Genomic DNA, 57,671 nt, shown 5'->3' on the forward strand with positions numbered 1-57,671 from the left:
GCCATGACGAAAAGCAGAGCTGGTACATGCACGGGATGTTCGCATGACACGGGCTTTCTTCGAGATCGGCGCCAAGACCAACTTTTCCTTTCTGGAAGGGGCCTCCAAGCCTGAGGAAATGGTGCTGCAGGCCGCAATCCTTGGGCTAGGTGGCATCGGCATCGCCGACCGCAATTCGGTCGCGGGCGTGGTCAGGGCGCATGCCCAGGCAAAGGCCCTTCTAAAGAAGTTCGAGCGAAAGGAGAAAGGCCTGCTGGAAAAGGGAGAAAGGCCCGAAGACGTGCTTGATCCTGTCCGTCTGCAACCAGGCGCCCGGCTGGTCTTCTCGGATGGAACGCCGGATATTCTGGCCTACCCCCAAAATCGAAAGGGTTGGGCACATCTTTGCCGCCTGCTGAGCGCCGGCAATCTGCGCGCGGAAAAGGGTAACTGCGTCCTCATGGAAGAAGACCTCATGGAATGGGGCGACCAGATGATGCTGGCCGTCGTCCCCAATCCTGTTGTTGCCGACGATCCCCAGCGTTGCGACACATTCGAAGCCTGCGTCGGGCGTCTCCGGGCTCGTTTCCGTGACAAGCTCTACATGACGATGACATCAGCCTATGACGGTCGCGACAGGCGCGTATTCGCGGTGATCTCGATCCTCGCCGCCCGCAACCGCGTCCCCCTCATCGCTTCCAATCAGCCGCTCTATCACGATACTACCCGCCGCCCTCTGTCGGACATCGTCACCTCGATCAGGGAGCATGTCCCAATCCCGGAAGCCGGCTTTCTGCTGGCGCCGAATGCCGAACGTTATTTGAAGGATGAGCGCGAGATGCGGCGCCTCTTCCGCGACTTTCCCGACGCGGTCGAAAACACCGAGAAATTCTTCGCCAGGCTGAATTTCTGCCTGGACGAACTGAAACACAATTATCCTGATGAGAACGACGCGGGCGAAACGCCTTACGAAACGTTGGAACGCCTGACATGGGCGGGAGCGGCAAGGCGTTTTCCTGAAGGCATAGAGGAGAAGACCCGGGAGCAGATCGTCTATGAACTAGACCTCGTAAGGCAGAAGCAATACGCACCCTATTTCCTGACGGTGCACCGGATCATCATGCATGCCCGATATGAGCTCAAGATCCTTTGCCAGGGTCGCGGCTCGGCCGCCAATTCGGTCATCTGCTACTGCCTTGAGGTCACCGAGGTCAATCCCAAGAAAAGCGTGCTTCTCTTCGATCGCTTCATGTCGACGGACCGCGACGAGCCACCCGATATCGATGTCGATTTCGAGCATGATCGGCGCGAGGAAGTCATCCAGCACATCTACAAGCGCTATGGAAAGGAACACGCCGGACTGACGGCCGCCGTCACCAGCTACCGCACACGTTCCGCGGGCCGTGAGGTCGCAAAGGCATTCGGCTTGTCGGAGGATGTGCAATCGGCGATCGGCAGCCTGGTCTGGGGTTGGTCGGACGACAAGCTGTCCGAGCGGGAAGCCAGGGCCGCCGGCCTCGACACCGGAAACCCCGTAACAAACCACGTCCTGCAATACGCTTCCGAACTCTTGAGCTTCCCCCGCCACCTCACCCAGCATGTCGGTGGCTTCGTCATCACCCGCGACCGGCTCGACGAGGTCGTTCCCATCATGAACACGGCGATGCCGGACCGCTACATGATCGAGTGGGACAAGGACGATCTCGACAACCTGAAGATCCTCAAGGTCGATGTTCTCGCGCTTGGCATGCTGACCTGCCTGCGCAAGGCCTTCGATCTTCTTCTGCTACATTACGACGTGAAGAAGACGCTGGCCGATCTCGGTAACGACAAGCATGAGGACGAGGCCCCGGTCTACGACATGATGTGCCGGGCCGATACGCTGGGCGTCTTCCAGATCGAAAGCCGGGCGCAGATGAGCATGCTCCCGCGCCTGCGACCAAGGGTGTTCTACGATCTCGTCATCGAGGTTGCCATCGTCCGACCCGGGCCGATCCAGGGCGACATGGTCCACCCCTATCTGAGACGCCGGGAGCAGGAAAAGCTAAATATTCCGATCGAATACCCCAGTGAAGAGTTGAAGGAGGTTCTGAAGCGGACGCTTGGAGTACCGCTCTTTCAGGAGCAGGCCATGCAAATCGCCATCACGGCTGCCGGTTTCGAGCCTGCCGAGGCCGACCAACTGCGCCGCGCCATGGCAACGTTCAAGCGGACCGGCACCATCGGCAATTTCCAACAGCGCTTCATCGACGGAATGGTATCCAAGAAGTACCCTCGGGAATTCGCCCAGCAGTGCTTCAACCAGATCAAGGGGTTCGGCGAATACGGCTTTCCTGAAAGCCACGCGGCCTCCTTCGCGCTGCTCGTCTACGCCTCCTCCTGGATAAAGGCCTATTATCCCGATATCTTCTGCGCGGCCATGCTCAATTCGCAGCCCATGGGCTTCTACGCGCCGGCGCAGCTGGTTCGCGATGCACGTGAGCATGGGGTAGAGATCCGGCCGGTCGACATCAACAGCTCGGATTGGGATTGCCTGCTGGAAGAGGGGCGTTTCGACAGCCGCCGCATCGACTTTCGCCATCGCGAGATGAGCGATGTCATCAAGGCCAACCATGCCGTGCGCCTGGGTTTTCGCCAGGTCAAGGGACTGTCGGAGACATCGATCAAGGAGAAGCTGATGGCGAACCGGGGAGGCGGCTACATGTCCATCCGCGATCTCTGGCTGCGTTCGGGCCTCGACAAGTCGGATATCGAGCGGCTGGCGGATGCGGATGCCTTCAACAGCATCGGCCTGTCCCGGCGCGAGGCGCTATGGGCGGTCCGCGCGCTGGATGTGAAGAGTGCCGTCGAGCGCTTGCCGCTATTCGATCAGGCATCCCATCTCGACCTGCAGGTCGAGCCGCAAGCCAAATTGCCTGAAATGCTGCCGGGCGAACAGGTGGTCGAGGATTACAGGTATCTGTCCCTGTCGCTCAAGGCGCACCCTTTGTCCTTCCTGCGCGACGAACTGCGCGCCATCGGCATCACCCGCAGCGTCGACCTGCTCAAAGTGCCGAGCGGCCGCTGGGTGACGATCGCCGGCCTCGTCCTGGTGCGCCAGCGTCCTGGCTCCGCCAAGGGCGTGATCTTCATGACGCTGGAAGACGAAACCGGCGTCGCCAATGCCATCGTCTGGCCGAAGACCTTCGAGAAATACCGCGCCATCGTCATGGGCGCCCGGCTCGTCAAGATCCGCGGCAAGCTGCAGAGCCAGAGCGGAGTGATCCATACCGTCGTCGATCACATCGAGGACATGACGCACGCCCTGGGACTACTGCAGAAGGAAGCGGATCGCTTCGGCGCCTGCGACCGCTCGGACGAAGCGCGCCGACCAACCGCCGACCCCCGGCAGAAGAAGCTCAACGAGACATTGGAAAAGGCGGTGATGGAAAAAAGAATGACCAGGCGGGATAACTGCAGCCGGGATGAAGCGACGGCGTCGGTCATGCCGAAGGGCCGGAATTTTCATTGATTTTCAATAGCAGGTCCTCTCCGATACCCGCAAACGAAGAGGCGCCCGCTTCGGCTGGATCAAAAGCCATCCGGTTGGCGGGCGAAGCGGAAGCGACGGAGTATGAATCTTTCTTGACAACAAGCGTCTTCTTTAGCAAAAAGACGATAGTCATTGTCATGTTTGGAATGAAGACGTGCTTGTCTGCAGTTGCAACTATATAACCGACACCGAGATCCGGGAGGTTATCAACAGCCTTCTCGATGAGGACTGTTGGCAGCTCATTGTCCCTGCGAAAGTCTACCACGCCATGGAGAAACGCGGTCGCTGTTGCGGTTGCTTCCCCAACGTGGTCGATATCATCATTCAGACGACCGAGGACTATCACGCCCGTCGGCACTCGACGGATGCCGAAATATTTGATTTCATGTCTCGCCTCAGAAACTTCCATGAAGAAAACAGGAGAGCGGACATTGAAAGGCGACAAAAAAGTCATCGAGCGGCTTAACGAAGCCCTCTTTTTGGAACTCGGTGCTGTCAACCAGTATTGGGTTCACTACCGGCTCCTTGAGGATTGGGGTTACACCAAGCTCGCCAAGAAGGAGCGGGCTGAATCGATCGAAGAGATGCAGCATGCCGACAAGCTGGTTGCACGCATCATCTTCCTCGAAGGCCACCCCAACCTGCAGACGCTTGCGCCCTTGCGCATCGGCCAGAACGTCAAGGAAGTTTTGGAAGCGGATCTCGCCGGCGAATACGACGCCCGCACCGCCTACAAGAAATCCCGCGACATCTGTCACGAGGCAGGCGACTACGTCTCCATGAAGCTCTTCGAAGAGCTCCTCATGGACGAGGAAGGCCACATCGACTTCCTCGAAACGCAACTCGAGCTGCTCGGCAAGATCGGCGAAGCCAAGTATGGCCAGCTGAATGCCGACTCGGCCAACGAAGCCGAATAATCACGCAACAGGAGCCGGCCGCCTCTGGCTGCCGGCTCTCATCAGTAGCCATCCAATCAGGCAGCGGGCAATCCCGCGAGATGCCCGAACTCGCCGACCACTTGTTCGTAGACACCGCGCTTGAAGGACACGATCAGCCCCGGCAGCTCCGCCATCGGCTTCCAGTCCCAAGCATCGAATTCCGCCAAATGTCCGCCGGGCGGCGGGTTGATGGCGATTTCGCTCTCATCGCCCTCGAAGCGGAAGGCGAACCAGCGCTGCGTCTGTCCACGAAACTTGCCCTTCAGTCCGATACCGATCAGCTGCGGCGGCAGATCGTAGTTGATCCAGTTCTTCGCCTCGGCAAGCAGCGTCACCGTCTTCATCCCCGTCTCTTCGTAGAGCTCGCGATAGGCCGCCGTCAGCGGGTCCTCGCCCTTGTCGATGCCGCCCTGCGGCATCTGCCAGAGCTGCGGCGAGCCGTCATATTCCGAATTCTCCGCCGGAATCCGGCGACCGGCCCAGACGAGCCCGGCACGGTTGAGGATCATCACGCCGACGCAGGGGCGATAGGGCAGATCTTCGGCTTTAACGGTCGATTGGCTCATGGTTATCTCTGCTAGGGTTTCTTCGTATCGTTGGCGAGCGCGGCAACCCCGACGATTTCGATGCCGCGCATCGCCGCTTCTTCGGTCCATTTCGAAATGGCGTCGATGCTCTCGTCAAATGCCGCGGCAACGCCGATCGCCTGTCCGTTGCGCTTGGCCACGCGCTCGAGCTCATCGAGCTTGTTGGTGATCGCGTTGAAATCGACCTGCCCGTCGAGCTGCACGTCCGCGAAGGCGTAGGGCGTTTCCGTGCCCTTGGCGACCGCCGCGGTCTTCGACTGCGCCGAGGTGCCGTCGTCGAGAAACAGCAGTCCGCGCTTGCCTATGTCACGCATGACAGGCTCCAGCGCATTCGCATCCGAGAGAAAGCGGCCGCCCTGATAGTTCAGCACGCCGGTATAGTTGGTGATCTCACCCATCGCCCGGTGCAGGCTCTCGATATTCTGGGCCACGCTTTTCGACGTCAGCAACGTGTCCGGCCCAGGATCGTTCGCCGGATAATCGAAGGGCTCGAACGGCACCTGGATCATGATCTCATGGCCGGAGCGGCGCGCCTCCTGCATCCAGCGCTGCAAACTGTTGCCGCTGGCGGCAAACGCCAGCGTCACCTCCTCGGGCAGCGTCTGGATCGCCTTTTGCGTCCCGGTCTGACTAAGGCCAAGACCGCTGACGACGATCGCGATCCGCGTCCCCCGCGCGCCCGACCATGGCCGCGCATACTGATCCATGGGGCGGCGACCATCGGGACCGATGATCGGCAGTCGTCCGAATGGCGACGCCTCGAGCAACGCATCGTTGGGTAGCGCGGCCATTCTCGGATCCTGCCCCACCTGCATGGCATCGACCAGGACGGGGCCGTTTCCGTCGCGGGGTTTCGGGCTGTACTTGGTCACCACCGAGCCGTCGCCCATGGTCGTCCGCTCGACATTGGCGCCGGACCGCGGATCGCTGCGCGCCATTCCGCCGGGAGGCGTCGCATCCGGGGAGGAGGGCTGCTGCGCGGTATCGGTTGGAACGACGGAGGGCTGCCCGCTGGCGGGCGGCGTCTCGCGCTCCAGGCCATCTCCGCGAAATGCGGTATAGAGCGAAAAGCCGCCGATCAGCACGAGACATAGCCCGGCGACCACCCGCCCCATGCGCAAGACACCGGGGCGCTTGCCGCCGGGCTTGCGGTTCTGTCCAAGGGGCGCGTGCGGATCGGTGTTCATTCTTCGGCTGCTTCCATCATCCGGACAGCAAAAAGGCGTCAGGCCGGATCATCATCCGGCCTGACGCCTCGTCTGATTGTTACTTGGCGCTGACGGCCTTTTCAGGATTCGGCGGGAAGGACGGGTCCGTCTTCTTGCCGCGCAGAAGGTCGAACGCGTAGTTGAGCTGAACGTCATCCTTCGGGTCCGGCGGCACGTAGGCAACGGAGCCCGAACCTTCGTCCGTCTCGCTCTGGCCCTTGATGTGGCCGCGCAGGGCGGATTCGCCCTCGGTCACCATCTTGCCCTTCAGATCGTCAGGCAGCGGCTCTTCGACCTTGATGTCGGGCGTGATGCCGGTGCCCTGGATCGAGCGGCCCGACGGCGTGTAGTAGAGTGCCGTCGTCAGGCGAAGCGCCCCGTTCTCGCCCAGCGGAATGATCGTCTGAACCGATCCCTTGCCGAAAGAGCGCGTGCCGAGAACCGTTGCACGACGCAGATCCTGCAGGGCGCCGGCGACGATCTCGGATGCCGAGGCCGATCCGCCGTTGATCAGAACCACAACCGGCTTTCCGTCCGTCAGGTCGCCCGGGCCGGCATTGAAGCGGCGGGTTTCATCCGGATTGCGGCCACGCGTGGAAACCACTTCGCCACGCTGCAGAAGCGCATCCGAGACCTGGATCGCCTGGTCGAGCAGACCGCCCGGGTTGAGACGCAGATCGAGCACATAGCCCTTGAGCTTGTCGGCCGGAACGGCCTTCTTGATTTTCTCGATCGCCTTTTCCATGTCGGGATAGGTCTTCTCGGTAAACGAGATGATGCGCAGATATCCGACATCATCCTCGACGCGCGACTTGACCGCCTGAACGGCCACGACATCGCGAACGATCGTCAGTTGGATCGGCTTGTCAGCGCCCTTGCGGATCAGCGTCAGCTTGATCGGCGTGTTGATCGCGCCGCGCATCTTCTCGACGGCATCCTCGAGCTTCAATCCACGCACCGACTGCCCGTCGATCTCGGAGATAAAGTCGCCGGCGAGAACACCCGCCTTGGCGGCTGGCGTATCGTCGATCGGCGTGATGACCTTGACCATATCCTCTTCCATCGTGACTTCGATGCCGAGGCCGCCGAACTCGCCCTTGGTCTGGGTCTGCATGTCCGCCGCGTCCTTGGCGTTCATGTAGCTCGAATGCGGGTCAAGCGACGACAGCATGCCGTTGATGGCATTTTCGATCAGCTTGTCTTCGGCCGGCGGCGTCACGTACTGGGCGCGAACACGCTCGAACACGTCACCGAAAACGGACAGTTCCTTGTAGGTCGACGCCCCCGCCGCTTCCGCGGGCACACCGGCGGAATAGATGACGCTCATGGCCGTCGCACCCATCAATGCGCCAACCAGAACAAGAGAAGCCCTACGAATCATTGCGTGCCTTTCCGGTGTCTCTAGCGGTCCACCATGGTCGGGAATCGACCGGTTTTCCGTCTTTTCGAAATTCAATGTAAAGCGTTGGCCGGTTTGTTTCCAGCGCCAATGCTGTCGCACTGGCCACTCTTTTCGCACCCATCACCGCAAGCGGTTCGCCAGCGAAAACAAACTTGCCCTGCCGCGCGTTCATGGTCTCCATTCCGGAGAGAACCAGGTGATATCCGTCGCCGGCATCGAGGATGATCATCTGCCCGTAGCTGCGAAACGCGCCGGCATAGACGATCAGGCCGTCCGCGGGCGCGGTAACCACCGTTCCCGGATTGGTCGCGAGCGTTATACCCATCGCCTCGTGACCTGTTCCATCGGCATCGCCGAACTGGCGCAGCATATCGCCGGCGACAGGCAGCTCCAGCTTGGCCTTCAATTCTCCAAACGGATATGCGGGCGCAATGCGGTTTTTATCGGGCACCCCGCTGTCGGCCAGAGCCTTGGCCTGCGCGCGTTGCTCATCCGTCAACAGCCTGCGATTTTCTTCCGCCTGACGCGCCGCCGCGGTGGCTTCGCGAACCGAGGAAATCTCGCTTTCCATCGATGCCACAAGGCTTTCCAGGCTGGTCGCCTTGCCGGCGAGTTCTTCCGCACGCTGGCGCTCGGCGTTGAGCTCGGCGGTATTGCTCTGGCTCAGTTTTTCGTTCTCGGCGAGAAGCAAATCCATTCGCCGCTCTTCCTCGAGACTGTTCGCTATCGTCGTCGTCAAACCGGCCTTCTCGGCAGCGCTTGCCGCCTGCAACGAGGCCAGATTGCCGAGATCGGCGGCGAGCTTGTCCGTCTCCTTGCGGATACCCGGCACCACGGCGCCGAGCAGGATTGCGCTGCGCACCGAGGCAAGCGCGTCATCGGGCGTCACCAGAAGCGCCGGCGGCGGATTGCGCCCCATTCGCTGGAGCGCCGCAAGCACTTCGGCAAGCACCCCGCGACGCTCGCGCAGAGACTGGCGCACCACATCCTCCTTGACGCCGAGGTCGGCGAGTTTCTTCTCGCTCTCCAGTATCTTCTTTTCCAGCGACTTGCGCCGGGCGGCGGAATCGATCAGCGCCTGACGGACACTGCTGGTGCTCTTGTCCAGATCCTCGATGCTCTTCTGCAGCTCCGCGACCTTGCTGGAAGAGAGGTTGATGGTCTTCGACAACGCATCCAGTTCGGTTCGCGTCTGGTCCCGCTTCTTCTCCAGCTCGACAGCTGGATCGGGTGCGACAGCCGCCGCCGGCGCATCCGTCGCCTGCGGGTTCGGTTGCGAGGCACCCGGCTGTTCTTGCGCCAGAGCGGACACGCGCCCCGATACGCCGATCACCGACGCGGCAAGGCCAGCCACGGCAACCGACAGGATCAGATAGCTTCGCTTGGATGCAGGTGTCGGCATGCCGATCGGTAAATCCTCTTAAACCGCGCGGAGATTAAGCTGATTTGACCGTCTTTGCCAGAAAGATTGAGGCCTGCCGCCCGATCGCGCAAGACACACCTGCGTGAATGATCGTGAGCACTCAGACACGATGGTATGGATGACCGGACAGGATCGTCACGGCGCGATAAAGCTGTTCCGCGATCAGCGTTCGGACGAGTTGGTGCGGCCAGGTCATCTTGCCCAGGCATAGGGTTGCGTCGGCACGATCGTAGAGCGCCGGATCAAGTCCATCGGCGCCGCCGATCGCGATCAGTATCTCGCGCTTGCCCTGGTCGCGGTAATTGCCGAGAAGATTGGCGAAGCCTTCGCTGTCGAGCGCCTTGCCGCGCTCGTCGAGAAGAATGAGAATACCGCCATCCGCCAGCGACTTCTGCAGCATGGCCGCTTCCTCGCGCTTGCGTGTATCGGCGTTTGAGGCGCGACTTTCGGCGACTTCGACAACACGGGAGAATTCAAGGCCGATTGCCGGACCGGCCTTGGCGAAACGGTCGAAGTAACGCGCCGCAAGATCCTTCTCCGGGCCGGATTTGAGCCGCCCCACGGCAAAAAGACCAACGCGCATATGTCCGCTCCTGCTATCAGGCTTTTCGCGGCTCAAAGGTGCCGCAAGCCGGGGCGAGCGCGCCGCCGGCCCAATCACAGCCATCTATCAGGCGCCGGACGCAGCGTCCAGACGGCCCGCCAGCAGACCTATCAGTGCAACGTCTCGTCCATATCGGGAGCCGCCCACATCTTTTCGATGTTGTAGAACTCGCGAACTTCAGGACGGAAGACATGCACGATGACATCGCCGGTATCGATCAGGATCCAATCGCCGGCATCCTGGCCTTCGACCCGGGCGGAGCCGAAGCCCTCATCCTTCAGATCGCTGAGCAGGTGGTCGGCAATCGCCATGACATGGCGGCTCGAGCGGCCCGAGACAACGACCATGAAGTCGCCGAGCGCCGATTTTCCGGCAATGTCGATGGAAACGATATCTTCAGCTTTGGAGTCCTCGAGGCTGACGAGGACGGTGTGCAGGGCGCGGGCAGCGGCATCAACGCCACGTTCCGGGCTCTTTGGGACAACGACTTTCGTGCTTCCCTTTGCGTGTACTGTTGTCAGTGCTTTCCCTTTCTCGGAATCACAAAGCATGCACATCACTGATTTGGAAAACCAAATCATGATTAAGATAGGCACCGAACCATAAATGTTTCAAGACGCCCGCGATCACAAAGCATGAATGCCGGATTTGGCGCGGCAGCAACGGATGGCTCAGCCTTCAAGTGCATCCTGCCGGGCTGTGTACAGTTGTGACCGCCCTGCGTAAAGTGATGCTTCGTCCCAGATGCGAAGATCGACATGAAGAACAGCTCCGAAAACACGCTTGTCCCGGTACTCCGCATCAGTTTTCCGCATGAGGACCGCCTGGGGCGCGGCAAGATGGAACTGCTGGAGCACATCAGGGAAACCGGCTCGATCTCCGCCGGCGGCCGCGCGATGGACATGTCCTACCGCCGCGCCTGGCTGCTGGTCAGCGAAATGAACAGGATGTTCAAGCATCCGGTCGTGGAATCGCAACGCGGCGGCCAGAAGGGCGGCGGCGCGGCGCTGACGGCTTTCGGCGAGGAGCTGTTGGCACGCTTTCGGCAGATGGAACGGACGATCCTGACAACGCTGGCCGACGATCTTGCCTGGCTGGAGAGCAACCGCGTGATCGACGGCACCGAACCGACCGGTTAAGGGTTAAGGCTCCAGCGCAACCGTCTTGATGATGGCGAAGACCGGCATCCCGGCCTGCAACGCCATGCGCTCTGCTGAAAAGCTGGTGATCCGGGACAGGATCGCATCACCGCCGCAATCGATTGTGACGTCGACGGTCGCATCGCCTGAAGAGGTCACCGCCAGGACGGTACCATCAAGCACGTTGAGCGCGCTCAGGCCTCGCGGCCTTTCCGTGGCAAGCATCACGTCGCGCGAGGGAATACGAACCCGAACCATTTTGCCCGGCGCAAGACCGGCATCGGGCACACGTAGCCGCACCGCCGCCATGGCGACGGTCGCCAGGCGGTGCCTGTTATCGACGGCCTCGACCCACCCCTGCAACACGGCGCCAGCCTCGCGCCGGTCCAAGGATGCGGCGGGCAGGCTGAGTACCTCGGTCGCCGCTCCCACAGCCTTCACCCGGCCGTCCTGCATGACGACGACCTGATCGGCAAGCCGCGCCACCTCGGCCACGGAGTGGCTGACATAGACGATCGGAATATCCATCTCGTCGCGCAGACGCTCGAGGAACGGCATCACCTCGGCCTTGCGCGCTTCGTCGAGCGCCGCGAGCGGCTCGTCCATGAGCAGCAGGCGCGGTGACGACAGGAGCGCGCGGCCGATCGCCACCCGCTGCTTCTCGCCGCCGGACAGGTGCTGCGGGCCGCGCCCGAGCAGCTTCTCGATATCGAGCAGGCCGACGATCCGCTCGAGGCTCTCCCGCGGCGCCCCCTTGGGCGCGAACCAGCGGCCATAGGTCAGGTTCTGGCGAACGGTCAGATGCGGAAACAGCCGCGCCTCCTGAAACACATAGCCGAACCGTCGGCGGTGCTTGGCCACGAAAACGCGCTTGGCGGTATCCGTCAGTGTTTCGCCGTCGAGGCTGATCTTGCCCTCATCGGGCCGTGTCAGCCCGGCGATCATCCGGATCATCGAGGTCTTTCCCGAACCCGAACGGCCGAACAATGCGGTGATCCCGCGTTCCGACGTGAACCCCGCATCGAGAGAGAACTCGTCAAACCTGTGCTTTGCCTGAACCACGAGCGTCATTGCGGATCGATCCTCCGTCCGATGATGCGTGACAGGAACTCGGATGCGAGCAACGCCGCCATGGAAATGACCACAGCCACAAGGGTCAGCCGCAACGCGCCCGCATCCCCGCCCGGCACTTGCGTGAAGGAATAGATCGCGGCCGACAGCGTCTGCGTCTCGCCCGGGATATTGGACACGAAAGTGATCGTCGCGCCGAACTCGCCCATGGCCTTGGCGAAGGCCAGGATCATGCCGGCGATGATGCCGGGCAAGATCAAGGGAAGCGTCACGGTCAGGAACACCCAGATCGGGCTTGCGCCCAGCGTGCCTGCGGCCTCCTCCAGTTTGCGGTCGATCGCCTCGATGGAGAGGCGGATGCTGCGCACCATCAGCGGAAAGGCCATCACCGCGCAGGCAAGTGCCGCTCCCGTCCAGCGGAAGGAGAAGACGATGCCAAAATACTGATCGAGAAAGCCGCCGATCACCCCGCGCCGGCCAAACAGCACGAGAAGGATGAAACCGGTGACGACGGGCGGCAATATGAGCGGCATGTGCACGATGCCGTTGAGGACGGATTTGCCCCAGAAGCGGCCGCGCGCCAGGATGAGAGCGATAGCGATGCCAAAGGGAAGGCTGGCGAGCGTCGCGACAACAGACACGCGCAGACTGAGCAAGATCGCCGTCCATTCGTCGCTGCTCAGACCAAGTGCTTCCAAATGCCATGCTCCCCAAAAAACGAAGGCCCACCGTGGTGGGCCTTCACGCTAGGCAGTTGCGTATAAAACCGCAATTACTTCAGGATGGTGAAACCCTGTTCGGTGAAAAAGCGCGCCGCCTTTTCCGACTTCAGGAATTCGAGATAGGCCGCTGTATCGGCGTTCTTGCTCTCGGACAGGATCGCGATCGGATAGGTGATCGGCGGGTGCGAGTCAGCAGGGAAGGTGCCGGCGACGGCAACGCCAGGATCGGCATTGACATCGGTCTTGTAGACGATACCGAACGGAGCCTCGCCGCGCGAGACCAGCGCCAGCGCCGCGCGCACGCTTTCAGCGCCGGCGACCTTGCCTTCGACCGAGGCCCAGACGCCGAGCTTTTCAAGCGCCGCCTTGCCGTACTTGCCTGCCGGCACGGACTTCACTTCGCCCATCGCCAGCTTGCCGTCGCCGATGAGGCCGGCGAGATCGAAGCCCTGCTTGATATCGACCGGCTTGACCTTGTCCTTGGCGGCGACGAGCACGATGCTGTTGCCGAGCAGGTTGGAGCGCGTGTCTTCCTTGATCAAATTCTTCTTGGCGAGATAATCCATCCAGTCGAGGTCGGCCGAGATGAACACATCCGCCGGCGCGCCGCCTTCGATCTGCTTTGCAAGCGCCGAACTCGCCGCATAGGAGACGACGGCTTCCTTGCCGCTTTCCTTGGCCCATTCGGCATTGGCCGCATCGAGCGCATTCTTCATGCTGGCGGCGGCGAAAACGGTGATCTTGTCCGCGGCGAAGCCGGCCGTGGCGCCGAGCCAGAGCGCGGAGACCGCGACCGCGGCAAGTTTCATCCAATGACGACGATTATGCATTTCGGTTTCCCCAATATAACGAGATATCCGGAGAGATATAACGGAATATGATGGTTGGCCAGCGCTATGTTTCAACGAACACAACGCAACGATCGCATCAGACCCATCTCTGGTGGGACGAGCCCGCATTTGCGCCGCGAGCCAATTGAAAAACATCGGCTTTCAGCGCGTAAGCGACGGAGATTGCTAAGAAAATAAGCAGCCGCGCCACTGCGACACTTAAACACATGCCGAAAACGCATTGCTGCGATGCACCAATTTCGCTTCCCTTCCTGGAATACTCATCATATAAGTTACCCATCGGACAGCGATCTCCTCCTCCCAAAGCTGTTCGATAAGCGATCGGCAACACTCCTCCTCCCAGTTGCCGATCAAGTTTTAAGCCCGACGGATCCTCCCCCGTCGGGCTTTTCATTTTCCAGCCTGGTGAAATGGATTGAATTAGGCGCCGTTCTGCGCGCGGATCGCCGTCGAACTGAGCCGCGATCTTGGCCCGTGGATGAATGTCCAGGCCGGTGCCGGCTTCTTCCAGAGCGCTCTCGAATCGTCCTCGTCGACACGGGCGAAATCGAAGGTCTTTGCCATCTTCGACGACAGGAACGAGAGCGTCGCACCCGGCCTGTCGATGACGGCGATCGGGAACATGCGGGCGATATCCTGCCACCGCTGCCACCGGTGAAACGTCTTCAGGCTATCGGCACCCATGATCCAGATGAAATGCACATGCGGATTGCCGGCCTTGATCCGTGCGAGCGTTTCCGCGGTGAAGGTGGTGCCGAATTTCTTCTCGAACGCGGTGACCTTGATACCGGGATGCTTGGCCAGCTTCTCGCTGAGCCGCACCCGCTCCGCCAAGGGCAGCAGCTGGCTTGGGTCCTTGAGAGGATTGCCGGGGGTGACCATCCACCACAGCTGATCGAGCCCAAGCCGCTTGATGGCGATCTCCGCCACAAGCCCGTGGCCCTGGTGCGGCGGGTTGAAGGAGCCGCCAAACAGACCGACCACCATGCCCCGCTCAGCATGCGGCACGCGAAGATAGCGTCGGTCCAAGTCCTCGTTGATCACATCAGGTCCGGACTTGGCCGGTGCCATGCACGCGGTATTTGAACGAGGTCAGCTGCTCGACGCCGACGGGGCCTCGCGCATGCATCTTGCCGGTCGCGATGCCGATCTCCGCGCCCATGCCGAACTCGCCACCATCGGCAAACTGCGTGGAGGCATTGTGGAGAAGGATGGCGGAATCGACCTCGGTGAAGAAGCGTTCGACCACCGCTGCGTCTTCGGCGATCACGGCTTCGGTGTGGTTCGACGAATAGGTCTGGATATGCTTGATCGCACCATCGATGCCATCGACGACGGCCACTGAAACGATAGCGTCGAGATATTCCGTCGACCAGTCTTCCTCGGTCGCCGCCTTCGTTCCCGGCGCCGCTTTCACGACGCTCGAGGAGCCGCGAACTTCGCAGCCGGCACCCGAGAGAACCTCGAGCAGCGGAACGAGATGCGTGTCGCTCGCTGCGCTGTCGACAAGAATGGTCTCGACCGCGCCGCAAATCCCCGTCCGGCGCATCTTGGCGTTGACGACGATCTCCCTGGCCATGTCGAGATCGGCGGATGCATCGACATAAATATGGCAGAGCCCTTCCAGATGCGCGAAGACGGGCACCCGGGCTTCGTTCTGCACCCGTGCGACAAGGCTCTTGCCGCCGCGCGGAATGATAACGTCGATCGCTCCATCCAGTCCGCGCAACATGGCGCCGACGGCCGCGCGATCGGTGGTCGGAACGAGCTGGATAGCGTGCTCCGGGAGCCCGGCCGCCTTCAGGCCGCGCACCATGCATTCATAGATAGCCTGCGATGAACGGCGCGAATCCGAGCCGCAGCGCAGGATGACGGCATTGCCGGCCTTGACGCAGAGCGCGCCGGCATCAGCGGTCACATTCGGGCGGCTCTCGAAGATCACGCCGATCACGCCGAGCGGCGTGCGCACGCGCTCGATCTTCAGGCCGTTCGGACGATCCCAGGCGCTGACCACCTCGCCGACGGGGTCCTTCAGAGCTGCGATCGCCCGAATGCCATCGGCCATCTCCGCGACGCGCTTGTCGGTGAGCGTCAGCCGGTCGATGAAGGAGGGCAGCATGTCGGAGCCCGCCGCATCCTCGAGATCCCGCGCGTTTTCAGCGAGGATACGCTCCTTGTCCGCCAGGATCGCATTGGCCATGGCATGCAAGGCGGCGTTCTTGGCGTCGGTCGAGGCGAAGGCCAACGGTCGCGCGGCAGCCTTGGCCTTGCGGCCGATGTCATTCATCAGCGCGTCAATGTCAGGGCTTTGCACGACTGTATCAAGCATGGGCGGCGTCCTTCTTCTGCCTTTCCGATTTCGAATTGATCTGCGAGGTCATGACCATGTCGTCGCGGTGGATCATCGCCGCGCGCCCGGCATAGCCGAGAATGGCCTCGATCTCGCTCGACTTGCGGCCGGTGATCTGGCGCGCTTCCTCGGCATCGTAGCCGGCCAATCCACGGGCGATTTCCCGGCCATTCGGGCCGATGATCGCCACCGTATCGCCACGGCTGAACAGGCCGACGACCTTGCGTACACCTGCGGGCAACAGGCTCTTGCCGCCGCCCAGCGCCGTCACCGCGCCGTCGTCGACATGAAGCTCTCCGGCCGGCTGCAGCTGGCCGGCGATCCAGGTCTTGCGTGCAGTCACGGGCGTTCCGGAAGGCGCGAACCACGAGGATCGCGCGCCGTTCTCGATCGCCGACAGCGGGCTGTCGGTCTTGCCCGACGCGATGATCATCGCGCAGCCCGAGGTCGTCGCGATCTTGCCGGCGTCGATCTTGGTGCGCATGCCGCCGCGCGACAGCTCGGAAGCAGCACCGCCGGCCATCGCCTCGATGTCGGGGGTGATCTCGGCGATCGTCTCCAGAAACCGCGCATCCGGATCGAGATGCGGCGGAGCCGTGTAGAGGCCGTCGATATCGGAGAGCAGGATCAAAAGATCCGCGCCCGCCATCGTCGCGACGCGCGCCGCAAGGCGGTCATTGTCGCCATAGCGGATTTCGCTGGTGGCCACCGTGTCGTTCTCGTTGATGATGGGAACGGCGCCGATCTTCAGCAGCTGGTTGAGCGTCGCGCGGGCATTGAGATAGCGGCGGCGCTCTTCCGTATCGCCGAGCGTCAGCAGGATCTGCCCGGCGACTATTCTGTCGCGCGACAGGCTCTCGGACCAGTCGCGCGCAAGGGCGATCTGTCCGACGGCCGCCGCCGCCTGGCTTTCCTCGAGCTTCAACGCGCCCGAGGGCAGATCGAGAACCGAGCGCCCGAGCGCGATCGCGCCCGAGGACACGACGAGCACATCGACGCCCTTGTTTTTCAACGTCGCGATATCGGCGCACATCGCATCCAGCCAGCTCTTCTTCAGGCCGGTTTTGCGATCGACGAGCAGCGCGGAGCCGATCTTGATAACGATGCGCCGGTAGCTACCCAGCGCCTTGTGCCTAGTCATTGGCCTCGTCCTCGTCGGCGATGATATCGCGATGACGCACCTTCAGCGCTTTGGCCGGCTTTTCAAGAATGTTCGCTTCGGCATTGGCCTCGACGATGATATCGCGCAGCGCACGCAACACCTCGGTCATGCCCATGCCTGTTGCCGCCGAGATCTGGTAGGGCGTGCTTCCACAGGCCTTGGCCAGCTCCTTGGTCTTCTTCGTCAGCGTTGCCTTGTCGAGAATGTCGATCTGCGACAGCGCCACGATCTCCGGCTTGTCGCCGATCTCGTCGCTATAGGCCCTGAGCTCGTGCTTGACCGTCTTGTAGGCCTTGCCGACATTCTCTTCCTGCGCGGACACGAGATGCAGCAGAACGCGCGTGCGCTCGACATGGCCGAGGAACCGGTCGCCGATGCCGACGCCCTCATGCGCGCCTTCGATCAGGCCGGGAATGTCGGCGAGAATGAATTCGCGCTCGTCGATCGTCGCAACGCCAAGATTGGGATGCAGGGTCGTGAAAGGATAATTGGCGATCTTGGGGCGTGCACGGGTAACCGCCGCGAGAAACGTCGACTTGCCGGCATTCGGCAACCCGACCAGACCAGCATCGGCGATCAGCTTCAGCCGCAGCCAGATCGTCTTTTCCTCGCCCTCGAGGCCAGGATTGGCCCAATCCGGCGCCTGATTGACCGAGGTCTTGAAGTGCGCGTTGCCGAAACCGCCATTGCCGCCGCGGGCGAGGCAGTAGCGCTGTCCCTCTTCCGTCAGGTCGCAGATCAGCGTTTCCTGGTCTTCCTCGAAGATCTGGGTGCCCACGGGCACCTTCAGCGTCACGTGCTCGCCATTGGCACCGGTGCGGTTGCGGCCCATGCCGTGCGTGCCGATCGTCGCCTTGAAGTGCTGTTGGAAGCGGAAATCGATCAGCGTGTTGAGACCGTTGACGGTCTCCACCCACACGTCACCACCGCGTCCGCCGTCACCGCCGTCAGGCCCGCCGAACTCGATGAACTTCTCGCGCCGGAACGACACGGCACCCGCGCCGCCGCTGCCGGATTTGATATAGACCTTTGCTTCGTCGAGAAATTTCATTTTACTTCCATCATTCGGTGTCAGTTGGACGCCCGTCTCGGCCTGATCGATATAGGCCGTTCAGCCGGAGGTCAAAGATTATCGTTAGGTTTGCGAGCTATAACATACAGTACGGCTTCGGTCTCGACGGCACGTACGACTTGAAGCGAATCGCCGACAGTCTTGCCGGCGCCGATGTCATCGCGCTCCAGGAAGTCACCCGCGGCTTCGCGCGAAACCGATATGCCGACATGGTGACTGATCTCGGCGCTCTCTTCCCCGACCATTTCTGGGTCTACGGACCGGGCTGCGATCTGCATGTCGCGGAGGTCGACGGCCATCCGGCACCGCGCGACATGCGCATGCAGTTCGGCAATATGGTCCTCTCGCGCTGGCCGATCCTGTCGACCCGCACGCTGCTTCTGCCGCGCAGCCGAACGCTCTCCAAGCTCAACCTGCAACGCAGCGCCACCGAGGCCGTCATCGACCTTCCGGGCAGCGCCGTGCGCGTCTACTCCGTCCATCTCGATCACGTCTCCAGCGACGAGCGCATCCGTCAGCTGCTTTATCTGAACGAGCGCATCAACGCCTTCCCTCATGAGGGCGGATCGCTGACCGGCGCGCGTGAGTTCGAGATCGAGGAACCGCCGCTGCCCGAAGACTACATCGTCATGGGCGACTTCAACATGCTGCCGGAATCGCCCGAATACTGCGCTTTCGCCGGCCGAAAGGACGGATATTACGGCCGCACGGCGCGCATCGGCACCCCTGTCGACGCCTTCGAGGCGCTTAGCGCCTATCAGCCCGACGGCTACAGCTGGATGGATCCCGCAAATCATGGCAAGCGCATGCATCTCGATTACGTCTTCGTCGCTTCTGGCCTCGAAAGCCGGCTAAGATCCGCACGGATCGACACCTCGGCCATGGGGTCCGATCACTTCCCCGTCTGGGTCGAGATCGACAATTGAAGAAGGCGCCCCGATGAGGTGGGGCGCCCTCCATTTTTCATCATTGGGCGCTCTTGCCTTGCTGCAACGCGCCGGGCTTCAGCATGGTCTCGACATGCGTCACCATCGTGTTGCGGGCGAAGCTGAAGACCTCGCTGCAACCGGTCATGCGGAAGCCGAGCTTTTCTTGCAGCCTGAGCGACGCCGGATTGTCGGCGAACACACCGGAATGCACGACCGTCTCGGGCATGCGGCGCGAGAAGCGCTCGAGCGTGGCGGAAACCGCTTCGCTCATGTAGCCACGCCGCCAGTAGTAGCGGTTCAGCCAGTAGCCGAGATGCCAGCGGCCATGACGAAGCTCGATCGACACCACGCCGACATGCGCATCGTCGCCGCTGGTGATCGCCATCTGCCAGTCCGGCAGCCGGCCCGCCGTCACCGGCACCAGCCAGTCGAGCGCATCCTGCCGGTCGTAGGGTGCGGGCACTCGCGCCAGCATCCGCGTCACCGCGAAATCGGACAGCGATTCCGCGATCGCGTCGGCATCGCTTAGCCGGTGCGCCCGCAGGAAAAGTCGCTCGGTCGCGATGTCGGGCTGCGAGCCGGCGGTGGCGACCTGGGGTCTTGGCCTTTCCAGGCTGAGCGCGCTCATAACACGCTCCCCCAGCTTCTCAGCGACATCCAGGTCTTGCGGTCGAGCCTGTACCATTCGACCGGCACGTTGCTTCCGAGCGCCAGCGAGGCGGCAAGCCCCGATCCCTGGAACTGGAAACCGCACTTCTGGATGACCCGCCGCGAGGCGACGTTCATCACCCGGCAACGCGCGTCGATCTGATCGACATCCTCGCGGGTGCGGAACACCATGTCGACGAGCGCATGGCAGGCCTCGGTCGTGAATCCCTGGTTCCAGTAGGGCTCGCCCAGCCAATAGCCGATCTCGACGGTACGACCGTCGAGATGCGGCTCGACACCGCAGCAACCGATGAAGGCGCCGTTTTCGGCTTTGGTGATCGCATAGACGCACTTGCCAATCTCGCCATTTTTCGTGCGTCGCACGAAGTCGGCGGCATCATTGGCCGTATACGGGTGCGGCATGCGCGACACCATTGTGGCGACTTTGGCGTTGTTGGCGAGATGGGCAAGGGCGTCGATGTCTTCTTCGTGGGGCGCGCGCATGACGAGCCGTTCCGACAGTAAGACAGGGCAATCGGTCCTTAACCGCTCCGGCCGCAGCCGTTCCAAGGAAGACCGCTGGTCTTCCCGGGGAGACCTTTGGTCTCTCCGTAACAATTCGCCTTGCATGGTTCAGTCCTCCTTGAGGGTAAAGAAAAAGGGGAGATGGGTGGTGCCCCATCTCCCCTTTTGTCTTGACTGAACCTGGTACGCTCAGCCGGGTCGATGAGACACCGGCTGCTATAAAGCGCTACCGGCTTATTCCGCTGCTTCCGCTTTCGGCATCACGGATACGTATACGCGGCCGTTGGCCTTCGTACGGTAGTTCACATTGCCGGCGGTGAGAGCAAAGATCGTGTGATCCTTGCCGAGGCCGACGTTGGAACCCGGGTGCCACTGCGTACCGCGCTGACGCACGATAATGTTGCCTGCGATGACGGCTTCGCCGCCGAACTTCTTCACGCCAAGGCGCTTGGATTCAGAATCGCGACCGTTACGCGACGAACCGCCAGCTTTTTTGTGTGCCATTGGAGTTCTCCTTTAAACCTTAAGTCCCGTGATCTTACTTAGCAGCCACGATGTCCGTGATACGGACAACGGTGTGGTGCTGGCGATGGCCGCGCGAGCGCTTCGAGTTCTGACGACGGCGCTTCTTGAAGGCGATGACCTTCTTGCCGCGGTTGTGCTCGACGACTTCGGCCTTGACGGACGCGCCCTTGACGAAGGGAGCACCGATCGCGGCATCGGCGCCTTCGCCGATTACGAGGACTTCGGTGAATTCGATCGATTCGCCAGCGGTGACTTCAAGCTTCTCGATGGTCAGCACGTCGTTTGCCGCCACACGGTACTGCTTACCGCCGGTCTTGATGACTGCGAACATTTTTTATCCTTTCATGTTCGTTCCGGCTCGACCCGCATCAAACAGGTGGCCGTCTTTTTATCAGTCGATGTTAAGCAGGGATTTCAGGGCTTTTGCCCGGGAATTCTGGCTGCCGGTGATGCCCCGCGCGGCCGCGGGACGGACAAGGCGCGGATTTATCCACACCTATTGGGTTGCGCAGATACGCGAGCATAAAAAAACTGTCAAGGTAAAAGGATGACAAAAGGATGAAATGGCTTGAGATTACGACTTGCCAGCCCGCCAAACTCTCGCTATGAGACAGCCCGCGCCGAACAAGCGCCGACCAACGAAGCGGAGAGGTGGCTGAGTGGTCGAAAGCACCGCACTCGAAATGCGGCATACGGGCAACCGTATCGTGGGTTCGAATCCCACCCTCTCCGCCATATTTTCCACTGTCCGACCCGGGCACATAGGTAACAATCCGCACCGAAGACATAGGTGACAACCTCGTGCCGAACGGGTTGTCGATTGTTCGCAATGTCCTCTGTTCGAGGTCGACATATCCGAGATCATAGCGCAGGAAGCTGACGAGCCAAATGCCCACGTCATCGCCTCCCCGTGCTTCATCAGGACATCGAGGTCGTCGTCAAACTCGCAGGTTGGCCTGCATGGCGCTCGTCACCGAACAACCAGCTGAATGCCCAACGGCGCAGCGCCGCCGATGATATCGAGCAAGCGGTCGATGTTGGGATGGGCGCCGGGGCGGGTTTTCGCGTCGGCGGTGTGTTCGGCGAAAAGGGCGAGCGCGTAGGTCGCGGCTTGCTTGTCGAGGATGCCGAAACATTGCTGCAGATATTGATAGACCGCGAGCGAGCCCTGTTTGCCCGGCTGGTTTTCGATCGTCGCGACAACGCCGCCGGCCGGGTCGGTAAGGTCTATGCGAGCAAGGCCTTCGACTGACGGCAACAGTTGCAGATTATCCTTGAACGAAGCCGTTGGCTGGATCATCGCCGGTTCCTTTTCGCGTGGCGGGTTGGCCTTGCGTCTAGCAGCTTCGGCTCCATATCGCCACGCCGCACAACAAAACCCACACTCGCCCGCTCACCGCTTCAGCGCGCGGCCGCTGCGGCTTTGCGAAATCGCCCGCGACTGCGAACGCTGCACGAGGGCCTGCTGCACCTCGGCCTGGAAAACCATCACCTGGTGGCGAACTTCCGCCTCTGGCAGGCCGAGTGATCCCAGTTCGCTCGCCAGGCGCCGGCACTCGGTCTTCCAGTATTGAACGGCATCGGCACCGTGCAGGCGCTCGAGTTCGGCGGCGCTGCGGTCGATGTCGCCAGCGCGCGAGGCCACAGGGAAAAGGACGATTTCACTTGTGGTCATGGCCTTCAAACTCTTGCTTGTGTTTACCGACATCGATTCGTTCCGTTGTGTTCGACACCATTCCTACCGAAGCATGGTTAACGCTTTGCTCCACCGTCTCGTGCCCTGTCCCGGGATGTCGCGGCCGCCGGAGGTCGAGCAAAAGCCGAGGGCTTTTGATCCGCGTGAAACAAGGCTACACATCCTGAATGTGTCAGGTGGACGGGGGATCGCTTTGGTACGGAAGATGATCGCGAGGCCGGTGGCGACGGCCATCGTTCTGTTTGCGCGCGCCATAACGGCCGTGCGCGCCATTTGGTCGGGCGACGGCCCCACGGCCGACACCTGCGTCTATTTCGCCAATCATTCGAGCCATGGCGATTTCATTCTGGTTTGGGCCGTTCTGCCGCCCCGCCTGCGTCGGTTGACGCGCCCCGTGGCGGGCGCCGAATACTGGCTGAAATCCGCGATCACCCGCTTTATTGGCCGCGACGTCTTCGACGCGGTGTTGATCGAGCGCGAGCGCGACAAGCGGACCAGCGATCCGATCGAGGTGATGGCCAATGCGCTGGATGCCGGCTCCTCGCTCATTCTCTTTCCGGAGGGAACCCGCAATCTGACGGATGCTTCGCTCCTGCCGTTCAAGAGCGGGCTCTTCCATCTCGCGTCAGTGCGTCCGGATATTCGCCTCATCCCCGTCTGGATCAACAATCTCAACCGCGTCATGCCGAAGGGCGAGATCGTTCCGATCCCTCTGATCTGCACCGTCACCTTCGGTGAGCCGATGCGCATGCATCCTGGCGAAGACAAGCAGGCCTTTCTCGATCGGGCGCGGACGGCCCTTCTCGCCCTCTCTCCAAAGCAGCCAGGCGGTAGCGAATGAATAAGGCGAACTCCGACCTCTTCACGCTCGTTCTCGGCATCCTCGCGGTGCTCGTCGTCGCGTCCGCGATCGGCTACGTCCTGCAGCGGCGCCTCTCGCCGGACGGCGGCAACGCCTCCATCGAGAACCTCAACGCACGCATCAAGGCGTGGTGGGTGATGGCGATACTGATCGGCATCGCCTTCATGATCGGCCGCGTCGGCATCCTTGTCCTGTTCGCCTTCTGCTCCTTCGCGGCGCTGCGCGAATTCATCACCCTGACGCAGACGAAGCGCGCCGATCACTGGGCGCTGGCGACCGCCTTCTTCATCGTGCTGCCGTTGCAGTATTTTCTGCTCTGGACGAAACAGTACGGCATCTTCTCGATCTTCATTCCCGTCTATGCCTTCCTGCTAATGCCGATCATCTCGGTGCTGCGCGGCGACACCGAGCGCTTTCTGGACCGGATCGCGGAGGTGCAATGGGCGCTAATGATCTGCGTCTTCTGCGCCTCCCACGTTCCCGCGCTGCTGACGCTCACGATCGCCGGCTATGAGGGCCGCAATGTGCTGCTCATCGCCTTCCTCGTCATCATCGTGCAACTGAGCGATGTGCTCCAATATGTCTGGGGCAAGCTCTTCGGCCGCACCAAGATCGCCCCGAAGCTTTCGCCCTCCAAGACCGTCGAGGGTTTTGTCGGCGGCGTTGCCAGCGCCACGCTGATCGGCGCCGGCCTCTGGTGGATCACGCCGTTCACGCCGCTCCAGGCCGGGCTGCTCGCTTTCGTCATCACCCTGATGGGCTTCTTCGGCGGATTGGTGATGTCGGCGATCAAGCGCGACCGCGGCGTCAAGGATTGGGGCAACCTGATAGAGGGCCATGGCGGGCTGATCGACCGGCTCGATTCCGTCGTCTTTTCCGCACCGATCTTCTTCCATATCGTCCGTTACTGGTGGTCGGTCACATGACGACCCGACTGCGGCGTATCGCGGGCAACGGCATCACCCATGTGACCTTCGCCTTCTGCGCGATGGGCGGCTGGGCAATGTTCGCGAACCGGGGCTACCCACCCGCCCGCTTTCTGCTCGCCGGCCTCGTCCAGGGCACGTTGTCCGCCCTTTTGACGCTGTTTCTGAAAACCGCGGTCGAGCAGCTGTCGCGCCGGATTGCTGGAACGTACGCCCTCTGGGCGCCGCCGCTGATTGCCTGCCTGGCATCGAGCGCCATTCTGGCGACGATCCACGCGCTGAGCGGCACCCCGGAAATTTTGAAAACGATCGCGCTGCCGCTGGCGGTCTCGACCAGCTATGCGGCGATCTACAATTATTCACTGTACCGGAAAGGGAAGCGGGCATGAGCGAAACAGGTGACCGCCGGCCGCTGGCGAGCCGCGACACGCACTGGGCGCGCTCGACAGCGCAATGGCTGGCGTCGAAATCCGTCACGCCAAACCAGATCTCGCAGGCAAGCATGATCGCGGCCGCGCTCGCGGGTGGCGCGTTCTTCTTGTCGGGATATCAAACGGGCTGGGCGCAAGCGCCCTTCTTCGTCGCGGCCGCGTTCTTTTGCCAGCTGCGGCTGCTTTGCAATCTCTTCGACGGAATGGTCGCGGTCGAGGGCGGGAAGGGGGCGGCAGATGGGCCGTTCTGGAACGAGTTCCCCGACCGGGTCGCCGACATCCTGATCCTTGTCGGGGCAGGGGTGGGCATCGGGGCGCCGGGGCTTGGCTGGGCGGCGGCGGCGTTTGCCGTGCTCACCGCCTATGTGCGCGAACTCGGCCGGGCCACAGGGCAGCCAAGCGATTTCTCCGGCCCCATGGCCAAGCAGCACCGCATGGCAACGATATCGGCCGCCGCCATTCTATCGGTGTTCCAGCCGCTCTGGAGCGGCACCGACCAAGTCCTGTTTGCAGCGCTATGGCTGATCGCGGTCGGCGCCGCTTTCACAGCCCTTCGTCGCGGCCGCCGGCTGGTTTCGGGCTTGAAGAGCGATGGCCGCCGGTCCTGATAGTCACCCCATTCGATTTCGCCGGGCGTACCGAAATTCGCCAAACTGCGCTTGCGCAAAGTTAGCGTAGCAATAAAACAGCCGCGTCGCTTCCGTTTTCCCCGAAGCGGCCTTGGACTAGCCTCGCTTCGGCGAGGCATTTTTCTTTCTATCGCCCTGAACGCCGCAAAGCCGGCTATCGATAGGCTCGCTCCGAAAACACGCCCATGCCGCTGCGCACCAGAAGCTGGTGCACGAGCCGCCGTCGCATTGGATTTTCCAGCCGCGCCGCCTTTGACCCAAGAAATTCGGTTTCGACATGTTCGAACGCGGCAAGATCGGGCGAGGCCGCTATCGCGCTCGAATATTCGGCGTGAAATGCCCGGCGGCAGACATAGGTCTTGTACTTGGTGATGCAGAAGACCGCGAACGCGCCCTGCTGCTCGCGCAGGAAGTCGGCGACGCCGACCGTCACCTCCGGCCATGTCGGGTTGAATGTGTCGTCGAAGGCGATGATGCCATGATCGGTCAAGGTATCCGCCGCCAGATGCGTGTCGGACATCACATGATGCAGCATGTGCCCGCCATCGATGCTGAAGAACCGCACCGCTCCCGCCTTCGCGAAGATGTCGGCTGGCTTCAGAAGCGTGCTGTCGCCTTTGATCACCAGATCTTCCAAGACAGGAAGGCCGAGCCGACGGCCGTTCTCGACGAACTGCAGATATTGCGCGCCGCCCTTCGTTGCACCGTCGATATCGAAAAGATCGATGGCGACGATTGGCTGCCGGTCACCGCAGATGCGCCGGAAGAGGAAATAGGATCGCCCGTAATAGACGCCGATCTCCGCGACCGCGCCTTCAAAACCCGCGAGAGCCTGGTGCCGCAGGATCGCAAGAAACACCAGCGCATCCGGAGGATCTATATATCCCTCGATCGTTTGGAGATCATGAAAGATGAACTTGCGAATAGCTGCATCCATGCGCGATGATTTTCCGGATATCTTTGAAGTCGATTAGTCCAAGCACGACGACATTGGACAGGAATTCAAAGCATAGACCATGCATGAAAGCTAAAATAAGGCAGTATCACTGCAGTCGAAGTTACAGTTTCTATCAGGATCTCCGGGAATATTCTCGGGTCTTCATGTGGTGATCATGCATCGCAGGCGAATAGTCCTTGTTCGATCGGTCTTCGATTTCGGCGATTGAAAATCGGTAATCGCGTTGGCCATAAGATGCGGTGAAAGCGCCAGGGAGCCCACTTCCTTCTTTTTATCGCCATGTCGTTGGCCTAATTCTGATGCCGTCCGATTCCAAATCACAGAAGGTGGTGCATGGCAGGTGAAACAGTTCTGGTCGTTGGTGGTGCAGGCTATATCGGCTCCCACACATGCCTCGATCTCGCCAACAAGGGTTTCAAGCCCGTCGTCTACGACAACTTCTCGAACGGGCACCGCGAGTTCGTCAAATGGGGGCCGGCGGAAGAGGGCGATATCAGGGATCGCGCGCGCCTCGACGAGGTTCTGGCCAAGCACAAGCCCGCGGCCATCCTGCATTTCGCGGCCCTGATCGAGGTCGGCGAGTCGGTCAAGGATCCGGTCGCCTTCTACGAAAACAACGTCATCGGCACGCTGACCTTGCTGGCGGCGGCCCAGGCAGCCGGCATCAAGGCTTTCGTCTTCTCCTCCACCTGCGCGACCTATGGCCTGCCGCAAAGCGTGCCGCTGGACGAGACGCACCGGCAGGTGCCGATCAATCCCTACGGCCAGACGAAATACATCGTCGAGCAGGCGCTTGCCGATTATGACAAGTACACCGGCTTCCGCTCGGTCGTGCTGCGCTATTTCAACGCCGCCGGCGCCGATTTCGAAGGCCGCATCGGCGAGTGGCATCAGCCGGAAACCCACGCCATCCCGCTCGCGATCGACGCAGCGCTTGGCCGGCGCGACGGCTTCAAGGTGTTCGGCAGCGACTACGAAACCCGCGACGGAACCTGCGTGCGCGACTATATCCACGTGCTGGATCTTGCCGACGCGCATGTCCGCGCCGTCGAGCACCTGCTGCGCGGCGGTGAATCGGTCGCGCTCAATCTCGGCACCGGCACCGGCACGACGGTCAAGGAACTGCTCGGCGCCATCGAAGACGTGTCCGCCAAGCCATTCCCCGTCGAGTATGTCGGTCGGCGCGAAGGCGATTCGCACACGCTGGTCGCCAACAACGACAAGGCACGCGAAGTGCTCGGCTGGGTGCCGCAGCACGATCTCTCCCAGATCATCCGCTCGGCCTGGAACTGGCATTCGAAATCCAACCATCACTGATTGGCCGCATCGATGACGGGCAAACCCAACATTCTGCTGATCACCGCGGACCAGTGGCGCGGTGATTGCCTCTCGGCACGAAGCCACGCCTGCGTCAGGACACCGAATGTCGATGCACTGGCGGCCGAGGGCACGCTGTTTGCCCGTCATTTCGCTGGTGCCGCGCCGTGTTCGCCGGCGCGCGCCACGCTCTATACCGGTCTCTACCAGATGAACCATCGGGTTTGCCGCAACGGCTCGCCCCTCGATGGCAGGTTCGACAATCTGGCGCTCGCCGCACGCCGCGCCGGCTACGAGCCGACCTTGTTCGGCTATACGGATACCGCGCCCGATCCGCGCGGCACCAATGCCAACGATCCGCATCTGGCCACCTATGAAGGCTTGCTCCCCGGCTTCACCGCGCGGCAGCTGCTCCCGGAACATGAGAGACAGTGGCTGTCCTGGCTTCGCTCGCGCGGCCACGAGGATGCCACGAGCCGCGACATTCATATTCCCGTCAACGCCACGCCCGGCGAGATTTCCAACGCCCCAACCGCCTATTCGAAAGATGAAACGCAGACGGCATTCCTGACCGGAGAGTTCATGCGCTGGCTCGGCGAACAGGACAGGCCGTGGTTCGCGCACGTATCCTTCCTGCGCCCGCATCCGCCATTTTCCGCGCCGGCACCGTATAGCGACATGTTTTCGCCTGCGGATGGACCCGCCTTCTCGCGCGCGGCCGATCGACGGAGCGAGCAGGCGTTGCACCCCTATCTCGCCTACGCGATGCCGCGCAACGACAAGGGCAGCTTCATCCACGGCGCGACCGGCCCGGTCGACGACTGGAACGAAGAAGACATCGCGGCGATGCGCGCCATCTACTATGGAATGATCGCCGAGGTGGACGCGCAGCTCGGCCGTATCTGGGCCGCGCTCAAGGATGCCGGCGTCTGGGAAAACACCGTCATCATCTTCACGTCGGATCACGCGGAGATGGCCGGCGATCACTGGACCTTCGGCAAGGGCGGCTTCTTTGACGGGAGCTATCACATCCCGCTGGTCATTCGCGATCCCCGGTCGGCCGACCGTGGCGGCACGGTCGAGCACTTCACCAGCGCCGCCGATATCTTTCCGACGCTTTGCGAGCGCCTGGACGTCGAGCCGGAAAACGGCCTGGACGGGCAATCGCTGCTACCCTTCACCGAGGGGAGGGAGGTTGTGAACTGGCGGGATGCGGCCTTCTGGGAGTTCGATTTTCGCGATATCGCTCACCAGCATGCCGAGCGGCACTTCGGCCTGCGATCGAACGAATGCAATCTCGCCGTCATCAGGGACGAGAACTTCAAATACGTGCATTTCGCCGGTCTGGCGCCGTTGCTCTTCGATCTCGGGAATGACCCGATGGAGCTGCGAAATATCGCGGCCGACCCGGCGCACGCGTCGACGCGGCTCGCCTACGCGGAAAAGCTGCTGTCGCTGCGCGCCCGCCACCTCGACCAGACCCTGGCCTATACCGAACTGACGGAGAATGGGCCGGTTCGACACCGGCCCTGAATGCGCGTCAGGAGAAACGTCCGAGATAATCGAGCTTGCCGATCTGCGCGCCCTTGTTGCGCAGGATCGCGTGCGCCATCGAGATGTGGAAATAGAAGTTCGGCAGGGCGAAGCTCATGACGTAGTCGTCGCCACGGAAGACCGTTCTGTGGCCACCGGGAGAGATGACGACCTCGCGCGTTTCGGCGCCATCGAGCGCATCCGGCGAAACGGTCGCCAGATAGGCTTCCGTTTTAGCGACACGCGCCCGCAGATCAGCGATCGTCGTCTCGTTGTCCTCGAATTTCGGCGCATCGGTGCCCGTTAGCCGTGCAATGGCAAGCTTGGCGCTATCGGTGGCGCGCTGGTACTGGCCGGAAAACGGCAGCATGTCGGGCGCCAGCCGTGTGGCGACGAGCTCCACCGGATCGATGCCCTTCTCGCTGGCGAAGGCCTCCGCCTTGTCGAGATAGGCGGATAGGGTTGTCAGGCCACGCTGAAATACAGGCACTGTCAGGCGATAAATTGAGATAGACATTGCGCTCTCCATCAGGGCCGACGATCGGCCACCGTTTCCGCGATATCATATAGTCGGGCCATATCTGATTTTCATCGGCCACGGTGTCATTCTCGGCGTTTTTGGCAAGCCCCGCCAAGACCGCCGTGCGACACCTAACCATGGGTTGCTGCTCAAAAATAATCTCAAAAAAGGGGTGGCGTATTCCGCCAGCTTTTCTATTCTGCGCGCTTCGCCCGCCCCGGCTCTGGGATGAGGGCCCACAGGAACTGACATGCAACTCGTATTCGACGGCCACAACGACGTTCTTCTCCGCCTCTGGACGCATGAGCGGGAGGGCGGCGACCCCATCGCCGAGTTTGCGAACGGAACCGACACCGGCCACATCGACGCGCCACGCGCCAGGGCTGGCGGCCTCGCCGGTGGCCTTTGCGCCATCTACATTCCGTCGGGCGATCTGGTCTTCGCCGATCCCGACAAGGACGGCCACTACATCACCCCGCTGGCGGCCCCCCTCGATCCCCTGCCATCGCTGCGGATCGCCAATGAAATGGCCGCGATCGCCCTGCGCCTCGATCGCGCCGGCGCCTGGCGTCTGTGCCACACGGTCAAGGACATCCGCCAATCCATCGCCGATGGCGTCTTCGCCGCCGTCATGCACATGGAAGGTTGCGAAGCGATCGGGTCGGATCTGGCCGCGCTGGAAGTCTTCTACGCGGCCGGCCTGCGCTCGCTCGGCCCGGTCTGGAGCCGGCACAACATCTTCGGCCACGGCGTGCCGTTCGCTTTCCCCATGTCGCCGGACACCGGCCTCGGCCTGACCGACGCCGGTTTCGAACTGGTTCGCGAGTGCAACCGCCTGGGCATCATGATCGATCTCGCCCACATCACCGAAAAGGGCTTCTGGGATGTGGCGGAGACGACGGACCAGCCGCTCGTCGCCAGCCACTCGAACGTCCATGCGCTGACACCGGTCGCCCGCAACCTGACCGACAGGCAGCTTGATGCGATCAAGGAAAGCCGCGGCCTCGTCGGCCTCAACTACGCGACCGCCATGCTGCGCGACGATGCCCGCTCGGACGGCGACACGCCGCTCAGCGACATGGTTCGCCACATCGACTACCTCGTCGAGCGCATTGGCATCGATTGCGTGGCGCTCGGATCGGACTTCGACGGCGCAACCATACCGGACGAAATCGCCGACGCCGCCGGCAACCAGAAGCTGATTGATGCGCTCCAACGCGCTGGATATGGTGGCGAGGATTTGAAAAAAATGGCCAGCGAAAACTGGCTTCGGATTCTGTCTTCGGCATGGGGAGAAGAGGCTGCCTGAGACTGCTGACGTGCCTGATTGAATTCAAAAATATGAGCAAGGGGAACAAGACTATGATGATGACCAGATTTGGCCGCAACGTCCGTGCGCTTTCGGCCGGCGCCGCGCTCTCCCTCCTGATGATGGCCGCGCCCGCCGCCTTCGCCGAGACCCCGAAGGACACCCTCGTCCAGGGCTTCGCGATCGACGACATCATCACCATGGATCCGGGCGAAGCCTTCGAACTCTCGACCGCCGAGATGACCAGCAACACCTACAGCCTGCTCGTGCGCCTCGACATGGCCGATACGTCCAAGGTCAAGGGCGACCTCGCGGAAAGCTGGACGGTTTCGGATGACGGTCTGACCTATACGTTCAAGCTGAAGCCCGGCATGAAGTTCGCCTCCGGCAACCCGATCACCGCCGAAGACGTCGCATGGTCCTTCGAGCGCGCCGTCAAGCTCGACAAGAGCCCCGCCTTCATCCTCACCCAGTTCGGCATCAACGGTGACAACGTCACCGAAAAGGCCAAGGCGACCGACGAGAACACCTTCACCTTCACTGTCGACAAGCCCTATGCGCCGAGCTTCGTCCTGAACTGCCTCACGGCAACGGTTGCTTCCGTCGTCGACAAGAAGCTGGTTCTCGATCACGTCAAGCCGGTCACCCCGTCCGCCGACTACAAGTACGACAACGATTTCGGCAACGAGTGGCTGAAGACCGGTTACGCCGGCTCCGGCGCCTTCAAGCTGCGCGAATGGCGCGCCAACGAAGTGGTCGTGCTCGAGCGCAACGACAATTACTACGGCGAAAAGGCCAAGCTCGCCCGCGTCATCTATCGCTTCATGAAGGAAAGCTCGGCTCAGCGTCTGGCGCTCGAGGCCGGTGACATCGACATCGCCCGCAACCTGGAGCCGGGCGACCTCGAAGCCGTCGCCAAGAACGGCGATCTCGCCAACGAAAGCGCGCCGAAGGGCACCGTCTACTTCATCAGCCTCAACTCCAAGAACGAGAATCTGAAGAAGCCGGAAGTCCAGGAAGCCTTCAAGTACCTGGTCGACTACGACGCGATCGGCGCGACGCTGATCAAGGGCATCGGCACGATCCACCAGACCTTCCTGCCGACCGGCCAGCTCGGCGCGCTCGATGAGAACCCCTACAAGTTCGACGTTGCCAAGGCCAAGGAACTGCTCGCCAAGGCAGGCCTGAAGGACGGCTTCTCGGTGACGATCGACGTGCGCAACACGCAGCCCGTGACCGGTATCGCCGAATCGATCCAGCAGTCGGTGGCGCAGGCCGGCATCAAGATGGAAATCATCCCCGGTGACGGCAAGCAGACGCTGACCAAGTTCCGCGCCCGCACGCACGACATCTACATCGGCCAGTGGGGTTCGGACTACTTCGATCCGAACTCCAACGCCGACACCTTCACCAGCAACCCCGACAATTCCGACGCCGGCACCGTGAAGACGCTCGCCTGGCGCAACACCTGGGAATCGCCGGAACTGGACAAGGAAGCCAAGGCTGCCCTGCTCGAGCGCGATAGCGCGAAGCGTGCGGCGATGTATCAGGACATCCAGAAGAAGTACCTGGCCAACAGCCCGTTCGTCTTCATCTTCCAGCAGACCGAAGTCGCGGGCTATCGCAAGGGCTTGACCAACTTCAAGCTCGGCCCGAGCTTCGACACCAACTTTGTCGGCATGATCGGCAAGGAATGATCCGACAGGATTGATAGATTGAGTATCGTCGAAACAAAGACGGAAGCACGGCCGAAACCCGGCCGTGCTCTTCCTGTTGCGAAGGCTGTGGGCCGTTTTCTGGTCGCCGCCGTCACCACCTATCTCGGCCTTCTGGCCGTCACCTTCTTCATCGGCCGCGTCGTGCCCATCGATCCGGTCCTCGCCATTCTCGGCGACCGCGCGCCCGCCCATGTGGTTGAGCGCGTGCGGCGAGAAATGGGCTTCGACCTGCCGATCTATCAGCAGTTCTACATCTACATCAAAGGCATCCTCGCCGGCGATTTCGGCACCTCGGTGCTGACAACCAATCCCGTCATGGTCGATATCAAGCGCGTCTTCCCGGCGACGATCGAACTCGCCACGCTCGGCACCATCATCGGCTCGGTGATCGGTGTGCCGCTCGGCGTTCTTGCCGCCGTTCGACGTGGAAGTTTCGCCGACCAGATCGTTCGCGTCATCGGCCTCATCGGCTATTCCGTACCGATCTTCTGGCTGGCGCTGATCTCGCTGGTGATTTTCTACGCAAAGCTCCGCTGGGTCGCCTTCCCCGGCCGTATCGACATCGTCTACGAATACACCTTCACGCCAATCACCGGCTTCTACCTGCTCGACAGCGCCATTCAGCGGCAGTGGGATGTCTTCTACGACGTATTCCGCCGCATCGTCCTGCCAGCCTCGCTGCTCGGCTATTTCTCGCTCGCCTATATCAGCCGCATGACACGCAGCTTCATGCTGAACGAACTCAGCCAGGAATATGTCGTGGCCGCGCGCGCCAAGGGCCTGTCGGAAACCCGGGTGATCTGGGGCCATGCGCTGCGCAACGCCGCGGTCCCGCTCGTTACCGTCATCGCGCTCTCCTATGCCGGACTGCTCGAGGGCTCGGTCCTGACCGAGACCGTCTTCTCCTGGCCCGGCATCGGCCTCTACATCACCAATTCGCTGCAGAATGCCGATATGAACGCCGTGCTTGGCGGCACGATCGTCATCGGCACCGTCTTCATCGGCATCAACCTCTTGTCTGATCTTCTTTATCGGACCCTCGATCCCAGGACCCGGACCCGATGAGCATGCAAGCAAACATCACCAGACCGATGACCCGCCGCGAATGGCTGCTCTCCGACCGGCCGCAATCGCGCACGCAGGCCCGTCTCGGCCGCGCCTACGTCACCTGGCGGCAGTTTACCGCCAACCGCCTTGCGGTTGTTGGTCTCTTTATTATCATCGCTCTGCTGCTGATGGCGGCCTTTGCCGATGTTCTGGCCACGCACTCGCCCGTCGTCGGTGACCTCCGCAACGCCCGGCTTCTGCCGCCCGGCACGGAGGGCTATCTTCTCGGTACCGACGACCAGGGCCGCGATATCTATTCGCGCCTGATCTACGGCTCTCGCCTGACGCTGATGGTCGTCGTCCTCGTCGCCGTCATCTCCGCGCCGATCGGCCTCCTGGTCGGCACGGTATCAGGCTATGCCGGCGGCTGGGTCGATGCCGTCCTGATGCGCATCACCGACATCTTCCTCGCCTTCCCGAAGCTCGTCCTGGCGCTCGCCTTCGTGGCAGCGCTCGGCCCGGGCATCCAGAACGCCATCATCGCCATCGCCATCACGTCCTGGCCGCCATACGCCCGTATCGCGCGCGCCGAGACCCTGACGGTGCGGCGCTCCGACTATATCTCGGCGGTAAAGCTGATGGGCGCGTCGCCGCTGCGCATCGTCGTGCGCCATGTCATGCCGCTCTGCATCTCCTCGCTGATCGTGCGCGTCACGCTCGACATGGCGGGCATCATCCTGACGGCGGCCGGCCTCGGCTTCCTCGGCCTCGGCGCTCAGCCGCCGCTGCCGGAATGGGGCGCGATGATCGCCTCCGGCCGCCGTTTCATCCTCGACCAGTGGTGGGTCGCCGCCATGCCGGGCATCGCCATCCTCGTCGTCAGCCTCGGCTTCAACCTGCTTGGCGACGGTCTGCGCGATGCGCTGGACCCGAAGGAGAGCGGCCAATGAGCACGCTCCTCACCGTCAAGAACCTCAAGGTCAGCTACCCCACCCGCACCGGCGTCATCGAAGCCGTGCGCGGTGTTTCCTTCACGCTCGGCAAGGAACGCCTCGGCATCGTCGGGGAATCCGGCTCCGGCAAATCGCAGACCGGCCGCGCCATCATGGGACTGACGCCGCCGCACGGCATCGTCACGGCCGATACGCTCGACTTCAACGGCATCGACCTCCTGTCGGCCTCAGCCAAGCAGCGTCGGCAACTGCGCGGCAAGCGGATCGCCATGGTGCTGCAGGATCCGAAATATTCGCTCGATCCGGTCATGACCATCGGCCGGCAGATCTGCGAGACGCTCAGAACGCATGAAAAGATCGGCAAGGGCGAAGCGCGAGACCGCGCGATCGCCATGCTGGAGGCCGTGCAGATCCGCGAGCCGCAGCGCGTCTTCGATCTTTATCCGCATGAAGTATCGGGCGGCATGGGCCAGCGCGCCATGATCGCCATGATGCTGATCGCCGATCCCGAACTGCTCATCGCCGACGAGCCGACCTCGGCGCTCGACGTGACGGTGCAGCTCGACGTTCTCAGGATCATGGACCGCCTGGTTTCCGAGCGCGGCATGGGCCTGATCTTCGTGTCGCACGACCTGCGCCTCGTCTCCTCCTTCTGCGACCGCGTCATCGTCATGTATGCCGGCAAGGTCGTCGAGGAACTGAAGGCCTCCGAGCTGAAGAACGCCCGGCATCCCTATACGCAAGGACTTTTGAATTGCATGCCGCAGATCGGCGAAAACAGGCATCCGCTGCCGGTGCTGGACCGCAAGCCGGAGTGGGCCGCATGACATCAGCCCTTTCGGTCGACAATCTCACTGTCGTCTACGACCATTTCCACGCGCTGAAGGATGTCAGCGTAGAGATCGCCGAAGGCCAGTCCTTCGGTCTCGTCGGTGAATCCGGCTCCGGAAAATCCACGCTTCTTCGCGCCGTCGCCGGCCTCGCGCCCGTCAAGGACGGAACGATCAGGATACACGGCGAACAGCTCTCCGGCTCCAGGCGAAGCAAGGCCTTCTATCGCAAGGTCCAGATGGTGTTCCAGGACCCCTACGGTTCGCTGCATCCGCGCCAGACCATCGACCGGCTGCTGCTCGAGCCGCTGGCGATCCATGGCATCTCGGACAGCGACACGCGCATCGCGCGCGCGCTCGACGAGGTCGGTCTCGGCAACGGCTTCCGTTTCCGCTATCCGCATCAGCTTTCCGGCGGTCAACGCCAGCGCGTCGCCATTGCCCGCGCCCTGATCGTCGAGCCATCGATCCTGCTGCTCGACGAGCCGACATCGGCGCTGGACGCCTCCGTCCAGGCCGAAGTGCTGAACCTGCTCGAGCAGGTCAGGCGCGATCGGAAATTGACCTTCGTCATGGTCAGCCACGACCTCGGCGTCATCACCCACATGTGCGAAAACCTCGCCGTGATGCGCGGTGGCGCGGTCGTCGAGCGCCTGACGGCCGATGAACTGGCCAGGGCCGAAGTTCGCGAGGACTACACGAAAAGTTTGATGGTCGCGAGCAAGGGCTTCGTGAAAGCCTGAAGCCCAGTGTTTTCAAGTAATTGAAATTTTTAGCAATCGGCGGGCCGTTAAGAATAACGGTCCGTTAAAACACGACCAATCGACTAGACTATTGACAGCTGCCTTGCTTCTGTCATGATTGCGTTAATGGCTGTTAGCTTTCGTGATCATGGAGATGAAGATGTTCTTTCTCGGCGGCATGACCATGGGTTACTTCGCACCTCCAGCCAAGGCTGCAAAGCGGACGCGTCCGCTGTTCAAGGCGGCGAAGCGCGATCGAAAGATCGTCGCGAAGAAGAAGAGCCCCCGCAAGGACACCGCGGTCGAGCGCTCCCTGATCTGGGCTTGGCACACCATCTGTTAGGCCGCTGGCGCCAAGACGGATTTTCTCTGCAAGACCGATATGGTGGAATTTTATCTCTACCATCTAGATAGACTATATAAGAAACTGAGCTCACAAGAAGAGCCGAAAACAGGCGGAGGCAACACATGGCAGACTTGGGTATGTCCCATACTCACGCGGACCACTATCGTTCCGCTCGCTCCAGGAAGCCGGCAACGACGCGCAGTCGTCTGCATCGGGCAGCCAATGCGGCGCTGGTTGTAGCCGCGTTCACCTTTCTCGCAGCCTTGGTTTGCGGCGTCATCAGCTAGCGCACCGAAAACAAACCCTTTTTCATCGGGCACGGAACCAAAGAGGCACGCCACCGTTATCTGGTCAGCAACGACTAAGGAGATGGCAATGCTTTACTACGCACTCGTATTTCTTGTTGTGGCCCTGATCGCCGGCGTTCTGGGTTTTGGCGGCATTGCAGGCGCGTCAGCATCGATTGCCCAGGTACTGTTCTTCATATTCCTGGTGCTGTTTGTTGTATCGCTTGTCGCGCGGCTCATGCGCCGCGTCTAAATCCCGCATAATCGGTGAAATCCGGCGTCCCAAAGGCGCCGGATTTTTCGTGCGTTTACCACTTGCCGAAACCTCTTGACTTGAATTGTCGCAATAGTGTCCAACTTTCCCGATTGGCTTGGCGGGGAGGCGTCGTTCAATCGCACCCACCTCTTTGCCCGGCTGGTCGCAAGATCATATCTAAATCGATTCGCATTGCCGTTCGATTGCAACCGCCAATGTTTTCAATGTGGCCGCAAAAGACCGGTACTGTTCATGCGGCAGTCATATTTGGCAGTGCACAAGGCAAACCCTAACGACCATAACTTTGTTTGGATCCAGAACCGAACCCATGTCTATTTCCCCCACGTCTCCGAGCCTGTCCCGCGAGTCCGAAACCAAGCAGATCGATCACAACGACTCGATCCGCGCGACCTATATGTCGATAGAAGACATCAGGGCGATGGGTGCATCAGCAGCCACGTCAGGTGTCGATTCGCTGGTCGCTTTCGCACCCTTCGACTTCTTCGCCCGGCATAAGGAGAACGAAAAGGAAATCCTGCGCGTCTACCGCACGACAGCGGCCGACGTGGAGGCCGGCGAGACCATTACCCCGGCCGCCGAGTGGCTTCTGGACAACCACTACATTGTCGAGGAAGCGATCCAGGAAGTCCGCCGCGACTTCCCCAAGCGCTTCTACCGCGAATTGCCGACAATCGACGTGAACGGCACAAAGATCCCGCGCACGCTGGCACTGGCCTGGCTCTATGTCGCCCACACCCACAGCACCATTTCGCAGGAAAGCCTCACCGCGCTGGTCGACGGTTTCCAGGAACACGAGACATTACGGATCGGCGAGCTCTGGGCGCTGCCTTCGCTGGTGCGCTACGTTCTGGTCGAAAACCTGCGCCGCATCTCGATCCGCGTTGAGCGCAGCCGCCGCATGCGCCGCCGCGCCAACGAAGCCGCCGACGAATTGGTGCGCCTGACCGACCCGGCAAAAGCCACCGAGTATCTGAAGACGCTTGAGCCGCTTGCCGAGGACAACACCTTCTCGACGCAGTTCCTCTACCGCATGCGCGACGGCTCGCAGACATCGAGCCTCGCCATTACATGGCTGGACGAACGCCTCGAGGCGCTCGGCCGTGACACCGAAGCGACGACGATGGCCGAGCACAGCCGTCTCTCCTCCGGCAACGTCACGATGGGCAACATCATCCGCAGCCTGCGCGAGATCGACGACACCGAATGGTCGGTCTGGGTCGAGCAGGTCAGCCATGTCGACAAGCTGCTTTGGGACAACTCCGACTACGGCCTTCTCGACTCCGGCTCGCGCAACAAGTATCGCAAGCAGATCGAAAAGCTCGCCAAGCGCTCGACCATGACCGAAATGGAGATCGCGCAGCTCGCGCTCGACATGACGGCCGAGGCGAAGGAATCGGGCGAGGACGAGCCGCACGAACCCAATGTCGGCAGCTTCCTGGCCGGCGCGCAGCGCCCGAAGCTGGAAGCGAGAGCGGTTTACAACCCGACGCTGGTGCAGCACTTCGTTCGCGCCGTGCGCCGGTTCAACTGGCTGTCGATCGCGGTGCCGGTGCTGCTCCTGACCATTCTCGCGATGGTCGTCGTCGGCCAGTTCATGGCGAGCGCCGGCATGGCGCCGATCGCGATCATCCTGCTCCTGATCATGTTCTCGCTGCCGGCATCCGAAGGCGCGACGGGTCTCTTCAACACCGTGCTCTCCTTCTTCGTCACGCCGGCACGCCTGGTGGGCTACGAGTTCAAGGAGGGCATTCCCGAGGACGCACGCACGCTTCTGGTCGTTCCCTGCCTGATCTCGAACCGCGACAGCGTAGATGAACTCGTCCGCAACATCGAAGTTCACTATCTCGCCAACCCGCGGGGCGAAATCTACTTCGCGCTGCTGAGCGACTGGCCGGACAGCCAGGTCGAGGAAACGGCGGCCGATCTCGAAGTTCTCGACTACGCGCGCCGCGAAGTCGCCAACCTTTCGGCTCGCTACGCCTATGACGGCAAGACCCGCTTCTACCTGCTACACCGCCGCCGCCTCTACAATCCGTCGGAAGGCGCATGGATGGGCTGGGAGCGCAAGCGCGGCAAGCTGCACGAGCTGAACCTGCTCCTGCGCGGCGACCGCGACACGACCTATCTGCCGGGCGCCAATATCGTGCCTGAAAACGTGCAATACGTGATGACGCTCGACGCCGATACGCGCCTGATGCGCGACGCCGTCACCAAGCTCGTCGGCAAGCTCTATCACCCGACCAACCGCCCCGTGATCAACCCTGAGACCGGCCGTGTCGAAAGCGGCTACGGCGTCTTGCAGCCTCGCGTGACGCCATCTTTGACGACGGGCAAGGACGCATCGGTCTTCCAGCGCGTCTTCTCGATCAACCGCGGTCTGGACCCCTATGTCTTCACCGTCTCCGACGTCTATCAGGACCTCGCGGGCGAGGGCACCTTCACCGGCAAGGGCCTCTATCACGTCGACGCCTTCGAAGCGGCCCTGAAGGGACGCATCGAGGAAAACTCGGTTCTCAGCCACGATCTGCTTGAAGGTTCGATGGCGCGCTGCGCGCTCGTCACCGACCTCGAGCTCGTCGAGGACTTCCCGACCCGCTACGAAGTGGAAACCTCGCGCCAGCATCGCTGGGCGCGTGGCGACTGGCAGCTTCTGCCCTACATGTTCAGCACCAAGCACGGTGTCACCGCGCTCGGCCGCTGGAAGATGTTCGACAACCTGCGCCGCTCGCTGACCCCGATCGCCTGGTTCTTCGCCTCCGTACTCGGCTGGTACTTCATGAACCCGCTCGGCGCCCTGATCTGGCAGATCGTGCTGATCTTCTGCCTGTTCGTCGCACCGACGCTGTCGCTCATCAACGGCATCATCCCGCGCACAAGCGATATCGTCGCCCGCGCCCACCTTTATACCGTCTGGTCCGACATCCGCGCCGCCAATGCGCAGGTGGCACTCCGCATCGTCTTCATCGCCGACGGCGCCTGCATGATGGCCGACGCCATCGGTCGCTCCCTCTACCGCCTCTTCGTCAGCCACAAGCTGATGCTGCAGTGGAAAACCGCGGCAAGCGTCCAGGCCGGCAAACAGGGCACGATCTGGTCCTACTACAAGGCGATGTGGCATGCGCCGGTGCTGGCACTGCTCGGCCTCGCCTTCGCCGTCCTTTCCGGCGACCAGGCCTATCTCGTCGGCATTCCTTTCGTTGCGCTCTGGATCCTCTCTCCGCTGGTGGCCTACTATGTGAGCCAGTCGGCGGAAACCGAAGATCGCCTCGAAGTGGCCGAATCCGTCTCCAACGACCTGCGCAAGATCGCGCGTCGCACCTGGCGCTATTTCGACACTTTCACGACGGCCGAACAGAACTATCTGCCGCCTGACAACGTCCAGGAAACACCGCACGTCATCGTCGCGACCCGCACGTCTCCGACCAACATCGGCGTCTATCTCTTGTCCGTGGTGTCGGGCCGCCAGTTCGGCTGGTTCTCCTTCGAGGAAACCATCGAGCGTCTGGAGCAGACGATCGCCACCATCGACAAGATGGAGAAGTTCCGCGGTCACCTGTTCAACTGGTACCACACCGATACGCTGGAAACGCTTGGGCCGCGCTATGTCTCGGCCGTCGACAGCGGCAACCTCGCCGGTCACCTGATCGCGATCTCGTCGGCCTGCCGCAACTGGGCCGAAGCCCCGTCCGCGCACATGCAGGGCAGCCTCGACGGCGTCGGCGATACGGCCGGTATCCTGGCCGAAGTGCTGGCCGACCTGCCGGATGATCGCAAGACCGTGCGTCCGCTGCGCCGCCGCCTGGAGGAGCGCATCATCGGCTTCCAGAACGCGCTCGCCGCCGTCAAGCGCGAGCACGAATTCGCGTCGATCCGCATCATCAACCTCTCGGTCCTTGCCCGCGACATCCAGAAGCTCGCCGCCAACCTCGATCACGAGGTGAAGTCGGCACTCAGCGCCGAGGTCACCCAATGGGCCGAGGCGCTGGTCAAGGTCTGCGAAGCCCATATCTCCGACAGTACCTTCGACCTCGCCAACATCGACGCGCTCCGCCCGCGTCTGATCGCGCTACGCGACAAGGCACGCGATCTGGCCTTCTCGATGGACTTTGGCTTCCTCTTCCGTCCGGAGCGTCGTCTTCTGTCGATCGGTTACCGCGTCGAAAGCGGCGAGCTCGATCAGGCCTGCTACGACCTTCTCGCCTCCGAATGCCGCCTGACCAGCCTCTTCGGCATCGCCAAGGGCGATCTGCCGACCGAGCACTGGTACCGCCTCGGCCGCCAGGTCGTGCCTGTCGGCTCGCGCGGCGCGCTGGTCTCCTGGTCCGGCTCGATGTTCGAATATCTGATGCCGCCTCTCGTCATGCAGGAGCGTGGCGGCGGCATCCTCAACCAAACCAACAATCTGGTCGTGGTCGAGCAGATGAACTACGCCCGCAAGCTGGGCATTCCGTGGGGCATCTCGGAAGCGGCCTTCAACGCCCGCGACCATAACCTCAACTACCAGTACACGAACTTCGGCGTTCCCACGCTCGGCCTGAAGCGTGGCCTCGGCCACAACGCCGTCATCGCCCCTTACGCCTCGATCCTCGCCAGCCAGTACAACCCGCCAGCGGCGATCGAGAACCTGGAACGCCTGCGCAAGCTCGGCGCGCTTGGAAAATACGGCTTCCACGATGCGGTGGACTTCACGCCGACCCGCGTGCCCGAAGGCAAGACCTGCGCGGTGGTCTACAACTACTATGCCCACCACCACGGCATGTCGATCGCGGCCGTCGCCAACGTCGCTTTCAACGGTCACCTGCGCGAACTCTTCCACTCCGATCCCGTCATCGAAGCGGCCGAGCTGATGCTGCAGGAAAAGGCGCCGCGCGACATTCCAGTGATGAGCGGCAAGCACGAGTCCGACACGCCTGCCAGCATCCAGGACGACCTGTTGCGTCCGGAAATCCGCAAGATCTACGATCCGGCGGCGCGCGATCGCGAACTGGTCTTCCTGTCGAATGGCCACTACTCGATGATGCTCACCGCAACCGGCGCCGGTTACTCGCGCTGGAACGGCCAGTCCGTTTCACGCTGGAAGCCCGATCCGACCGAGGATCGCTGGGGCACCTTCATCTTCCTGCGCGACACCGCCACCAACGAATGGTGGTCGGCAACGGCGGAACCGAAGAGCATCGAAGGCGAGCAGGTCAAGGTTCTCTTCGCCGATGAAAAGGCGGAATTCACCAAGACCGTTGGCGATCTCACCAGTGAGGTCGAGGTCATCGTCGCCACCGAGCACGACGCCGAAGGCCGCCGCCTGACGCTGCTCAACACCGGCGCGGAAGACCGCTTCATCGAAGTGACCTCCTATCTCGAGCCGGTGCTCACCACCGACGACACCGACAACGCCCATCCGGCCTTCGCCCGCATGTTCGTGAAGACGGAGATCGGCAAGCGCGGCGACGTCATTCGCGTCGAGCGTAACAAGCGCGACGGCAACGAACCGAATATCGCGGTCGCGCATCTGATCGTCGACAACGCCGGCACGACGCGCCCCACCGAGTTCGAAACCGACCGCCGCAAGTTCCTCGGACGCGGCCGCAGCCTTGCAAACGCTGCCGCCTTCGACCAGGGCGCCACGCTGTCGGGCACCGATGGTTTCACGCTCGATCCGGTGCTGTCGCTCCGCCGCACCGTCCGTGTTCCCGCCGGCAAGAAGGTCAGCGTGATTTTCTGGACCATCGCGGCACCATCACGCAACGAGGTGGACCAGGCGGTCGATCGCTACCGCCACGCCGATTCCTTCAATCACGAACTCGTCCAGGCCTGGACACGCACGCAGGTGCAGATGCGCCACGTCGGCGTCACCTCGCAACAGGCGTCCGCCTTCCAGCATCTCGGCCGCCACCTCGTCTACCCGGACATGTATCTGCGCGCGGATACGGCCGCGGTTCAGGCGGGCATGCAGTCGCAGTCCTCGCTTTGGCCGCTGGCGATTTCGGGCGATTTCCCGATCTTCACGCTGCGCATCAACGACGACATGGACCTCGACATCGCCAAGGAGGCGCTGCTGGCACAGGAATACCTGCGCTCGCGTGGTGTCACCGCCGATCTGGTGATCATGAACGAGCGCGCCTCTTCCTATGCGCAGGACATGCAGCACGCCGTCGACCAGATGGCCGAGAACGTCCGTCGTCTCGGCCAGGCCGACGGGCTGCGCCAGCACATCTTCACGGTCCGCAAGGACCTGATGGAGGAATCGACCTACCATGCGCTGATTTCGGCATCCCGCGTCACCTTCCATGCCAAGAACGGCAAGATCATCGATCAGATCAATCGTGCCGTGGCGTTGTTCGCGCCGACCAAGGAAGAGCAGCTGGAACTCGAGAAGGCCAACGCCGCCCGGTCGCGGGCCAAGCGCACGGCACCAGCCGCCAGGGCCTCGGTCCCGGCACTGGTTATCGAAGAGCACGGCGATCTGAACTTCTGGAACGGCATCGGCGGCTTCTCCGGCGATGGTCGCGAGTATGTCGTCCGCATCCCGGGCGGCCACGCCACCCCGCAGCCGTGGATCAACGTAATCTCCAACGAGAAATTTGGTTTCCACGTCGCGGCCGAAGGCGCGGGCTTCACCTGGAGCACCAATTCGCGTGACTACCAGCTGACCCCGTGGACCAATGACGCGGTCATCAACCGGCCGGGCGAGGCGATCTATGTGATGGATCGCGACAGCGGCGCCGTCATGACACCCTTCGCCGCCCTGTCCGATCGCCAGGACATCCAGTTCGAGGCCCGGCACGGCCTCGGCTACTCGGTCTTCTCCAGCGTCCAGAACGACGTGGCGCTGGAACTGACCCAGACGGTCGATCGCGAACGTCCGGTGAAGCTCCAGCGGTTGCGCCTGCGCAACAATGGCGGCAGCCAGCGCAAGCTTCGTCTCTACGGCTATGTCGAGTGGGTGCTCGGCAACAATCCGCAGAAGACGGCGCCGTTCATTCTCTCCGAGCATGACGCCGAGACCGGCGCCCTGTTTGCGAGCAACAACTACAGCATCGACTACTCCTCGCGCGTGGCGTTCTTCGCTGCCAGCGAAACATTGTCGGGCTACACGGCAAGCCGTCGCGAGTTCATTGGCAAGGCGGGCAGCATCAAGGCTCCGATGGCCTTGAATCCGGCTACCGTTCTGTCGAGCAATATCGATCTGGACGGCGATCCGGCGGCGGCTCTCGCGATCGACATCGATCTCGCCGCTGGGGAGGAGCGCGATGTCATCCTTTATCTCGGCGACACCGCGACGAAGGAGGAAGCCCGCGCGCTGATAACGGATATCCGCAAGTCGTCCTTCGACGGTACGGTACAGGCAAATCGGGATTTCTGGCACGCCTTCACCGGCAAGCTCCAGATCTCGACCCCCGACCAGGGCATGAACACCCTGATCAACACCTGGCTCCCCTACCAGAGCCTCGGCTGCCGCATCATGGCACGCACCGCCTTCTATCAGGCCAGCGGCGCCTTCGGCTTCCGCGACCAGCTGCAGGACACCCTGGCTTTCGTGCTGCACGAGCCATCGATCGCCCGCAAGCAGATCGTCAACGCCGCCTCGCGTCAGTTCCGGGAAGGCGATGTCCAGCATTGGTGGCTGCCGGGAACCGGTGCCGGCGTTCGCACGCTGATTTCCGACGACGTGGTCTGGCTGGCCTACGCCATCCATCACTATTGCACGGTGACCGGCGATAAGAGCGTTCTTGAAGATGAGCTCTCCTTCATCGAGGGTCCGGCGCTTCTGCAGGGTCAGCACGACTCCTTCTATCGCCCGGAAATATCCGAGGACAAGGTGAGCATATACGAGCATGCCGCGATCGCGCTCGACCTCGCCATCGCCCGCAAGGGGGCGAACGGCCTGCCGCTGTTTCTCGGCGGCGACTGGAACGACGGCATGAACCGCGTCGGCATCGGCGGCAAGGGCACGAGCGTCTGGCTCGGCTGGTTCCTCGCCGGCGCGCTCCGCTCCTTCAGCACCTTCGCCGCCGAACGTGGCGACACGGCCCGCGTCGAGCGCTGGAGCAAGCATCTGGCCGAACTCAAGGCGGCGCTTGAAAGCGCTGGCTGGGACGGCGCCCACTATCGCCGCGGCACCTTCGACGACGGCAGCCTGCTCGGCTCGAAGGAAAGCCTGGAATGCCAGATCGATTCGATCGCGCAGTCCTGGAGCGTGCTGTCAGGGGAGGGCGATCCGGCCCATGCCGCCAAGGCGATGGACTCGGTGCTCTCGAAGCTGGTGGACATGGATGCGCGCATCATCCGCCTGTTCACGCCACCCTTCGCCAACTCGGCCAAGGATCCCGGCTACATCAAGGCCTATCCGCCCGGCGTTCGCGAAAACGGCGGCCAGTACACCCATGCGGCCACCTGGGTGGTCATGGCGCTGGCCGAACTCAACCGTGGCGATGACGCGCTGCGTTGCTTCGACCTCCTGAACCCGATCAGCCACTCCAGGGACCCGGCTTCGGCCGAGCACTACCGCGTGGAACCCTATGTCATCGCCGCCGACGTCTATGGCGACGGCGACTTGACCGGTCGCGGTGGCTGGACCTGGTACACCGGTTCCGCCGGCTGGCTCTACCGCGCGGCCGTCGAGGGCATCCTTGGAATCCGGCTCAAGAACGGCCGTATCCATGTGAAGCCGTCGCTGCCGACAACATGGGAAGGCTTCTCCGCGGAAATCGAGCACGCTGGGACCAAATACCTCATTTCGGTCTCAAAATCGTCCCATCCGCGGGGGTACGATCTGACCATCAACGGACGTCAAGTCACCGATCCCGACGAGGGATATCCGGTCGGATAACCGCACTTTTCCTGCAAACCATCCGGCGATTCGTTGAGGCCAAAGGGGAAACCTTTTGGCCTCAACTGCGTTTGCAAATGGAAGCATGGAGAGGTCAATGGTAACGACGCCCGAAAATACGTTCGGTGCGGAGCGCAGGATTGCGACCGCGGCGCCATCGAAACGAGACACGCGATTGGACGTTCTGCGCGGTCTCGCGTTGATCACGATCTTCATCAATCATGTGCCCGGCCAGATTTTCGAATATCTGACCACCAAGAACTACGGCTTTTCGGACGCGGCCGAAGCCTTCGTGCTGATCTCGGGCATCGCCGTGGGTATCGCATACGGCTCGCGCTTCAAGATCGGCGCCTGGTTCGAAACCGCCAAGCAATCGACGAAGCGCGCCTTCACGCTCTATCTCGCCCACATGATCACCACGTTCATGACGCTCGCGCTCTTCCTCGCGGGTGCCTGGCTGTTTCATCGCCCGGGGCTTCTCTGCCAGATCAACATCCTCGCTGTTCTCACCAACCCGCAGGCCGGCATTCCCTCCCTGATGCTGCTTGGCCACCAGATCGGCTACAACAACATCCTGCCGATGTATGGGGCCCTGATGCTCATGGTGCCCATCATTCTGCTGCTGGAAGCCAAGAGCCCGCTGCTCGCCTTGGGGGTATCGGGCTCGGTCTGGCTGCTCTCCGGCATCTTCGAGATCGCGCCACGAAACACGCTGATCGAGGGCTACTGGTTCCTCAATCCGCTGTCCTGGCAGTTCCTCTTCACCATCGGCATCGTCGGCATGATGCATGTGCGCCGTGGCGGCAAGCTGCCGCGCCACCCGCTGCTGATGGCTCTGGCTGCCGGTTATGTCGGTCTGTCCTTCGTGTGGGTCGTCGGTCAGCTTTGGGGCATCGGCAACACGCTGGCGTCGCTCGGCCTTCCGACCGTCATTACCGGTTTCGACAAGACCTTCCTGTCCTTGCCCCGCCTGTTGCACGTGCTGGCGCTTGGCTATCTGGTACTCAACATCGACGCGCTCTCCAGTCTGCTGCGCCGTCCGGAAAGCAATCCGCTGGTCATCTTCGGCCGCCATTCGCTGAACATTTTCGTCGCCGGCACGATCCTGGCGATGGTCGGTCAGGTGCTGCTTTACATCAGCAATGGCGACAAGGTCATTGGCCCGATCTTCGTGGTTCTCGGCCTCGTTATCCAGTTCGTCTACGCCTATCATCTGGAAAACAAGCGCAAGCTCGCTCGCGCCGCCTCCGGCAAGGTCAGGGCACCGCAGACCGGGGGATTGCAGGCGGTTTCCGTGCGTGCCGATCGCTCCCGTGGCATGAACAGGAAGTAACACCTCAAGGCCGCTTCGGCGCCATGCGCGGCGGCGCGGCCTTGCGCAAAAACCTTGACTCCTGTGGAAAACCTTTTATGAGCAGCGGTGGAAAAGGAATATCCATGGTTCTGCAGGAACACGCCATTGCCGCACGCAGTGACCGGGCACGAGTTGCCGGGGTGGTTATGATTTTTCCGGTTTCTTCCAAAACCAAGGCCAAAACGACGACGAAAACCGTCTGACGTCTCTGGCCTGCCGCTCTCTCCCCGGCTCGGCTGGGGACAGGAAGCCGCAATCGTTGCGCGCTTTCCCCCTCACCGAACTAGAGGAGAGATGAGAAAGAGAGCTTGAAATGGGTTTTAAAGTTGCAGTTGCGGGAGCCACCGGAAATGTCGGCCGGGAGATGCTCAACATTCTTTCCGAACGCGGTTTTCCCGCAGACGAAGTCGTAGCGCTCGCCTCCGCGCGCTCGCAGGGTCTCGAGGTTTCCTATGGCGACAAGACCCTCAAGGTCATGAACCTCGAGAATTACGATTTTTCCGACACCGATATCTGCCTGATGTCGGCTGGCGGCGAGGTATCGAAGAAGTGGTCGCCGAAGATCGGCGCGCAGGGCTGCGTCGTGATCGACAACTCCTCCGCATGGCGCTACGATCAGGACGTTCCGCTGGTGGTTCCCGAAGTGAACCCTGATGCCATCGAGCAGTTCACCAAGCGCAACATCATCGCCAATCCGAATTGCTCAACCGCGCAGCTCGTCGTCGCGCTGAAGCCGCTTCACGACGCCGCCACCATCAAGCGCGTCGTCGTCTCGACCTACCAGTCCGTTTCCGGCGCGGGCAAGGACGGCATGGACGAACTCTTCAACCAGACACGCGCCGTCTTCGTCGCCGATCCGATCGAGAACAAGAAGTTCACCAAGCGCATCGCCTTCAACGTCATCCCGCACATCGACAGCTTCATGGAAGACGGTTACACGAAGGAAGAGTGGAAGGTTCTGGCCGAAACCAAGAAGATGCTCGACCCGAAGATCAAGGTGACCTGCACGGCCGTGCGCGTCCCCGTCTTCATCGGCCACTCGGAATCGGTCAACATCGAGTTCGAGAAGGAAATCACCGCCGATCAGGCCCGCGATATCCTGCGCGACGCGCCGGGTTGCCAGGTCATCGACAAGCACGAGAACGGCGGCTACATCACGCCTTACGAATCCGCCGGCGAGGACGCGACCTACATCTCGCGCATCCGTGAGGATGCGACGGTTGAGAACGGCCTCAACATGTGGGTGGTTTCCGACAATCTGCGCAAGGGCGCGGCATTGAACGCGATCCAGATCGCCGAACTGCTGGTCAATCGCGGACTTGTGAAGCCGCGCAGACAGGCTGCTTGAATATTTTCTTAACCATGTCTTGTTAAGCCCGTTACTTAAGTTAAGGCTTATTCGGAGCGCGGGATGCCAAACGGCTTCCCGCGCTTTTCAGGCGGATGGTCATGACAATATCGCCGATAACGGGCCGCAGCCCGGTTAAGGCTAGGCTGATCGAGATCGGGGTATTCGATGCGTAAGACAAGACTTTTGCTGGCGGCGGCGGCAATGCTCGCCATGTTCCAGGCAGTTCCGGCGATGGCTCAAGCGGCACCACAGTGCAGCGACACCAGCGCGGGGTTCGAACAGTGGGTGGTTGCCTTCAAGCAGCAAGCAGCGGCCAGTGGCGTCAGCCGCTCCGTTCTCGACAAGGCTTTCGCCAACGTCGTTTACAACAGACCGACCATCGCCGCCGACCGCGGCCAGAAGAGCTTCAAGCTGTCCTTTGACGCCTTCATGCAGAAGCGCGGTGGCCAGGCCATCATCTCGCGCGGCAAAGGCATGAAGCGCGCCAACGCGGCGCTCTTTGCCTCCATCGAGCGCAAGTATGGCGTTCCGGCCGGTCCACTGATCGCCATCTGGGGCATGGAAACCGGTTTCGGTAGCTACATGGGCAACCAGCACACCCTGTCGGCGGTATCCACGCTCGCTTTCGACTGCCGCCGCAGCGCCTATTTCACCGACCAGCTTTACGCCGCCCTGCAGCTCGTGGGCGAAGGCTTCCTCAGCCCGCAGGCCCGTGGCGCCGCACATGGCGAAATCGGCCAGACCCAGTTCCTGCCCCGCAACGTGGTTCTCTACGGTGCCGATGGCGATGGCGATGGCAAGGTCGACATGGTCGGCTCGCGCGCCGACGCGCTTGCCTCGACCGCGAACTTCCTGAGGGGCAAGGGCTGGACCCCGGGCGCCGGCTATCAGCCAGGCGAGCCGAACTTCGCCGCCATCGACGGTTGGAACGCCGCGACCGTCTATCAGCAGGCGATCGCCTACATCGGCCAGCAGATCGACGCGAACTGATTTCGAAAAGATGAAAATGAGAAGGCGCTGCGGGAAACCGCGGCGCCTTTTATCCGTGCCGGATGACGGTGTCAGACATCAGGGCGAATGAAGTCGCGCGTCTCCGCGTCCATGACCCACAGTTCGCCGGTCGAGATATCGAACCAGGCGCCATGCAGCTGGATCTCGCCGGCTTCCTCGCGCGCCTTGATCTCCGGAAAGGTCCGGAGATTGTCGATCGAGTTGCGTATCGACACGCGCTCCAGCGCCGTCTGGCGCTCACCCGGCGTCATTACATCATTGCTCTGGATCTGCTCGGCCGCCGGCCGCACCAGCGACATCCAGCGTCCGATGAAGTCGCCCGGCGACAACGGTTCGGCATCCGGATCGAGCGCTGCGCGGATACCGCCGCAACGGCCATGGCCCATGACGACGATATTGGCGACCTTCAGGGCCAGCACCGCGAACTCGAGCGCCGCCGAGGTCGCATGGAAATTGCTGTCCGGCTCGTACGGCGGCACCATGTTGGCGACGTTGCGCACGACGAACAGCTCGCCGGGACCGGAATCGAAGATCAGCTCCGGCGCCGCGCGTGAATCCGAACAGGCGATGACCAGCGTGCTCGGGCTCTGCCCGTGTTCCGCCAGCGTCTTGTACCGATCGCGGGCGTCGGCATAACGCCCGCTCATGAAGTTGCGATAGCCGTCGAGAAGTGTGTCTGGAAAACGCTGCATGATCTTCGATTACAGCGTGAGCGATGCAAGATCAATATCGCAGCGCCAAATGCGTTAACGGCGCAACTGCTAGCGCTTTCGCCGCTGCGCCGGATGCAGCAGATGCCGCATCTGCACCATCGCCATCGGCGTCGACAGGCTGGAGGCGTCGTTTGCGAGCGTCAGCTCGTCGCTGCCGCGCTTCACCGCGCGAGCCAGCACCTCGTAGACGCTGGCGGTCGCCAGTTGCAACGCCTTTTCGTCTTCCATGCCGGACTGAAGCCGAGACAGGAAAAGCGCGGCGAGAAGATCGCCCAGGCCGTTTGGCGGATTGTCGATCAACCGGTGTTCGGCAAGCAGCGCGTGGCGGCCGGAAAGATAGAGGTTCCCCGTTCCGCCTGCCATCAGCGGCACTGCCGAGGTCACCAGCATGCGCGCGGGACCAAGGGCGAGCGCCGCCTCCATGATCTCGCTGTTGCTCTCCAGCGGCGCGCCGGACAGCCAGGCGAGCTCATAACGATTGGGGGTCGCCAGCGATGCCAGCGGGATAAGATGGTCGCGGATCGCCTCGGCGGTCGCCTCGGGAACGTAGAGGCCGCCCAGGTCGCCCATGACGGGGTCGCAAACGTAAAAGAGATCGGGATTGCGGTCCCTGAGCGCCGCGATCAGCCGGGCGACGGAGCGCGCCTGCGCGGCATTGCCGAAATAACCCGACAGCACGGCCTTGACCTCGCCGATCCACGGCGCCCGAATGAGATCGTCGATAGCCGCATCGAAATCCCCCTCCGCGAATGTCAGCCGCGTCGAACGGCCATGACCCGGATGCCAGGGCAGAACGATGGTCGGAAGCGCCCACACCTGATGGCCGAGCGTCTCGAGCGCGAAGACCGCCGCCCGATTGCCGACCGACCCACGAACGACATGGCTCGATATGACGATGACGGTGCCTACTGCATCCTGCGACATGTTTTTCCGATCCGGGTTCCGATCCTCAGTTGATCGTCTTTTTGCCGCGCGACTGTCAACAACTCTTCATTCGGGCGTGATCAAAGTTCTGCCGAGAAAAACCACATCCGGATCATTTTTTGCAAAATTGACGACGTGCCGGCTAAATTCGCACGAAAACTGCCATCGACGTCCCCAATTTAGCAATTTTTCTGTCAAACCTTCTGCTAACCTGCGCGCAATCGAGAAAATGAGGGAACACAGTCAATGGCTGCTCGAAACAATCCGAAACGGGAAAAGCAGATAGAGAGCGCGAACAAGATCGCGACCGCGATGGGCGAGAACTATCTCGCGCCGGATGTTCTCTTCGGACGCGCCAGCGGCGACGACCTCGAATCCTACACGCCCGAGATGCTGGCAATCTCCGCCGTTCATTGCGCGGCCGAACTTGCCGCCTGGACCGGCAATGCCCCGCGCGTCACCGTGACCTCGCTTGACAATGTCGAGCCCGATGGCGTGGCGGTATCGGTCCTGTCGGTAACCGATCGAAACATGCCGTTCCTCTATGAATCGGTCATGGGCGAGGTGACGAGCAGTTACCGCGATCTCTATATGGCGGTGCATCCCATTCTCGTCATGTCGGAAGGTCACCCGCCGGAGCTCTATTCGCCGGATATGCCGGGCGAGGCGGCGAACCGCGTCAGCCACATCCAGCTTCACCTCGCACCACTCACACCGGCACAGTCGGCCGATCTGATAGAGCGCATAGAAATCGTCCTGGAACAGGTGCGATTGGCGGTTTCCGACTGGAAGCCGATGCTGGACAAGCTCGGCACCGCGATCGACGAACTGTCATCGCGCAATGTCGGCCGCCGCAAGGCGGATCGCGACGAGGCGGTCGCTTTCCTCACCTGGCTGCGCGATGCCAATTTCACGCTTCTCGGAATGCGCGAATATGTCTATTCCGGCAAGGGATCGAACGCGAAGGTCGAGCGTGACAAGGGCACGGGGCTGGGCATCCTCTCCAATCCCGATGTGCTGGTGCTTCGAACCGGCCGCGACGCTGTAACCACGACGCCCGAAATCCTCGCCTTCCTCGACGGCCCGGAATTCCTGATCGTCACCAAGGCGAACGTCAAATCCGTCGTTCATCGCCGCGCCTACATGGACTATGTCGGCGTGAAGCGTTTCGACGAGAATGGCAATGTCACCGGCGAACTGCGCATCGTCGGCCTGTTCACCTCGACGGCTTATACCTCGCTCGCAACCGATATCCCACTGCTGCGCTCCAAGGTCGAGAAGGTGAAGGAACATTTCGGCTTCGATCCGATGAGCCATTCGGGCCGCATGCTCGACAACACCCTTGAATCCTACCCCCGCGATGATCTCTTCCAGATCGACACCGCCCTGCTCTCCACCTTCGCCGAACAGATCAACGACCTTACCGACAGGCCGCGCGTACGCGTGCTGCCGCGCATCGATCACTTCGATCGTTTCGTTTCCGTCATCGTCTACGTTCCGCGTGAGGAATATGATTCGATCGTGCGGGAGAAAATAGGGACCTATCTGAAGACCATCTATGACGGTCGCGTCTCTGCTTATTACCCGGCTTTCCCCGAAGGCGGCGTCGCCCGCGTCCACTTCATCATCGGCCGCTCCGGCGGAAAGACACCGCGTATCCACCAGGCGAAACTGGAAGAAGCAATTCGCGCCATCACGGCCCGTTGGGACGACCGCTTCGAAATGCTCGCCGGTCCGAAGGCGCCCAGGATCACGGTCAGCAACGCGTTCCAGGATCTGTTCCCGCCAGAAGAAACATTCGCCGACTTCGCCGATATCGTCGGCTGCGCGACGGGCGAACAGACCCGCATCGAATTCTACACGCGCATCAAGGACGGCACGTCGCTCCTGTGCCTGAAGATCTTTCACGCCGACGGCCAGCTCGCGCTCTCCCGCCGCGTGCCGCTTCTCGAAAATCTCGGCTTTAGCGTCATCAGCGAGGGTACGTTCGACATCGGCGTGACGCTGGCCGACGGCAGCGAAAAGCTGGTTGTCCTGCATGACATGGAACTCGAAGCCCAGAGCGGCGCGGAAATCGATCTGCAGCAGCATGGCGCAGCACTCGAAGAAGCGTTCCTGTCGGCCTTCGCCGGCGTCATCGACAACGACAACTTCAACCGCCTGATCATCTCGGCCGGGCTTTCGGCGCGCGAGGCAAGCGTTCTCAGAGCCTATTCGCGCTATCTCAGACAGGCGGGGATCGCTTATTCGCAGGACTACATCGCAACGACTCTGGATAAATATCCGGCTATCTCGTCGCTCATCTTCCGCCTGTTCCACGACGGCCTGGATCCGAAGCTGACGGAGAAGAGCAGGATCAAGAAGGCGACCGATCTTCACGCGAAAATCGAGACCGCTCTGTCGGATGTCCCAAGCCTCGATGACGACCGAATCCTGCGCCGATACGTCAACGTGGTCGACGCGACGCTGCGCACCAACTACTTCCAGCGCAATCCCGATGGTTCCGCCAAGGCGATGCTGGCCTTCAAGCTCGATCCGCATCTGATCGACGGTCTGCCGGCGCCGAAGCCGTTCCGTGAGATGTTCGTCTACGGCGTCGAGGTCGAGGGCGTTCACCTGCGCTTCGGCAGGGTGGCGCGCGGCGGACTGCGCTGGTCGGATCGCGCCGAGGACTATCGCACCGAGGTGCTCGGCCTCGTGAAGGCGCAGCAGGTCAAGAACGCCGTGATCGTGCCCGTCGGCGCCAAGGGCGGCTTCTATCCGAAGAGGCTCCCGATCGGCGGCAATCGCGACGAGATCTTCAACGCGGGGCGGGAAGCCTACAAGACCTATATCCGCACGCTGCTTTCGATCACCGACAACATTTCCGGCACCGAAATCATCCCGCCCGAAAACACCGTGCGGCTCGATGGCGATGACCCCTATTTCGTCGTCGCCGCCGACAAGGGCACGGCGACCTTCTCCGACACCGCGAACGCGCTGGCGCAGGAAGCCGGCTTCTGGCTCGACGACGCCTTCGCATCGGGCGGCTCGGCCGGCTACGACCACAAGAAGATGGGTATCACCGCGCGCGGCGCCTGGGAGACGGTCAAACGCCATTTCCGCGAAATGGATATCGACATTCAGACGACGCCGTTCACGGTCGCGGGCGTTGGCGACATGTCGGGCGACGTTTTCGGCAACGGCATGCTCCTGTCGCCGAAGATCCGGCTGCTGGCCGCCTTCGACCATCGCGACATCTTCATCGATCCCGATCCGGATATGGCCAAGACCCTGGCCGAGCGCCAGCGGCTGTTCAATCTGCCGCGCTCCAGCTGGCAGGATTTCGACAGGAGCCTGCTCTCGAAGGGCGGCATGATCATCTCGCGCTCGGCGAAATCGGTGACGCTCACCGCGCAGGCCGCCGCCGCGATCGGCATGGACAAGACGGTTGCCACGCCGTTTGAAGTCATGACCGCGATCCTGAAAAGCCCTGTCGACCTGCTCTGGTTCGGCGGCATCGGCACCTATGTGAAGGCGGCCGCCGAAACCGATACCGACGTCGGCGATCGCGCCAACGACCCCATCCGTATCAGCGCCGACGAGGTGCGCGCCAAGGTCATCGGCGAGGGCGCGAACCTGGGCGTCACCCAGCGCGGCCGCATCGCCTACGGACTGAAGGGTGGTCGCTGCAATTCCGACGCGATCGACAACTCCGCGGGCGTCAACACCTCCGACGTCGAAGTGAACATCAAGATAGCGCTCGCGGCCGCCATGCATGAAGGCCGGCTGCCGCGGCAGAAGCGCGACCAGCTGCTGTCCTCGATGACCGACGAAGTCAGCAAGCTGGTGCTGCGCAACAACTACCTGCAGTCGCTCGCCATCTCGCTGACCGAGCGGAAAGGCACCGCGAACGGACTGGAGCTTGCCCGCTTCATGGGTGTTCTGGAGACCGCCAAGCAGCTCAACCGCAAGGTCGAGACGCTGCCCGACGACACCGCCATGGCCGAACGATATGCCGCCAACAGACCGCTCACGCGGCCTGAGATCGGCGTCCTCCTGTCCTATGCCAAGATCGTTCTCTTCGACGCGCTTGCGGCAAGCGATTTGCCGGATGATCCCTATTTCGAGGCGACCCTCTCGCAATATTTCCCCGCCAAGATGCGCAAGTCCAACGCTTCCGATATCGCCAACCATCGCCTGAAGCGCGAGATCGTGGCGACCGTGCTGGCCAACGAAGCCATCAACCGCGGCGGCCCAAGCTTTGCCGTCAGCATGATGGACGCGACGGCCGCATCGGCACCCGAAGTTGTGCGCGCCGCCATCATCGCCCGCGACGGCTTCGATCTCGGCCGGCTCTGGGGCGAGACCGATGCGCTCGACGGCAGGATTTCCGGCCAGATGCAGAACCGTATCTACGAGGAAATCAGCCATATCTTCACCGTGCTCACGCGTCTGCTGTTGAAGATGCAGATGGCCAAGGGAGATATCGCCGAGACCATCGACAGGTTGCGTGCGGCCTTCAAGAAGCTGCAGCCGGTCTTCGCCAGCCAGGTCGTTCCCGAACTCGAGGCGCGCCAGGCCGAGTATCAGGCCGCCGGCGTGCCGGACGGGCTTTCGGCCGAAATCGCCCATCTGATCGGCTTCGCGCTCGTACCCGAGATCATGCAGATCGCTGAGCGCACGGGCGAGCCGCTGATCCGCGCCGCCGAGAGCTATTTCGCGGTCAGCAAGACCTTCCGTATCGGACGGCTGCTGGCGGCCGGCGGCCGCATCGCCACCTCGGATCACTACGAGAACCTGGCGCTGGCGCGAAGCCTCGACCAGATCGCCACCGCGCGTCGCGATATCGTCAGCTCCGCGCTGTCGAACAACGGCAAGGAAAAGCTGCCGGTGCAGGCTTGGCATGCGAGCGACCGGATCAGGATCAATCGCATCGCCGAGGAACTGGCCGGCCTCAGCGAGGGTGGCGACCCTAACCTGGCCCGCATCACCGTCGCGGCCGGCCTGCTGACCGACCTTGCAAGAGACGGGACGAGGTGAGACAGTCCGCTCCCACATCAGGAGCAGGCCGGTGAATCGCATTGACTGGACGGGAACACAGCCCCAGCGCGCCACGCGCAGGGGCATCTGGGGCTGGATGTTCTTCGACTGGGCGGCGCAACCGTTCTTCACCGTCGTCACCACCTTCATCTTCGGCCCCTACTTCGTGGCCAGGCTGACGGCCGATCCTGTTTCAGCGCAGACGCTCTGGAGCAACATGGCGACGATCTCCTCGGTGATCATCGCCATCCTCTCCCCCATCCTCGGCTCGATCGCCGATCAGTCCGGCGGGCGAAAGCCATGGATCGGCTTTTTCGCCGTGATCAAGATCGCCAGCCTGTGCGGCCTCTGGTTCGCGGCACCCGGCTCACCTGTCATCTATCCCATGATCTTCATGATCCTGGCATCGATCGCCGCCGAGTTTTCGATCGTCTTCAACGATTCCATGATGCCGCGCCTCGTCGGAAAGGACGAAGTCGGACGCCTGTCAAACACCGCCTGGGGCCTTGGCTACCTTGGCGGAATGATCGTGCTGATTGCGGTGGTGGCGCTGCTTGCCGGAAGTCCGGAGACAGGCAAGACGATCCTTGGCCTCGACCCCTTGTTCGGCCTCGACCCAGGGACCGGCGAGGATGCTCGCATTACCGGACCGATCTCGGCCGTGTGGTATCTGATTTTCGTACTGCCGATGTTTCTGTTCACCCCCGATGTAAAAGGCGGCCTTCCCTTCGCTGCGGCCGTGCGCTCCGGGCTCCGCGAAGTCAGGCACACGCTGGGCGAACTGAAGCAACGCCGCTCGCTGTTGCGCTTTCTCGTGGCCCGCATGATCTACCAGGACGGCGTCAACGGCTTGCTGATCCTCGGTGGCGCCTTCGCGGCCGGCATGTTCGGCTGGGTAACCATCGAGATCGGCATCTACGGCATCATTCTCAACGTTGTGGCGATTTTCGGCTGCGTCATCGCCGGACGGATCGACGCCCGCATCGGCTCGAAGGCGACCATCCTCATCAGTCTCACCATGTTGCTTTTGGCGACCCTCGGCATCGTATCGACCCAACCGGGCTCCACGCTCTTCGGGCTGGTGCCGCTTCCCGCGACCGATTCCGGTGGACTGTTCGGCACGGCGGCGGAGAAGGCCTATATCGGCTACGGCCTGCTGATCGGCCTGGCATTCGGCCCGGTTCAGGCCTCGTCGCGCTCTTATCTGGCCCGCAGCGTCAGCCTTGATGAGGCCGGCCGCTATTTCGGCATCTACGCCCTGTCAGGCCGCGCAACCAGCTTCATGGCAACGCTTCTGTTTTCGATCGTCACCTACACGACCGGCTCGTCGCATCTTGGCATGGCCACGCTCGTCCTGTTTCTGGCCGGCGGGCTGATCCTGTTGATCCGGACGCCCTATCCGGCGGATAGGGCGTAACCG

50 protein-coding genes, 1 tRNA gene and 1 pseudogene (1 of these 52 only partly in view) are annotated in these 57,671 nt (G+C 62.1%); 28 read left to right on the forward strand and 24 right to left on the reverse strand.

The genetic code is table 11. From position 1 onward, the window contains the following. The 4 genes and pseudogenes from GGQ67_RS09940 to bfr form a co-directional block, all read left to right on the forward strand. Positions 1-47: the final stretch of a Y-family DNA polymerase gene (locus GGQ67_RS09940; protein WP_246400157.1), read on the forward strand. It extends 1,366 nt beyond the left edge of the window; the window shows 47 of its 1,413 coding nt (coding positions 1,367-1,413); its start codon lies beyond the left edge, outside the window; the stop codon is at positions 45-47. Then, positions 44-3,490, forward strand: coding sequence for an error-prone DNA polymerase (locus GGQ67_RS09945; protein ID WP_183899997.1), 3,447 nt, complete (start codon positions 44-46; stop codon positions 3,488-3,490). Before GGQ67_RS09940 ends, GGQ67_RS09945 begins: the two co-directional genes overlap by 4 nt. A gap of 113 nt (positions 3,491-3,603) precedes the next feature. Beyond that, positions 3,604-3,977 (forward strand): annotated as a pseudogene (locus GGQ67_RS25295) ((2Fe-2S)-binding protein). Next, positions 3,943-4,428: a bacterioferritin gene (gene bfr, locus GGQ67_RS09955; protein ID WP_162698425.1), complete on the forward strand. Its 486-nt coding sequence runs from the start codon at positions 3,943-3,945 to the stop codon at positions 4,426-4,428. The pseudogene GGQ67_RS25295 and the gene bfr overlap by 35 nt, the downstream one beginning before the upstream one ends. A 56-nt stretch (positions 4,429-4,484) precedes the next feature. Here the strand turns inward: bfr and GGQ67_RS09960 are convergent, their stop codons facing one another. The 6 genes from GGQ67_RS09960 to rsfS all read right to left on the reverse strand — a co-directional run bounded on the left by GGQ67_RS09960 (position 4,485) and on the right by rsfS (position 10,224). Next, positions 4,485-5,015 (reverse strand): RNA pyrophosphohydrolase, encoded by a 531-nt coding sequence (locus tag GGQ67_RS09960; protein ID WP_183899999.1) that lies wholly within the window; start codon positions 5,013-5,015, stop codon positions 4,485-4,487. A gap of 11 nt (positions 5,016-5,026) precedes the next feature. Further along, positions 5,027-6,223: a divergent polysaccharide deacetylase family protein gene (locus GGQ67_RS09965; protein WP_183900000.1), complete on the reverse strand. Its 1,197-nt coding sequence runs from the start codon at positions 6,221-6,223 to the stop codon at positions 5,027-5,029. A gap of 79 nt (positions 6,224-6,302) precedes the next feature. Beyond that, entirely contained in the window at positions 6,303-7,625 is a 1,323-nt protein-coding gene (locus GGQ67_RS09970) for a S41 family peptidase (protein WP_183900001.1), read from the reverse strand. Continuing rightward, positions 7,615-9,018 (reverse strand): murein hydrolase activator EnvC family protein, encoded by a 1,404-nt coding sequence (locus GGQ67_RS09975; protein ID WP_425503772.1) that lies wholly within the window; start codon positions 9,016-9,018, stop codon positions 7,615-7,617. The genes GGQ67_RS09970 and GGQ67_RS09975 overlap by 11 nt, the downstream gene beginning before the upstream one ends. Positions 9,019-9,169: 151 nt before the next feature. Continuing rightward, the gene (gene rlmH, locus GGQ67_RS09980; RefSeq protein ID WP_183900003.1) at positions 9,170-9,652 is read right to left on the reverse strand and encodes a 23S rRNA (pseudouridine(1915)-N(3))-methyltransferase RlmH; all 483 of its coding nucleotides are present in this window, start codon (positions 9,650-9,652) and stop codon (positions 9,170-9,172) included. Between the two features lie 131 nt (positions 9,653-9,783). After that, complete coding sequence (gene rsfS / locus GGQ67_RS09985; RefSeq protein WP_183900130.1) at positions 9,784-10,224, reverse strand: ribosome silencing factor; 441 nt, start codon at positions 10,222-10,224, stop codon at positions 9,784-9,786. A gap of 207 nt (positions 10,225-10,431) precedes the next feature. Between rsfS and GGQ67_RS09990 the strand changes: the two genes are divergently transcribed. After that, a complete protein-coding gene (locus GGQ67_RS09990) occupies positions 10,432-10,812 on the forward strand; it encodes a winged helix-turn-helix domain-containing protein (RefSeq protein WP_183900004.1) in 381 nt (126 codons plus the stop codon). A 3-nt stretch (positions 10,813-10,815) separates the two neighbouring features. Here GGQ67_RS09990 and modC read toward each other — a convergent pair whose 3' ends face one another. The 8 genes from modC to obgE all read right to left on the reverse strand — a co-directional run bounded on the left by modC (position 10,816) and on the right by obgE (position 18,019). Then, positions 10,816-11,883: a molybdenum ABC transporter ATP-binding protein gene (modC, locus tag GGQ67_RS09995; RefSeq protein ID WP_183900005.1), complete on the reverse strand. Its 1,068-nt coding sequence runs from the start codon at positions 11,881-11,883 to the stop codon at positions 10,816-10,818. After that, positions 11,880-12,581, reverse strand: a complete 702-nt coding sequence (modB, locus tag GGQ67_RS10000) for a molybdate ABC transporter permease subunit (protein WP_183900006.1) — start codon at positions 12,579-12,581, stop codon at positions 11,880-11,882. Before modB ends, modC begins: the two co-directional genes overlap by 4 nt. Before the next feature lie 74 nt (positions 12,582-12,655). Then, positions 12,656-13,435 (reverse strand): molybdate ABC transporter substrate-binding protein, encoded by a 780-nt coding sequence (gene modA, locus GGQ67_RS10005; protein WP_183900007.1) that lies wholly within the window; start codon positions 13,433-13,435, stop codon positions 12,656-12,658. A gap of 97 nt (positions 13,436-13,532) precedes the next feature. Then, positions 13,533-13,850: a hypothetical protein gene (locus GGQ67_RS10010; protein WP_183900008.1), complete on the reverse strand. Its 318-nt coding sequence runs from the start codon at positions 13,848-13,850 to the stop codon at positions 13,533-13,535. A gap of 26 nt (positions 13,851-13,876) precedes the next feature. Beyond that, positions 13,877-14,527 (reverse strand): nicotinate-nucleotide adenylyltransferase, encoded by a 651-nt coding sequence (locus tag GGQ67_RS10015; RefSeq protein WP_183900009.1) that lies wholly within the window; start codon positions 14,525-14,527, stop codon positions 13,877-13,879. Beyond that, positions 14,502-15,785 carry a glutamate-5-semialdehyde dehydrogenase gene (locus GGQ67_RS10020; protein ID WP_183900010.1) on the reverse strand — a complete coding sequence of 428 codons (1,284 nt, stop codon included), beginning with the start codon at positions 15,783-15,785 and terminating at the stop codon, positions 14,502-14,504. Before GGQ67_RS10020 ends, GGQ67_RS10015 begins: the two co-directional genes overlap by 26 nt. Next, on the reverse strand, positions 15,778-16,947 hold the full coding sequence (proB, locus tag GGQ67_RS10025) for a glutamate 5-kinase (protein WP_183900011.1): 1,170 nt from the start codon (positions 16,945-16,947) through the stop codon (positions 15,778-15,780). Before proB ends, GGQ67_RS10020 begins: the two co-directional genes overlap by 8 nt. Further along, on the reverse strand, positions 16,940-18,019 hold the full coding sequence (gene obgE, locus GGQ67_RS10030; RefSeq protein WP_112429555.1) for a GTPase ObgE: 1,080 nt from the start codon (positions 18,017-18,019) through the stop codon (positions 16,940-16,942). Before obgE ends, proB begins: the two co-directional genes overlap by 8 nt. An 80-nt stretch (positions 18,020-18,099) precedes the next feature. On the opposite strand from obgE, the gene GGQ67_RS10035 reads away from it, so the two are divergent. Then, entirely contained in the window at positions 18,100-18,966 is an 867-nt protein-coding gene (locus tag GGQ67_RS10035; protein ID WP_183900131.1) for an endonuclease/exonuclease/phosphatase family protein, read from the forward strand. Positions 18,967-19,006: 40 nt separating this feature from the next. Here the strand turns inward: GGQ67_RS10035 and GGQ67_RS10040 are convergent, their stop codons facing one another. From GGQ67_RS10040 to rplU, 4 genes are all read right to left on the reverse strand, one after another. Then, positions 19,007-19,597 (reverse strand): GNAT family N-acetyltransferase, encoded by a 591-nt coding sequence (locus GGQ67_RS10040; protein ID WP_183900012.1) that lies wholly within the window; start codon positions 19,595-19,597, stop codon positions 19,007-19,009. Beyond that, complete coding sequence (locus tag GGQ67_RS10045) at positions 19,594-20,247, reverse strand: GNAT family N-acetyltransferase (RefSeq protein ID WP_183900013.1); 654 nt, start codon at positions 20,245-20,247, stop codon at positions 19,594-19,596. The genes GGQ67_RS10040 and GGQ67_RS10045 overlap by 4 nt, the downstream gene beginning before the upstream one ends. A 129-nt stretch (positions 20,248-20,376) precedes the next feature. Further along, positions 20,377-20,646 carry a 50S ribosomal protein L27 gene (rpmA, locus tag GGQ67_RS10050; protein WP_004127267.1) on the reverse strand — a complete coding sequence of 90 codons (270 nt, stop codon included), beginning with the start codon at positions 20,644-20,646 and terminating at the stop codon, positions 20,377-20,379. A gap of 34 nt (positions 20,647-20,680) precedes the next feature. Then, positions 20,681-20,998 (reverse strand): 50S ribosomal protein L21, encoded by a 318-nt coding sequence (rplU, locus tag GGQ67_RS10055; RefSeq protein WP_018901071.1) that lies wholly within the window; start codon positions 20,996-20,998, stop codon positions 20,681-20,683. Positions 20,999-21,312: 314 nt separating this feature from the next. On the opposite strand from rplU, the gene GGQ67_RS10060 reads away from it, so the two are divergent. Beyond that, positions 21,313-21,402, forward strand: a tRNA-Ser gene (locus tag GGQ67_RS10060). A gap of 235 nt (positions 21,403-21,637) precedes the next feature. Here the strand turns inward: GGQ67_RS10060 and GGQ67_RS10065 are convergent. Beyond that, positions 21,638-21,967, reverse strand: a complete 330-nt coding sequence (locus tag GGQ67_RS10065) for a DUF2322 family protein (RefSeq protein WP_183900014.1) — start codon at positions 21,965-21,967, stop codon at positions 21,638-21,640. 93 nt (positions 21,968-22,060) lie between these two features. Beyond that, a complete protein-coding gene (locus tag GGQ67_RS10070) occupies positions 22,061-22,375 on the reverse strand; it encodes a DUF6074 family protein (protein ID WP_183900015.1) in 315 nt (104 codons plus the stop codon). 193 nt (positions 22,376-22,568) lie between these two features. On the opposite strand from GGQ67_RS10070, the gene GGQ67_RS10075 reads away from it, so the two are divergent. Genes GGQ67_RS10075 through GGQ67_RS10090 form a run of 4 tightly spaced genes read left to right on the forward strand, consistent with a single transcriptional unit; the run spans position 22,569 to position 25,190 of the window. Then, on the forward strand, positions 22,569-23,204 hold the full coding sequence (locus GGQ67_RS10075; protein ID WP_183900132.1) for a lysophospholipid acyltransferase family protein: 636 nt from the start codon (positions 22,569-22,571) through the stop codon (positions 23,202-23,204). After that, positions 23,201-24,151 carry a phosphatidate cytidylyltransferase gene (locus GGQ67_RS10080; protein WP_183900016.1) on the forward strand — a complete coding sequence of 317 codons (951 nt, stop codon included), beginning with the start codon at positions 23,201-23,203 and terminating at the stop codon, positions 24,149-24,151. Before GGQ67_RS10075 ends, GGQ67_RS10080 begins: the two co-directional genes overlap by 4 nt. Further along, positions 24,148-24,540: a hypothetical protein gene (locus GGQ67_RS10085; RefSeq protein WP_183900017.1), complete on the forward strand. Its 393-nt coding sequence runs from the start codon at positions 24,148-24,150 to the stop codon at positions 24,538-24,540. Before GGQ67_RS10080 ends, GGQ67_RS10085 begins: the two co-directional genes overlap by 4 nt. After that, on the forward strand, positions 24,537-25,190 hold the full coding sequence (locus GGQ67_RS10090) for a CDP-alcohol phosphatidyltransferase family protein (RefSeq protein WP_183900018.1): 654 nt from the start codon (positions 24,537-24,539) through the stop codon (positions 25,188-25,190). Before GGQ67_RS10085 ends, GGQ67_RS10090 begins: the two co-directional genes overlap by 4 nt. A 175-nt stretch (positions 25,191-25,365) precedes the next feature. On the opposite strand, the gene GGQ67_RS10095 is transcribed toward GGQ67_RS10090, so the two are convergent. Beyond that, positions 25,366-26,148 carry a class I SAM-dependent methyltransferase gene (locus GGQ67_RS10095; RefSeq protein ID WP_183900019.1) on the reverse strand — a complete coding sequence of 261 codons (783 nt, stop codon included), beginning with the start codon at positions 26,146-26,148 and terminating at the stop codon, positions 25,366-25,368. 354 nt (positions 26,149-26,502) lie between these two features. Between GGQ67_RS10095 and galE the strand changes: the two genes are divergently transcribed. Together galE and GGQ67_RS10105 are read left to right on the forward strand one after the other, a co-directional pair. Next, positions 26,503-27,486, forward strand: a complete 984-nt coding sequence (gene galE / locus GGQ67_RS10100; RefSeq protein WP_018901079.1) for a UDP-glucose 4-epimerase GalE — start codon at positions 26,503-26,505, stop codon at positions 27,484-27,486. A 12-nt stretch (positions 27,487-27,498) separates the two neighbouring features. Beyond that, positions 27,499-29,019: an alkaline phosphatase family protein gene (locus GGQ67_RS10105; RefSeq protein ID WP_183900020.1), complete on the forward strand. Its 1,521-nt coding sequence runs from the start codon at positions 27,499-27,501 to the stop codon at positions 29,017-29,019. A 7-nt stretch (positions 29,020-29,026) separates the two neighbouring features. Here the strand turns inward: GGQ67_RS10105 and GGQ67_RS10110 are convergent, their stop codons facing one another. Further along, positions 29,027-29,536 carry a DUF1993 domain-containing protein gene (locus tag GGQ67_RS10110; protein WP_183900021.1) on the reverse strand — a complete coding sequence of 170 codons (510 nt, stop codon included), beginning with the start codon at positions 29,534-29,536 and terminating at the stop codon, positions 29,027-29,029. A 253-nt stretch (positions 29,537-29,789) separates the two neighbouring features. Between GGQ67_RS10110 and GGQ67_RS10115 the strand changes: the two genes are divergently transcribed. The 13 genes from GGQ67_RS10115 to GGQ67_RS10175 all read left to right on the forward strand — a co-directional run bounded on the left by GGQ67_RS10115 (position 29,790) and on the right by GGQ67_RS10175 (position 49,571). Beyond that, positions 29,790-30,848, forward strand: coding sequence for a dipeptidase (locus tag GGQ67_RS10115; RefSeq protein WP_183900022.1), 1,059 nt, complete (start codon positions 29,790-29,792; stop codon positions 30,846-30,848). A gap of 53 nt (positions 30,849-30,901) precedes the next feature. Continuing rightward, positions 30,902-32,545: an ABC transporter substrate-binding protein gene (locus GGQ67_RS10120; protein WP_183900023.1), complete on the forward strand. Its 1,644-nt coding sequence runs from the start codon at positions 30,902-30,904 to the stop codon at positions 32,543-32,545. An 18-nt stretch (positions 32,546-32,563) separates the two neighbouring features. Further along, positions 32,564-33,631 carry an ABC transporter permease gene (locus GGQ67_RS10125; protein ID WP_183900024.1) on the forward strand — a complete coding sequence of 356 codons (1,068 nt, stop codon included), beginning with the start codon at positions 32,564-32,566 and terminating at the stop codon, positions 33,629-33,631. Beyond that, positions 33,628-34,563 (forward strand): ABC transporter permease, encoded by a 936-nt coding sequence (locus tag GGQ67_RS10130; RefSeq protein ID WP_183900025.1) that lies wholly within the window; start codon positions 33,628-33,630, stop codon positions 34,561-34,563. The genes GGQ67_RS10125 and GGQ67_RS10130 overlap by 4 nt, the downstream gene beginning before the upstream one ends. Beyond that, entirely contained in the window at positions 34,560-35,393 is an 834-nt protein-coding gene (locus tag GGQ67_RS10135; protein WP_183900026.1) for an ABC transporter ATP-binding protein, read from the forward strand. Before GGQ67_RS10130 ends, GGQ67_RS10135 begins: the two co-directional genes overlap by 4 nt. Further along, entirely contained in the window at positions 35,390-36,139 is a 750-nt protein-coding gene (locus GGQ67_RS10140) for an ABC transporter ATP-binding protein (protein WP_183900027.1), read from the forward strand. The genes GGQ67_RS10135 and GGQ67_RS10140 overlap by 4 nt, the downstream gene beginning before the upstream one ends. 160 nt (positions 36,140-36,299) lie before the next feature. After that, positions 36,300-36,482 carry a hypothetical protein gene (locus GGQ67_RS10145; protein ID WP_183900028.1) on the forward strand — a complete coding sequence of 61 codons (183 nt, stop codon included), beginning with the start codon at positions 36,300-36,302 and terminating at the stop codon, positions 36,480-36,482. A 378-nt stretch (positions 36,483-36,860) separates the two neighbouring features. Beyond that, positions 36,861-37,025 (forward strand): DUF1328 domain-containing protein, encoded by a 165-nt coding sequence (locus GGQ67_RS10150; RefSeq protein WP_018901089.1) that lies wholly within the window; start codon positions 36,861-36,863, stop codon positions 37,023-37,025. A 331-nt stretch (positions 37,026-37,356) separates the two neighbouring features. Continuing rightward, complete coding sequence (locus GGQ67_RS10155; RefSeq protein ID WP_183900029.1) at positions 37,357-45,876, forward strand: glycoside hydrolase family 94 protein; 8,520 nt, start codon at positions 37,357-37,359, stop codon at positions 45,874-45,876. Between the two features lie 97 nt (positions 45,877-45,973). Beyond that, positions 45,974-47,209 carry an OpgC family protein gene (locus tag GGQ67_RS10160; protein WP_343056501.1) on the forward strand — a complete coding sequence of 412 codons (1,236 nt, stop codon included), beginning with the start codon at positions 45,974-45,976 and terminating at the stop codon, positions 47,207-47,209. A gap of 23 nt (positions 47,210-47,232) precedes the next feature. After that, complete coding sequence (locus GGQ67_RS10165; RefSeq protein ID WP_183900030.1) at positions 47,233-47,433, forward strand: hypothetical protein; 201 nt, start codon at positions 47,233-47,235, stop codon at positions 47,431-47,433. A 110-nt stretch (positions 47,434-47,543) separates the two neighbouring features. After that, positions 47,544-48,578: an aspartate-semialdehyde dehydrogenase gene (locus GGQ67_RS10170; RefSeq protein WP_183900033.1), complete on the forward strand. Its 1,035-nt coding sequence runs from the start codon at positions 47,544-47,546 to the stop codon at positions 48,576-48,578. A 168-nt stretch (positions 48,579-48,746) separates the two neighbouring features. Continuing rightward, positions 48,747-49,571 carry a lytic murein transglycosylase gene (locus GGQ67_RS10175; RefSeq protein ID WP_183900034.1) on the forward strand — a complete coding sequence of 275 codons (825 nt, stop codon included), beginning with the start codon at positions 48,747-48,749 and terminating at the stop codon, positions 49,569-49,571. Between the two features lie 71 nt (positions 49,572-49,642). On the opposite strand, the gene GGQ67_RS10180 is transcribed toward GGQ67_RS10175, so the two are convergent. Both GGQ67_RS10180 and pdxY read right to left on the reverse strand, forming a co-directional pair. Beyond that, positions 49,643-50,284 carry a carbonic anhydrase gene (locus GGQ67_RS10180; RefSeq protein WP_183900036.1) on the reverse strand — a complete coding sequence of 214 codons (642 nt, stop codon included), beginning with the start codon at positions 50,282-50,284 and terminating at the stop codon, positions 49,643-49,645. A gap of 69 nt (positions 50,285-50,353) precedes the next feature. Next, positions 50,354-51,229 (reverse strand): pyridoxal kinase PdxY, encoded by an 876-nt coding sequence (gene pdxY, locus GGQ67_RS10185; RefSeq protein WP_183900037.1) that lies wholly within the window; start codon positions 51,227-51,229, stop codon positions 50,354-50,356. 246 nt (positions 51,230-51,475) lie between these two features. On the opposite strand from pdxY, the gene GGQ67_RS10190 reads away from it, so the two are divergent. Together GGQ67_RS10190 and GGQ67_RS10195 are read left to right on the forward strand one after the other, a co-directional pair. Next, positions 51,476-56,251: an NAD-glutamate dehydrogenase gene (locus GGQ67_RS10190; protein ID WP_183900039.1), complete on the forward strand. Its 4,776-nt coding sequence runs from the start codon at positions 51,476-51,478 to the stop codon at positions 56,249-56,251. A 31-nt stretch (positions 56,252-56,282) separates the two neighbouring features. Beyond that, positions 56,283-57,668: an MFS transporter gene (locus tag GGQ67_RS10195; RefSeq protein WP_183900041.1), complete on the forward strand. Its 1,386-nt coding sequence runs from the start codon at positions 56,283-56,285 to the stop codon at positions 57,666-57,668. Positions 57,669-57,671: the final 3 nt, after the last annotated feature.

Origin of the sequence: Rhizobium metallidurans, assembly GCF_014196505.1 — a bacterium.
Lineage (GTDB): Bacteria > Pseudomonadota > Alphaproteobacteria > Rhizobiales > Rhizobiaceae > Rhizobium > Rhizobium metallidurans.

Bases quoted from the DNA above. Each gene is read 5' to 3' on its own strand.
- GGQ67_RS09945 (WP_183899997.1), top strand. From the start codon at position 44: ATGACACGGGCTTTCTTCGAGATCGGCGCCAAGACCAACTTTTCCTTT.
- GGQ67_RS09960 (WP_183899999.1), bottom strand. From the start codon at position 5,015: ATGAGCCAATCGACCGTTAAAGCCGAAGATCTGCCCTATCGCCCCTGC.
- GGQ67_RS09965 (WP_183900000.1), bottom strand. From the start codon at position 6,223: ATGAACACCGATCCGCACGCGCCCCTTGGACAGAACCGCAAGCCCGGC.
- GGQ67_RS09970 (WP_183900001.1), bottom strand. From the start codon at position 7,625: ATGATTCGTAGGGCTTCTCTTGTTCTGGTTGGCGCATTGATGGGTGCG.
- rlmH (WP_183900003.1), bottom strand. From the start codon at position 9,652: ATGCGCGTTGGTCTTTTTGCCGTGGGGCGGCTCAAATCCGGCCCGGAG.
- rsfS (WP_183900130.1), bottom strand. From the start codon at position 10,224: ATGCTTTGTGATTCCGAGAAAGGGAAAGCACTGACAACAGTACACGCA.
- GGQ67_RS09990 (WP_183900004.1), top strand. From the start codon at position 10,432: ATGAAGAACAGCTCCGAAAACACGCTTGTCCCGGTACTCCGCATCAGT.
- modC (WP_183900005.1), bottom strand. From the start codon at position 11,883: ATGACGCTCGTGGTTCAGGCAAAGCACAGGTTTGACGAGTTCTCTCTC.
- modA (WP_183900007.1), bottom strand. From the start codon at position 13,435: ATGCATAATCGTCGTCATTGGATGAAACTTGCCGCGGTCGCGGTCTCC.
- GGQ67_RS10010 (WP_183900008.1), bottom strand. From the start codon at position 13,850: ATGAAAAGCCCGACGGGGGAGGATCCGTCGGGCTTAAAACTTGATCGG.
- GGQ67_RS10015 (WP_183900009.1), bottom strand. From the start codon at position 14,527: ATGGCACCGGCCAAGTCCGGACCTGATGTGATCAACGAGGACTTGGAC.
- GGQ67_RS10020 (WP_183900010.1), bottom strand. From the start codon at position 15,785: ATGCTTGATACAGTCGTGCAAAGCCCTGACATTGACGCGCTGATGAAT.
- proB (WP_183900011.1), bottom strand. From the start codon at position 16,947: ATGACTAGGCACAAGGCGCTGGGTAGCTACCGGCGCATCGTTATCAAG.
- obgE (WP_112429555.1), bottom strand. From the start codon at position 18,019: ATGAAATTTCTCGACGAAGCAAAGGTCTATATCAAATCCGGCAGCGGC.
- GGQ67_RS10040 (WP_183900012.1), bottom strand. From the start codon at position 19,597: ATGAGCGCGCTCAGCCTGGAAAGGCCAAGACCCCAGGTCGCCACCGCC.
- GGQ67_RS10045 (WP_183900013.1), bottom strand. From the start codon at position 20,247: ATGCAAGGCGAATTGTTACGGAGAGACCAAAGGTCTCCCCGGGAAGAC.
- rpmA (WP_004127267.1), bottom strand. From the start codon at position 20,646: ATGGCACACAAAAAAGCTGGCGGTTCGTCGCGTAACGGTCGCGATTCT.
- rplU (WP_018901071.1), bottom strand. From the start codon at position 20,998: ATGTTCGCAGTCATCAAGACCGGCGGTAAGCAGTACCGTGTGGCGGCA.
- GGQ67_RS10065 (WP_183900014.1), bottom strand. From the start codon at position 21,967: ATGATCCAGCCAACGGCTTCGTTCAAGGATAATCTGCAACTGTTGCCG.
- GGQ67_RS10070 (WP_183900015.1), bottom strand. From the start codon at position 22,375: ATGTCGGTAAACACAAGCAAGAGTTTGAAGGCCATGACCACAAGTGAA.
- GGQ67_RS10075 (WP_183900132.1), top strand. From the start codon at position 22,569: ATGATCGCGAGGCCGGTGGCGACGGCCATCGTTCTGTTTGCGCGCGCC.
- GGQ67_RS10080 (WP_183900016.1), top strand. From the start codon at position 23,201: ATGAATAAGGCGAACTCCGACCTCTTCACGCTCGTTCTCGGCATCCTC.
- GGQ67_RS10085 (WP_183900017.1), top strand. From the start codon at position 24,148: ATGACGACCCGACTGCGGCGTATCGCGGGCAACGGCATCACCCATGTG.
- GGQ67_RS10090 (WP_183900018.1), top strand. From the start codon at position 24,537: ATGAGCGAAACAGGTGACCGCCGGCCGCTGGCGAGCCGCGACACGCAC.
- GGQ67_RS10095 (WP_183900019.1), bottom strand. From the start codon at position 26,148: ATGGATGCAGCTATTCGCAAGTTCATCTTTCATGATCTCCAAACGATC.
- galE (WP_018901079.1), top strand. From the start codon at position 26,503: ATGGCAGGTGAAACAGTTCTGGTCGTTGGTGGTGCAGGCTATATCGGC.
- GGQ67_RS10105 (WP_183900020.1), top strand. From the start codon at position 27,499: ATGACGGGCAAACCCAACATTCTGCTGATCACCGCGGACCAGTGGCGC.
- GGQ67_RS10110 (WP_183900021.1), bottom strand. From the start codon at position 29,536: ATGTCTATCTCAATTTATCGCCTGACAGTGCCTGTATTTCAGCGTGGC.
- GGQ67_RS10115 (WP_183900022.1), top strand. From the start codon at position 29,790: ATGCAACTCGTATTCGACGGCCACAACGACGTTCTTCTCCGCCTCTGG.
- GGQ67_RS10120 (WP_183900023.1), top strand. From the start codon at position 30,902: ATGATGATGACCAGATTTGGCCGCAACGTCCGTGCGCTTTCGGCCGGC.
- GGQ67_RS10130 (WP_183900025.1), top strand. From the start codon at position 33,628: ATGAGCATGCAAGCAAACATCACCAGACCGATGACCCGCCGCGAATGG.
- GGQ67_RS10135 (WP_183900026.1), top strand. From the start codon at position 34,560: ATGAGCACGCTCCTCACCGTCAAGAACCTCAAGGTCAGCTACCCCACC.
- GGQ67_RS10140 (WP_183900027.1), top strand. From the start codon at position 35,390: ATGACATCAGCCCTTTCGGTCGACAATCTCACTGTCGTCTACGACCAT.
- GGQ67_RS10145 (WP_183900028.1), top strand. From the start codon at position 36,300: ATGTTCTTTCTCGGCGGCATGACCATGGGTTACTTCGCACCTCCAGCC.
- GGQ67_RS10150 (WP_018901089.1), top strand. From the start codon at position 36,861: ATGCTTTACTACGCACTCGTATTTCTTGTTGTGGCCCTGATCGCCGGC.
- GGQ67_RS10155 (WP_183900029.1), top strand. From the start codon at position 37,357: ATGTCTATTTCCCCCACGTCTCCGAGCCTGTCCCGCGAGTCCGAAACC.
- GGQ67_RS10160 (WP_343056501.1), top strand. From the start codon at position 45,974: ATGGTAACGACGCCCGAAAATACGTTCGGTGCGGAGCGCAGGATTGCG.
- GGQ67_RS10165 (WP_183900030.1), top strand. From the start codon at position 47,233: ATGCGCGGCGGCGCGGCCTTGCGCAAAAACCTTGACTCCTGTGGAAAA.
- GGQ67_RS10170 (WP_183900033.1), top strand. From the start codon at position 47,544: ATGGGTTTTAAAGTTGCAGTTGCGGGAGCCACCGGAAATGTCGGCCGG.
- GGQ67_RS10175 (WP_183900034.1), top strand. From the start codon at position 48,747: ATGCGTAAGACAAGACTTTTGCTGGCGGCGGCGGCAATGCTCGCCATG.
- GGQ67_RS10180 (WP_183900036.1), bottom strand. From the start codon at position 50,284: ATGCAGCGTTTTCCAGACACACTTCTCGACGGCTATCGCAACTTCATG.
- pdxY (WP_183900037.1), bottom strand. From the start codon at position 51,229: ATGTCGCAGGATGCAGTAGGCACCGTCATCGTCATATCGAGCCATGTC.
- GGQ67_RS10190 (WP_183900039.1), top strand. From the start codon at position 51,476: ATGGCTGCTCGAAACAATCCGAAACGGGAAAAGCAGATAGAGAGCGCG.